Genomic DNA, 56,906 nt, shown 5'->3' with positions numbered 1-56,906 from the left:
CCCGGCGGCCAGCCGTTTCAACCCGCCCTGGACCACGGTCAATGTCGGAAGGCTCGCAGGCGGCGTCGCCCATAACGTCATACCCGGCAAGGCAGAGCTGGACTGGGAAATGCGGCCCGTTCAGGACGCGGATGCCCGGCATATCAAAGGCGCGCTCGAAGATCTGGTTGCGACCGAATTGCTGCCCGAGATGCGCCGGATCTGGCCGGAGGCGGATATCACGACCGAAACCATCGGCGAGGTCGTCGGCCTCCATCCGGTGAAGGATAACGCGGCACGGCACCTGATAGCCGAGCTGACCGGCGCCAACAGTGCAGATGTCGTCCCGTTCGGGACCGAAGCGGGGCTGTTTCAAAGCCTCGGAATGTCGGTGGTTGTATGTGGTCCGGGGTCCATTGCGCAGGCCCACAAGCCGGACGAATTTGTGGCGTTGGACCAGCTGTCGCAATGTCTGACCATGCTGGAACGGCTAGGCCAAAGCTGCGCCGCCTGAGAGCCCCTCACATGCAAAAAGGCCCGACGCGATGCCGGGCCTTTGAGTAAATTGTTCCGCAAGGCGGGGTGCTCAGTGCAGTTTCTGACCAACAACCTTGATGGCATCGTCAATCAGGGACGAGCTGTCGGACTGGCTCATCTGTTTCGCGATCACGTCACGCGAGGCGGCAATGGCCACGCTCACAGCCTTGTCGCGCACTTCCTTGACTGCCGCGGATTGTGCAGATGCGATCTGCTCCTCGGCGCCTTGAAGACGACGGGCGATGGATTTCTCCAGATCGACCTTGGCCTGTTCCGCGGCAAGCTCTGCCTCAGTACGAGCATGCGCAACGATGCGGTCCGCTTGATCCTGAACTTCGCGCTGTTTGCGCTCGTACGAGGCCAGCAGGGTCTGTGCTTCTTCGCGCAGCGCGCGCGCTTCGTCCAGATCGTCGCGGATGCCTTCGGCACGCTTGTCCAGCATGCTGCCTATCATCCCCGGAACCTTGAAGTACACCAGCACGACAAGGAACAGCAGGAAGGCCAGCAGAACAACGAAGTCGGTGTTGTGAAGCGAGAAGAACGGGCCGGTGGCGGCGTGTGCCGGTGCAGCGGCCAATCCCAGAAGGGCAGTCAGTGTCAGCTTGCGCATGTCTCTTACCCCTTGATCCGGCTGTTGACGGCAGCCTCGACAGTGGCCGTATCGGCTTTGCCACCCAAGGCACGTACGATCTCTGCCGCGGTATCCTTCGCGACAATCTCGACGTTTTGCATCGCCGTGGCGCGGATTTCGGCGATTGCCTTTTCCGACTCGGCGGCCTTGGCTGCGATCTCGGCATCGGCCTTGGCGATTTGCACGTCCAGCTCTGCCTGAATTTCGCCCTTGGCTTCGGCCACGATCTTCTGCGCCTCGGCGCGGGCATCGGCCAGAGCCTTGTTATAGGCTTCCTCTGCCTCGACGGCCTGACGTTTCAGGTCCTCCGCCGCGGTAAGGTCATTCGTGATTGCCCCCTGGCGTTCGGCCAGAACCGCAGCAATGCGAGGCAACGCAATGCGCGAGAGGACAAAGTAGATTACGACCAGCGTAACAAGCAGCCAGAAGATCTGGTTGCTGAAGGTCGAGAAGTCGAGTTGCGGCATCCCCGGAGCGGCATCGGCGCCATGCGCCGCAACCCCGGTGGCGTCCGCAAGGCCCTCGCCTACGGCCTCATGCGTTTCGGTTGCCATGTCACCGTTCCTCCGTCGGAATTTTCGCTACAACGGGCGGACCACGCCTGGTGGCTCCGCCCGTCCGTAAGGATCAGATTCCGTGCGGCTTAGACGGCGAACATCAGCAGCAGAGCGACGAGGAACGAGAAGATCCCCAGGGCTTCTGCGAATGCGATACCGATGAACAGGGTCGCTGTCTGGCCGGCAGCTGCCGACGGGTTGCGCAGGGCGCCGGACAGGAAGTTGCCAGCAACGTTACCAACACCGATAGCGGCTGCGCCGGAACCGATTGCTGCCAGGCCTGCGCCGATGTGTGCGAGATCGCCTTCCATGTGAATTCTCCTTACGATTGGAAGTTGAGTTCTTGTAGGTGTGTCGGGCGTGGGGCGGGACTGTCCCGCCGCCACGGTCTTAGTGAGACGGGTGCAATGCATCCTTGAGGTACACGCAGGTCAGGATCGTGAACACGTAGGCCTGAATGAAGGCCACGAGCAGTTCCAGACCGTACATCGCAGTGATGGCAACCACGGATAGCGGGCTGACAACTGCGATCGCGGCGAAGCCTGCGAACACTTTCACCACCGCGTGGCCGGCCATCAGGTTGCCGCCAAGACGAATGGAGTGGCTGACCGGGCGAACGAAGTAGGAAATCACCTCGATGATCGCCAGGATCGGACGCAGGGCCAGCGGGGCCGAGCTGACCCAGAAGAGGCCCAGGAACTTGGTGCCATGCTTGACGAAGCCCACGATGGTCACGGTGAAGAAGACCAGCAGCGCCAGCACGCCGGTGACGGCGAAATGCGATGTCGTGGTGAAGGCCAGCGGCAGAAGGCCAAGGAAGTTCGCGGTCACGATGAACATGAACAGGGTCATGATGTACGGGAAGAACTTGACGCCGTCCTTGCCGGCAACATCCTCGACCATCTTGTAGACGAAGCCGTAGGCAAGCTCTGCAATCGACTGGCCGCGCGACGGGATCACACCGCGGCGCGAGGTTGCCAGAACCATCAGGCCGACAATCGCCAGGACTGCGAGCGCCATCCAGAGCGTGACATTGGTGATGGTGAACATGCCCACGCCACCATCGCCGAACAGCGGCTTGACGATGAACTGATCCATCGGGTGGAAAACAAGGCCGCCCTCTTCGCCGTGCGCTTCAGTCGCCATCCTCTATCCTCTCGTCGTCGCGGGCCTGTTCGGCCACGTTGTCCTTCTGAAACTCTTGCGCGGTGCGAAGCATCGTCTTCACGCCCGCGGCAAAGCCCAGCATTATGAACAGCACCATGAGGAACGGCATGGTCCCAAACAGATGGTCCAGCCCGTACCCGATGCCGAAACCGATCCCAAGACCGGCTACAAGTTCGATCACCATGCGCCAGGCCAAGTTCGCCTGACTGTAGTGCTCTTCCTGATGAGGCTTCGATGTCTTGGCGGATTTTGCCGCCTCGATCCGCTTTTCCAGCTCGGCCAGACGCCGTTTAGGATCGGGATCGGTCACACCTTTGCCCCTTCATTCGGTTGCGATGTTGCTATGTCGGCAGGGGCACTGAGTCAAGCGCGCATGGCGATGCGCGGAACGCCGATTAGTCAACTGATTCAAAATGATATTTTCGCCGACGGGATGGGCGCGGACACCCTGTCGCAGGCCGCTGCTGGCCGGATTCCCACCTCTGGTCTTATTCAACCATTTGGTTGAGTGACATCAAAGGGCCTGTTTGTGCCGGACGCCGCTGCGCCCGTGTGTCATCCGGCAGGCAGCGGCTGGCCCGGCCTTGACGCGGGTCGGGCTATGGCGGCTTATGCGCAGATGGGAACCGATCTTGATACCGTCTTTGCGGCGCTTGCCGACCCCACCCGTCGCGCGATCCTGTCGCTGCTGCTCGAAGACGACATGGCCGTGACCGATGTCGCCGAACCGTTCGAGATCAGCCTCGCCGCAATTTCCAAACATCTGGCCATTCTGACCCGTGCAGGACTGATCAGCCAGGAGAAGCGCGGCCGGGTCAAATGGTGCAAGCTGGAACCCGATGCGCTGCGCGAGGCCAGCGTCTGGATGCAGGGATTTGGCCAGTTCGAGCCGGTCAACCTTGATGCGTTCGAACGGTTTTTGGCCAACGAGCTGGATGGCGAGGAAACGACCTGACCTTCAGGCCGCCTGCACCTTTGCCTCTTCGTCTTTCAGCAGCAGGATCAGCGCCACCACCGTCATTCCCACGCCGCACAGGATCAGCAGGGGCGGCACGCCATTGCCAAGCGCCAGCTCCCATAAAAGCACCCAGCTTGGCGTAAGGTAGGTATAGGCCAGCACTTTGGCCGAAGGCAGCCGCAGGGTCGAGAATTGCAGCAGCACGAAGGTGATCGCGCTGGCGGCAAGCGCCACGTAAAAGATCGTGAACCACACCAGCCAGGACAGGGCCAGCCAATCGGTCCGCAAGATCGCTGGCAGGGCCCAGCCGCCGACCAGCAGAAAGCCCGCGATGATCGTCCCCAACGAAAAGATTATCGCGGATTCTCCGCGATTGAGCAGCCGCACCATCGGCGCGTAAAGGGCGTGGGCAATGCATCCGACAAAGTAGATCATCTCTCCCCAACCAACCTGGAGCGCAAGGAGCCTCCCAAGATCGGCTCGGAACACGACCCATAGCGCGCCCACGGCACCGATGCTCAGCGCGACGCCCATGCGCGGCGTCGTCACCTGCCGAAGCAACAGCCACGCAAACCCGGCTGTCATCAACGGGTTGAGCGTGAATACGGCGGCTGCGCTGACGGGGGAGGCGGTCTTCAGCCCTTCGAACATCAGCACGAAATACGTAGCGAAAAGCCCGCCCAGCACGAGGTACCGCCAGGGCGCCCGTGTCGCCTCGCGCGGGATACCCCCCGTGGCGTAGGCAATCGCGCCGATGGCCAGGCCGGCGATAAGGAACCGGACGGCGGTCAGGGCGGCAGGATCAATCTCGTTCGCGACCATGCTGCCCAAAGAAAACGATCCCGCGACCAGCGCCGAAAAGGCCAGCATCGCCAAATGCCCCTGTGCGGTCGGCGTCATCACCCCTGAAGGCTCGCGGCATAGTCCTTCAAATGGCGCAGGAAGGCCTGAACCTTGGCTGTCCGGTGCAGATCGACATGGGTGACCAGCCAAAGCGCCGTCGCCCATTCGTCACGCGGGGGCAGGATCTCGACAAGCTCGTCATCCGTTTCAACCGCTTTCGTATCAAGGAACCCGATGCCGATGCCAGCGCGCACCGCCCCGTCCAGCGCGCGTTTCTCGTTGGACCGGAAAACGACCTGATCGGGCGTCACATACTGCATCAGCCACTGTTGAAACGCCGCCCGGATGTCCAGATTGTCGAACCCTACGAAACGATGCCCCGCGAAATCCTCCGGGCCAGACGGCTTGCCATGCTGTTCGACATAGCGCCGGCTGGCAACCAGAGCGACATTCACCGAAAAGAACGGCTGCACGACGTTATCGGGCTGGTCGGGCGCCCGCCCTGCCCGCACGGCCACATGCGCCTCGCCATATTCCAGCCGGAACAGCCGTTCGCCGGTCAGGTAGCGCACGGTGACATCGGGGAACTGTTCCTGAAATTCGCCGACCAGCGGCGCCATCAATTCTGAAAACCCGACGAGAGAGGTCACGACAAGCTCGCCTGACACTTCCTCTCCGCGCCCCTTGATCCGGCCTGCGAGCTGGCTCAGCTGATCATCTGTCGCCTGTGCCACGCGGGCAAGGTCCTGGCCCGCCTCTGTCGCGGTGTAGCCGCGCGCGTGGCGCTGGAACAGTTTGACGCCTATTCGGGCCTCCAACGCGTCGATATGCCGGATCACAGTGGCATGATGCACGCCCAGCACATCTGCCGCCCCGCTCACCGTGCCCAGTCGCGCAACCTGATAGGCTGTTCGGATCTCGTCCCAATTGTCCACGTTATTTCCTCTTTACGCCTGTGCAGAATCCCACAAGGTCTGCGCGTTTGGTGCGATTGAGTTTGTTTTTGCAATATTCAAATACTCGGTGCAACGCTGATCTTCTTGTAAAGGATATACGATGGCTCACCGAATTCTGCGTATCGACTCCAGCATCAAGCCCGAAGGCTCTATCTCCCGGCAACTGACTGACGACATTCTGTCCCGCCTGACACAAGCGCATCCGGGCGCCGAAGTCACCAGCCGGGACCTTGGGGCAGACCCGCTGCCCGCCACGGACGGCCACTGGATCGGCGCGATCTCGACCCCCGCAGCAGAGCGCACGGCCGAGCAAGCCCGCACGGTCGCGCTGTCGGACAGTCTCATCGCCGAACTCAAGGCCGCTGACACGGTGGTGATTGGCCTTCCCGTCTATAACTTCGCAGCACCTGCGCAGTTGAAAACCTGGTTTGATCAGCTGGCCCGCGCTGGCGAGACATTCAAATATACCGAAACCGGCCCTGTGGGACTGGTCGAGAACACCCGCGCCATCGTGGCCTACAGCTCGAACGGCACGCGGTTTGGCTCTGATATTGACTTTGCGTCGGGATACGTCCGCCAGATGCTGGGCTTTTTCGGCATCACGGATGTCCAGTTCGTGGCCTCCGATCACTATGCGATCGACCCGGCAAGCTCGATCAAGGCCGCGAATGACGGCGTGGCGAAGATCGCCGCCTGACACGTCTGGGGCGTTCCGGGGCCGTTGGCCTTGGGGCGCCCTATTTCTCGGTCAGCTTCATCTCGATCCGGCGATTGCGCGCCCGCGCCTCCTCGGTGCTTTCGTTTACCACCGGCTGATACTGACCGAACCCGTTGGCGGCGAGCCGATCCGGCGGGATGCCCTGCACATCGATCATGTATTTCACCACCGACAGGGCCCGCGCCTGGCTAAGCTCCCAGTTGTCGGCAAAGGCCGCACCGGGACGAAGCGGGACATCATCGGTATGCCCATCGACGCGGATCACCCAGTCGATGTTTTCAGGGATCTGGTCCGCAACACCGCGCAGGATCTCGGCAACCTTCGCGATCTCCTGCTGACCGGAGGCTGACAGGTCCGCCTTGCCGAACGCAAACAGCACTTCCGACGAAAAGACGAACCGGTCGCCCTCGATCCGGACGCCTTCGGTATTGTCGAGCAGTTCGCGCAGACGTCCAAAGAATTCGGAGCGGTAGCGTTCAAGGTTCTTGGCCTCTGCCTCCAGCCGCGCGCGTTCGGCGGCTTCCAGCTCCGCGCGGCGTTTCTGCTCTGCCGCTGCACGCGCCAGCGCGGTGTTAAGCTCTGATCCGAGGTTCTCGATCTGCACCTGTGCGGCCGTATCGCGCTCCTTGGAATCGTCGATGATCGCCTGCAACTGGCCAAGCTGCTCGCGCAGCGCGCTGACCTGCCGCGTCAGCGCCTCTGTCCGGCGCGCGGATTCGGTCGAACGTTGCTGTTCTTCGGCCAGCTCTTGCCGGGCGGTGGCCAGAAGGCGCGCACGGCTCTCTGCTTCGCTCAACTCGGCGCTCAGCGTCTCTTCCGCGGCGCGCTTTTCTGCAAGCGCAGCTGCCAGTTTTTCGCGGGTTTCGGCGGCGCTTTGCTCTTCACTCAGCTTGGCGGCAAGGGCAGCGGCCAGACGCTGTTCCAGCGACCGCTTGTCATCTGCCACATCCTCCGCCCGCGCCAACGCATCCGCCTGCGCGCGGGTCAGCGCGGCCTGCGTTTCATCCAGCTGTGTCTTGATGGTCGCGGCACTGTCCAGCGCCTGCGCCAACGCGGCCTCAAGTTCTGCCTTCTCGGCCAGAAGCTCTGCCTCTGTGCTGTTGCGCCCGTCGCGCAGCGCGGCCAGATCCGCCTTGGCCCGCTCCAATGCCTCGCTCGTCTGGACCAATTCGGCGGCCGAAGCCTGCCGTTCTGCCAGGGCGGTATCGCGTGCGGCTTCGGCCTCTGCGGCACGCGCGGTCTGGGCCTCTACGTCGCGGGTGGCGGCTTCAAGCCGGGCCAGCGCATCCGCCAGACGCCCCTGTATCTCTTCGGCCTGCGCGGCCTGAGCGGCGTTCTGGTCAAGCGCTGTCTGGCGTTCGGTTGCCAGCGCGGCTTCCGCCTCTGCGATCCGGGCGCGCAAATCGCCGACCACCGCGTCGCGGCGCGTATCCCGTTCGGTCATGGCCTCCATCTCGGCCATAAGACGCCGGTTTGCGGCCTCGACCTCTCCCAGACGCTGCAAACCTTCCTGCGCGCCATCGGCTTGCAAGAGCGCCTCTGCAAGTGCGGTCTGCAACTCCGTCAGCCGAGAACGCGCCTCGGCCCTTTCGTCCTGCGCGGATGCAAGGGCGCTGCGCGCTTCTTCCAGCCGGGCCTCGGCATCGGCGGCACGGGCCTCCAGCTCTGCGGCGCGGGCGGTTTCCGCCGCGATCGCGGATTGCGTTTCGGACTGGGCGTCGATCTGCGCCTGCAGACGGGTGGCGGTTTCCTCTCCCTCCAGAAGGGCTGCGGCAAGGCGGACATTCAGATCCTCCTCCGCCTCGCGCGCGGCTGCCAGAAGTGTCAGCGTGTCTTCAGCCTTCTGGCGCTCCTGTTCCAGCGCAAGTGTCATCGCGCTAAGCTCTGCATCGGCGTTCTGAAGCCGCTCTCGCAGCACTTCGGCCGCTGCCGCATCTGCCAGCCTTTGCGCCTCTTCATCGGACAGCGTCGCCTGAAGCTCTTCCGCCTGCGCGATCAGCGCGGCGTTGGCCTCCGTCGCTTCTGCATTCCAGGCGCGCAGATCAGCCACCAGCGCCTGCAGGGCATCACGCCGTGCCGCCGCCAGCCGTGCCTCCTCGGTCTGTGTGTCGATCTCGCTTCGTGCCGAAGCCAGCGCGAGGTTCAGCGCCTCCTGCGCGCTCAACAGCTCTGCGCGTTCGGCCTCCAACGCGGCGCGACCGCTTTCCAGCTGCGCAACATTGGCCAATGCATCATCCCGCGACGCGATCAGCGAGGCCACCTGCGCCTCGAAGCTTGAAATCCGGTTGCGCGCCTCTGACAGCGCCGCGTCCTGCGCCGCCCGCTGGGACGTCAAGGAGGCGATCAGCGCCTCCTGCTGGCTGGCGCGCGTTTCGGTATCGGTCAGCGTGGCGGTCAGTTCCCCCAGATCCTGCTGAAGCCTGCGCGTTTCGCTTTGCTCCAACCCCAGCGCGCGGGCCAGTTCCGCCACTTCGGTGGAAAGGGTATCCAGCTCTGTTTCCTGGCCGGTGATGGTTTCCCGAAGCACGAATTGCACGACCATGAAGATGGTCAGGACGAACATCAAAACCAGAAGCAGCCCGGTCATCGCATCGACAAATCCCGGCCAGATAGAGGCCTGAAACCTTTGTCCGGTGCGACGCGACAAGGCCATGGGTCAGCTCTCCCCCTCGTCGGGATGGGTCTTGGGCAGCGGCTCTGTCGGCCGGAAACGCGCCCGCCTCTGTGCCCGGCTGGGCGGCACAAGCTGCTGCAACGTCCGTCCGATGGAGGCAAGGTCGGTGCGCAGTTCCTGCATGCTTTCCTGCCGCCCGGCCGCGATCTCTTCGAGGATGCGCAGCATCTGCACGTCGATCGACCGCAGCCGCATCCGGCTTTCGGCGTCCAGCCCTTCGCTGACACCCTGCGCGTGCAACGTCTCGACCAGTCTTTCCTGCCCTTCCGCGACACGCAAAAGCGCACCCGCGGCGGGGCTGGAGGTTTCGACCTTGCTGCTCATGCGCTCTACCGCGTCCACAAGCTTTGCGAGCTTGTCCTCGGTGTCCTGCTGCCCCTCCTGCGAGGCGGCCATCAGCTCTTGCATGGTCTGCAAATGATCGGCGACCTGATCCAGCGCATAGGCCCCACCAGAGGGCTCGCCGCCATGTTCGCTTTCGCCGGCCGTGAAGCCCAGCCGGGTGATGGAGGACAGCCATTCTTCCAGCTCGCGGTAGAACCGGTTCTGCCCGTGACCTGCAAAAAGTTCCAGCAGACCCACGACCAGCGACCCCGCGAGGCCCAGCAGCGACGAGGCAAAAGCCACGCCCATGCCGCCCAACTGCGCCTCGAGCCCGCTCATCAGGCGCGAAAACACCTCTACCCCGGCTTCGTTTTCCTGCGGGGCAAGGCTGCGGATCGTGTCGACCAGCGCCGGAACCGTGGTTGCAAGGCCGTAGAACGTCCCCAGAAGGCCAAGAAAAATCAGCAGGCTGACGATGTAGCGCGTGATTTCGCGCGCCTCGTCAATGCGGGTTGCCACGGAATCAAGGATGGACCGGGTGGAGGTGGTGGTGATCTGCATCCGCCGCCCCCGCATCCGCAGCAGCGTCGCCAGAGGCGCCAGCAAAAGCGGGGCTTTGCGCGTCTCGCGCTCGGTCACGAATTCTTCGATCCAGCGCACCGAATTGATCAGCTGACCGACCTGCCAGAAACACGCCAGCACGCCCAGACCAAAGACAAACAGGATGAACCCGTTCAGATATGGGTTGGATTGAAAGACCGGCAAAACCCGCGGCAATGCCAGAAAGGCGCCCGCCCCGGTCAGCACAAGCACCAGAAGCATCAGGATCACTTGCCGGACAGGCTGCGAGAAATGTGCCTGGGCCTCGAGGTCCGGCTGCTCCATTCGGACGTTTCCTGCCATTGTTCTACAACGTTTTTAACGGCCCGACCGTAGAGCGGATGCAGCGGCAAGCCAAGCGGTTATCCACAAAGTGACCTGACGCGATCCGACAGCCATTGCAGTTCTGCATCGCGAACGCCGATCTCGTCCAGATGTCGGGCAGTGTTGAAAAGATATTCGCTGTTCGGCCCGCGCCCGCCATGCGCGCGCGAAATGATCTGGGCCTGCTCTTCCAGCGGCAGCGCACCGCAATATTGAACATGGTCGGGATCAATCACGTATGTGACGGCGGTGACGCGTTCCCCGCTTCGCAGGTCCACCTCCAGCATCTTTTCAAGATAGGCCGAGGATACCAGTTCGCGTTCGCGCAGATAGGCCAGCACCTCGTCGTGATCGCCGCCAGCCTGCAACGCGACACCCGAACACGCCGCGCCGGGCGTTTCATCCAGCGCGAGTACCAATCCCGGCGCCTCTTCCGTCCCGCGATGATGGATCGAGCGCATGCAGAAGCTGCGGGCATAGCCGGGCAGGCTGGCAGGTTCCTGCTGCACAACGTCGAAACCGGGGTTCCACAGCAGCGATCCGTAGGCGAAGACCCATAGTGTCATGTCGTCTGGTCCTTGTATCTCGGGCGCTGTAAACACCATTCGCGACAGGGTGAAAAGGGGATGGCAGTGAAACATCTGGCAATCGCGGTGATCGTGGCGGCGCTGGGGTGGTCGGCGTGGTGGTTCTATGCCGCGAACCGGCACGAGGCCGCACTGGAAGCATGGTTCGAGGAACGGCGCGCCGATGGATGGGCCGCCGAGTATGACAGCCTCGAACTGCGCGGCTTTCCCAACCGCCTTGACACCACGGTCACGGGGCTTGTCCTCGCTGACCCGCAAAGCGGCACTGTCTGGCAGGCTCCCATCTTCCAGATCCTGATGCTCAGCTACAAACCCGGCCATGCGATCTTTGTCTGGCCCCACAGCCAGACGCTCACACTTGCGGGCAGGGAATGGGTGATCGACAGCGACCGTATGCGGGCCAGCGTGATATATGAGCCGAACGATGAAATGACCCTCACCCGAGCGAATTTCGAGGCCGAAGTGCTGAATCTGGCGTCCGTTGACGGATCTGCCGCGATGTCGGCGCTGAACGTGGCGCTGGCACAGTCCGGGCCGCAAAGCTACCGTTTGACCAGCGCTGCGGATGGCTACGTCCCCGGAGGCGCGCGCCCGGCGGATTTTCCCCTGCCGGAAAGCCTTTCGGCGCTGCGGGCGGATCTGACCGTGGATTTGGATGCCCCGCTCAGCCGTGCCGCGCTGGAAACCGCCACGCCCCGCCCGACCCGGCTGGATCTGCGTCTGGCAGAGGCGATCTGGGGCGGGCTGGAGCTGAAACTTGCGGGCGCGGCCGACGTTACCGCAGCTGGCAATCTTGACGGACGCACGACCCTTCGGGCGGTCAACTGGCGCGAAATGCTCAAGCTGTCCGCGACAACCGGCACGCTGCCCGGAAGCGTCGCTGCGACGCTCGAACAGGCGCTTGATCTGGCGGCCGGTCTTTCCGGGAACGCCGAAACGCTCGACCTGACGCTCGATTTCAAGCGGGGCCGGACATGGCTTGGGATGATCCCATTGGGTCCGGCGCCGCAGATCCCCTGAACGGGCGCCCGTCCCTTGCTTTCCGGCAAGGGCGCTCAGCAGATCACGAAGGCCCGACCCATCCCCACTTGGCGACGGGCCCCTGCCGTGCCATCATGCATTCAATGATATGAATGGGAGGATATCATGCCGCTTTACCGCCCCAGCCGCCGTGACCTGTTCCAGATGGCCGCCGCCATGCCGGGCCTTGTCTTGCCTGCATCAATGGCGCGGGCGCAGCTTGGCGCGCCGACGCTTGGCAATCCGGGCCATTTCAACTTCACCTTGGGCGAGGCGCGCATCACCGTCCTGTCAGACGGGTTTTTCACAACACCGGCGGCCGGGCTGGGCGTCAATACGGACGACGCGCAGCGGCGCGCCTTTCTGGAAAAGCACTTTCTGTCGTCCGAAGAAAACTACTCTCACACCAATCACCTCTATGTGGAGCTGGGAGAGGCGCGCGTCCTTGTCGATGTCGGCTCTGGCCATCGTTTTCTGGATACCGCCGGACGGTTGATGACCACGATGGAGGCCGCCGGGATCGATCCGGACGCCATCACCCATGTCGTCATCACCCACGCCCATCCCGATCACATCTGGGGCATCCGCGACGATTTTGACGAGCCGATCCTGCCCAACGCCGAATTCATTATCGGCGGGGCAGAGCATGCCTATTGGATGCAGGACGACCTTGTGAATCAGGTCCCCGCAGAGATGCAGCAATTCGTGCTTGGTGCCGTCAACTCCCTCACCGCAGAGGGGCTGGACTGGACGCTTGCCGCGCATGACCAGCAGATCGCCCCCGGTATCCGCGTCATCGACACGCCCGGCCACACGCCCGGCCATATGAGCGTGGTGGTCGAGAGCGGTGGCAAACAGCTCATCGCTTTGGGCGACAGCATGACCCATGCCTATATGAACTTTGCCCATCCCGACTGGTACAACAGTTTCGACATGGACGGAGAGACGACCGTCGCCACGCGCCGGCACCTGCTGGACATGGCCGCAGCGGACAGGATGGCGGTGCTGGGATACCACTTCCCCTTCCCCGGTGTCGGGCACATCCTGCACGAGGGCGACAGCTACCGGTTCATTCCCGCGCTCTGGCAGTTCTGACCGCAATCGGCCCGCATGCGCATCGACACGCCCCGCTTTCGGTGATGGCTCGCTTGATCGTGACAGACATTCGCCCGACGATCTGCTAGACTTTCCCTTAGGTCAGGGCCGACGCGGCCCCAGCCTTGCCCGATGCGGGCAGGACCGCGCCTTCGGCTCTCTTTTTTCGACAAAGAGGAGATCACACATGGCGCATACAATCGGAAATCCCCTGAGCTGGGCAGCCAAGCTGCTAAGCGGCACTGGGCGCAGCCTTGGCCACGCTGCAGAAACCATCGGCGGCCAGCAAAATGCGCGCCCTGTTGTGCGCTCGATCACGGTTACCGACATACGGTCGGCCCTGCGCGCAGGTTTCAACGATTTCACCCATTTCCGCAGCGACGTGGTGTTTCTGATGGGGATCTATCCCCTGATCGGGCTGGCTTTGGCCTATATGGCCTTTGACCGCGTCCTCATGCCGATGGTGTTCCCGATGGCCGCCGGGTTCGCGCTGCTGGGTCCGGTCGTTGGCGTCGGTCTTTACGAGCTCAGCCGCCGCCGCGAGGCCGGGCAGGATGCACGTTGGAGCGATGTGCTCTCGCTGTTTCGGTCAAGCCTGATGGGGCGGGTTCTTACGCTTGGCGCCTATCTGCTGGGTCTGTTCGTGCTGTGGCTCAATGCGGCCGTGGTGATCTATGACGTGACGCTGGGCCCGGCGGCGCCGGTGTCCGCCGCTGCGTTCCTGTCCGACGTGCTGACAACACAAGCCGGCTGGGCGATGATCGCCCTTGGCTTCGGGGTGGGCTTCATCTTTGCAGTTGTCGCACTGGTGGTCAGCCTGACGAGCTTTCCGATGATCGTCGACCGCGAGGTCGGCCTGCCGGTGGCGGTGATGACCTCTGTCGCCGTGTGCCGTCGCAACCCGCTGGCGGTTGCCGCCTGGGGCCTGACAGTCGCGATCCTGCTGGCGCTCGGCAGCCTGCCATTCTTTCTGGGGCTGATCGTGGTCCTGCCGGTGCTGGGACACGCCACCTGGCATCTTTATCGCAAGGCGGTCAGCTACGAGGGCTGATAGCCGCCGACACCGTCATATGGCGGGCGCATCAGCCCGCCGTATAGGTCGGATGGAACAAGCCGCCGGGCGACAGGGTAAAGATCTCTGCCCCGGTGGCGGTCACCCCGACCGAATGCTCGAACTGCGCGGAAAGCGATTTGTCCCGCGTCACTGCCGTCCAGTCATCCGACAAGACCTTGGTTTCCGGACGGCCAAGATTCACCATCGGCTCGATGGTGAAAAACATGCCCTCTTCCAGACGCTCGCGCGTACCGGGGCGGCCGTAATGCAGCACGTTGGGCGGCGCGTGAAACACCCGCCCCAACCCGTGACCGCAGAAATCCCGCACGACACTCATGCGGTGCGCCTCGACATAGGCCTGAATCGCGTGACCGATATCGCCAAAGGTGTTGCCGGGCTTCACGGCCTCGATCCCCTTCATCAACGCATCATGCGTGACCTGGATCAGCCGTTCGGCCTTGCGGCTCAGCTTGCCTGCAACATACATCCGGCTGGTATCACCGAACCATCCGTCAACGATCACCGTGACGTCGATGTTCAGGATATCGCCATCCTTCAAGAGCTTCTCACCGGGGATCCCGTGGCACACGACGTGGTTCACGCTGATGCAGCTGCCGTGCTGATAACCCTTGTAACCGATCGTGGCGGAAACCGCGCCGGCCGCAGTTACCTGCTCTTCGATAAAGGCATTCAGCTCGCCGGTCGAAACGCCGGGCTTCACCAGTGCGGCCACGTCATCCAGAATGCGCGCAGCCAAGGCGCCCGCCTTGTGCATCCCGGAAAAGTCGTCCTGATTGTGTATGCGAATGCCGTCCCGTGTAAGGCGACCCCGTGTATCCTTGTTCAACCGCTTGCTCCGTCGCGTTTTGCCCGCGCGTATACTTAAACACTAAGGCGGCGCATGACCAGAGGTCAGCCGAAACCCAATGCCCCGGTCGCAGATACAGGTTTTCCCTGCTGCCTCATTCAGCAGTCTGGCGCAATTTCTACGGGTCGAAATACCGCGCGCTGGTCTTGAAGACAGACTCGATCGTGCCGTCCAGCCGCGTCAGGTGGAGCATTCCGACCTCGACGGCCTTCTCCGCATCCCCCTTCTCGACCGCATCGGCAATGGCCTTGTGATCGGCCAGCAGCTCCGGCATCCGGTCGCCCTTGGCAAGACCAAGCAGGCAGAGCCGATCAACCTTGGCCTTTTCCCCGGCGATCACCTCGAATGCGAAATCCGCCTGGGCAATTTCGCACAGCATCTCGTGGAACTTGTAGTCCAGCTTGCCGAATGCGCCAAAGTCGTTCGCCTTCACGGTCTTTGCCTGCTCTTCAATGCCCGCACGCAGCTTTGCGGCGCCCTCTGCATCGCAATGCTCCGCCGCCTGTTGCAGCACCTTGGCCTCGACAGCCGCGCGCACGAACCGGGACTTGGCGATCTCGCGCAGCGATATCCGCTTCACCTCCGTCGCGCGCTGAGGCCGCGATACCAGCAGGTCAAGGCTGACCAACCGGTTGAACGCATCGCGCACCGGCTGCCGACTGACACCGAATTCCGCCGCAATCTCGGCTTCCGATATCTTGTCTCCCGGCAGAAGTTTGAGCGAAGCGATCTGGTCGTAGAGGTGACTGAACACAAGGTCGACGCTGGTTTCGCGTGGCTTTACCGTTCTGACAGGCGCCATCTAACAGACCCTCGAACTTTGGGACGGACGGCTGCAACTCTTCCTGTTTCTGAACACATCACCCTCTCTTTCGGACGCGCCGATCCTCTTCGGCCCGGGCCGTTTGCGCGCAATTCGGCTCCTCTTAGCGCCAAATGTTGTTCCTACCAACCCTACCATCTGTGCACCTCCCTTTCAAAATCCGGAATAAATCTCGACATTTCATCGGCTTTGCCATGGGCAGCCACCGTCACCGGCTGGTGCTCCGCATGAAGCCCCGCAAACGCCCCGCGCGCCGACGCAAGCAAGGCCGCGTCAGGGAATGGCGGGTCGGCGTGGGCGCCCTTTGTCGTCTTCCACGCAGAATGAGTGTCGAGATCACGGGCCCGCCTGACCAATCCGCCCGCAGCCGCCTCGCTAATGGCTGAGCGCAGGAAGCCCGCAGGGCACAGGCCCCTCGGGTTTGCCAAAGGCACGTCCGGAACTGCGATCGGCGCTATGCTGATCTTGTTCACCCTCATGACGGGCACCTCACATTTTTTTTCACAGCAACACTAGGACGTTACTGTCGGCTTGACCATACATGTATGCTAGAATTTATACTAGTATGGTACTTTTCGCAAAATCGTGATACTCCTTTGAAATCGAAATTAGCGAATCAGGTTTCCAGGCAATTTTTGGAATGCGGGGGAGAATGCATGTCAGGCGTAAAACTGGATAGCATCGTCAAAGCGTATGGTGCAGTACAGGTTGTTCACGGTGTTGATCTTGAAGTGCAGGAAAAGGAGTTCGTCGTGCTTGTCGGCCCTTCCGGCTGCGGCAAGTCCACGACGCTTCGGATGATCGCGGGGTTGGAGGAGATCTCGGACGGGACACTTACGATCGACGGGCGCGTCATGAACCGCGTCGCCCCCAAGGATCGCGATGTTGCGATGGTTTTTCAGAACTACGCGCTTTACCCGCACCTTAACGTGGCCGAAAACATGGCCTTTGGTCTGCGCATCCGCAAGGAAAGCAAAGAGCATATCGAATCCTCCGTGAAGGAGGTCAGCGGCATCCTTGGTCTGGACAAATACCTTGAGCGTCGGCCTGCCGACCTTTCGGGTGGTCAGCGCCAGCGTGTCGCAATGGGCCGCGCCATCGTTCGCCGCCCCAAGGTCTTTCTGTTCGACGAACCCCTGTCCAACCTGGATGCCAAGCTGCGCACCCAGATGCGGGCCGAGATCAAGCGCCTGCACAACCGCCTTGGCGTTACCAGCATTTACGTCACCCACGACCAGGTCGAAGCGATGACGCTGGCCGACCGGATCGTTGTCATGAATGCCGGCCGGATTGAACAGATCGGCACCCCGATGGAGCTGTTCCTCAACCCCGTCAACTCCTTCGTCGCGGGCTTTTTGGGCGCGCCGCCCATGAATCAGGTCAAGGCCGTGATCGCGGATGGCGACACCTCGCCCGTGGCCAAGTTCGGCACCCAGCAGATCGCACTGCCCTCCCTGCCCGGCCTTCAGAATGCCGTCGGTCGCGAAGTCATCGTGGGTGTGCGCCCCGAATATGCCGAAGTTGTCACCGAAGCCGCGCCGGGCAGCGTGTCCTGCGAGCTGGAACTTGTGGAAACGCTCGGCTCCGAGGCGCTGCTGCACATGAATCTCGATGGCGAACCTTTTGTCATTCGCACCGAGACGCTGGGCAACATGGCCAAGCTGAATTCGGTCAACGGGTTCACGGCAAAGCCCGAACTCATCAAGGTCTTTGACGCCAACACGGGTATGGCCCTTTCCGGCCAGACGCGTGTCGCATGAGCGATCTTGAAGCAAAGGTCGGCGGATCGACCGAAGAACTTGTCATCGAAGCGTCCGAGGCGCTCCGCACCCGCAAAGCCAGCCGGATCGAACGGATCGGCGACCATTTGCGGAACGAATGGCAGCTATATGTGATGCTCATCCCGACGGTCGTCTGGTTGCTCGTCTTTCTCTACAAGCCGATGTACGGCCTGCAGATCGCCTTCAAGGATTACAGTATCTTCCGCGGCGTTGCCGCCAGCCCATGGGTCGGGCTGGAGCATTTCCAGACGCTGTTCGGCAATGACCAGTTCCTCAGGGCCCTCAAGAACACTGTCATCATCAGCTTCTACGGCCTGATCTTCGGCTTTCCCATGCCGATCCTGCTGGCGCTGATGTTCAACGAGATCCTGGCGCAGACATTCAAGAAGACGGCGCAGACCATCGTTTACCTGCCGCACTTCGTCAGCTCTGTGATCATCGCGGGGATCGTCATCACGGCCTTCAGCCCCAGCGCGGGTATCGTCAATACCGTGATGGGATGGTTCGGGATCGACCCGATCTACTTCCTGACCAAACCGGAATGGTTCCGCCCGATCTTCGTGGGTACGGGCATCTGGCAGGAGGCGGGCTTTCAGTCGATCGTTTACCTTGCGGCCATCGCCGGTGTTTCCCCGACGCTTTACGAAAGTGCGGTCGTGGACGGCGCCTCCCGCTGGCAGATGATGTGGAAGATCACGCTGCCGTCGATCATGCCCACGATCATCATCATGCTGATCATCCGGATCGGGAACATGCTCGAAGTCAGCTTTGAGATGATCATCCTGCTCTACCAGCCGGCAACCTACTCGACTGCCGACGTCGTCAACACGTTCATCTATCGCCAGGGTATCCAAGGTGGCCAATACGACCTTGCCGCAGCGGCGGGCCTGTTCAACGCGGTGGTGGCCTTTGTCCTGGTGATGACGGCGAACACGATCTCGAAGCGCTATTCGCGCACGTCGCTTTGGTAAGGGAGAGAAGACCATGACCAACATGAATCTCTATTCACGCGGCGACAAGCTCTTCGTGATCATCAACATGGTGCTGATTGCACTGTTCACCCTCTCGACGCTCTACCCGTTCATCTACATCGCATCGCTGTCGATGAGCACGGGCTTCGAGGCGCGGGCCGGCAATGTGATCCTGACCCCGGTCGGTTTCACGCTGGAGGCCTACAAGCAGGTCCTGTCCGAACCGCTGTTCTGGTCGTCCTACGCCAACACGTTCATCTACACGATCGGCGGCACCCTGATGAGCCTTGTGTTCATCATCCCCGGCGCCTACGCCCTGTCACGGCCACAGCTGTTCGGGCGGCGGTTCTGGAACCTGATGGTGGCCTTCACCATGTGGTTCAACGCAGGTCTGATCCCGTTCTTCCTGAACATGCGCGATCTTGGCCTGCTGGACAGCTACTTCGGCATCATCATCGGCTTCGCGGTCAACGGCTTCAACATCATCCTGCTGCGCAACTTCTTCGAGGGCATTCCGCAGTCCTTCGAAGAGGCCGCCCGGATGGACGGAGCCAACGAATTCCAGGTGCTCTGGAAAGTGTTCGTGCCGCTGTCGAAACCGGCCATCGCCACGGTCGCCCTGTTCTGCATCGTCTCTCGCTGGAACGGCTTCTTCTGGGCGATGGTGCTGCTGCAGGACGAAGACAAGATCCCGCTTCAGGTCTACCTGCGCAAAGTCATTGCCGAGCTTTCGGATGACGAGGAATTCGCGACATCACTTCTGACTGCCGCCTACTCGTTCGAAACCGTCAGCGCGGCGATCATCGTCTGCTCGATCATCCCGATCCTGCTGATCTACCCCTTCCTCCAGAAATACTTCAGCAAGGGAATCTTGCTGGGCGGAGTGAAGGAATAAAAACGATACGCACAACTAGGAGGATATAATGCGTAAATTCACCTTTGCACTTGCCCTGATGGGCTCCACGGCCATCACGGCGCCGGCCTTCGCCGAGAGCCATCTGCCGATCGTCGAAGAGCCGCTGGAGCTGACGATCCACATGCACTGGGCGCGGGCTCAGGGCTACGGTCCGGGCGGTGACACATCCAAGATCTACCCGGTGGAAGAGGTCGCACGTGAAAAGACCAACATCCACCTGATCGACCAGACATCGGGTCGCAATTCCACCGATCAAAGCGAAGCGATGAACCTGCTTCTGGCGACAGGTAACCTTCCCGACATCGTCGGCGGTGCCAAGGTCCAGCAGCCGGTCAACGAATATGGGCCCCAGGGCGCCTTCGTTCCGCTCAACGATCTGGTTGAAGAACATGCGCCAAACATCAAGGCGTGGTTCGACGAGCACCCGGATATCTGGAACGCGATCGCGGCGTTTGACGGCAATGTCTACTACATTCCCTACCTGCCCGACGGCAAATATGCCCGCGCATGGTTCGTCCGTCAGGACTGGCTCGATGCGCTGGGTCTTGAGCAGCCCGACAATGTCGACGAGCTCTACGACGTGCTGGTGGCCTTCCGCGATCAGGATCCGAACGGCAACGGCGAAAAGGACGAGATCCCGTTCTTTGTCCGCGACTGGGAAGAAGTGCTGCGCCTGCTGACACTGTGGGATGCGCGCTCCACCGGGGCGGATGTCTACCACCAGTTCTACCTCAAGGACGGCGAAGTGGCGCATCCCTATGCGCAGGAAGCCTATCGTGACGGGCTGGCCAATATCGCCAAGTGGTACGAAGAGGGCCTGATCGACGCCGAGGTCTTTACCCGCGGGTCTTCCGCGCGTGACTATCTTCTGGGCGAAAACCTGGGCGGCATGACCCATGACTGGTTTGCCTCCACCTCCGGCTACAATATTGCGCTGGCGGACAAGGTCGAAGGCTTCAACTTCATCCCCTTCCTGCCGCCGAAATCGGTCAGCGGAGTGCGGATCGAGGAAAACCGCCGCATCCCGATGAAGCCCGATGGCTGGGCGATCACCTTTGCCAACGAACATCCCGTAGAGACCATCAAGTATTTCGACTTCTGGTTCTCTGAAGAGGGCGCGCTTCTCGCCAACTTTGGCGTCGAGGGCAAGACCTGGGACATGGTCGATGGCGAGCCGATCTACAAGGACGAGGTCCTCAACTCGGGCCAGCCTGTGAACAGCCAGATGTATCTGGAAGGTGCGCAGGTCTATCGCGGCTACCCGCAGGATTACCGCTATGAATGGCAGTGGACCCGCGAGTCGGCACGCGAGGGCATCGAGCTCTACGATACCGAGGATCTTCTGGTAGAACAGTTCCTGGGCGTGGCCTTCAACGAGGAAGAGCAGGCGGTCTACGACAAGTACTACCCGTCGATCGTGACCTACATGCTCGAACGCCAGCAGGCCTGGATCCTGGGTTCCGGCGACATCAAGGAAGACTGGGACGACTATGTCGAGACGCTCAACAAGATGGGCCTTCAGGAAGTTCTTGAAGTCATGAACTCGGCCTACGCCCGTCAGTACAGCTGATCCGGCCTTGCTGATCTGAATGTTCTTTCGTGCGGCCTTCACGGGCCGCACGATCCCCCCTCTTACCCAACAAAGAAAGACTGACCGATGCCCGGCGAAGCCGTCCCCATGCTCGACGAACCCAAGACCGGCCGTCTGACGATTCAATATGCGCCCGATAACGGGGTTGAAATCGCCGAGAACCCGCCACGTTTTTCCTGGCTGCCGGTTATCGAGGACGAAGCGCGCTACATGCTGCGCGTGTCGAGCGATCCGAAATACCCCGCCAAATCAACGCATGTCTTCAGTGACATTCCGCTGAACTTTTTCACGCCGGACATTCCTCTGGCCGGTGGCTCCTATGTCTGGTCCTACGCGGTTTTTGACCCCGAGACAGGCAAACAGGCCACGAGCTGGAGCTCTGACCGCAGCTTTACCGTCGCCGAAGGTCTGCCCGAAACGCCGCTTCTTGGCCGCGGTGCCCGCTATGCCAAGGCGACCGGCGACCACCCGCGCCTGTGGCTGACACCGGACCGGCTGAAGGATTTCCGCAAGGCCGTTGCCGCAGACCCTGCGCATTGCACCTGGTCGAGCTTTTACGAAAAATCCGTTCTGCCCTGGATGGACCGCGACGTGATGGCCGAACCGGCAGGCTATCCCGGCCACAAACGCGTGGCCCCGGTCTGGCGCCAGACCTATATCGAGCTGCAAGAGTTGATGTATGCGATCCGTCATCTTGCCATCGGTGGACAGGTCACTCAGGACGCCGCCATGCTGGTCCGCGCCAAGGAATGGCTGCTGGCCGCCGCAGAGTGGGACCCGATGGGTGTCACCTCGCGCGCCTATACGGATGAATGGGCCTATCGCGTCACCAATGCGCTGACATGGGGCTATGACTGGTTGCACGACCAGATGACCGATGAAGAGCGCGCCAAAGTGCGTGGCGCCCTGATGGAGCGCACCCGCGACATCGCGGAACATGCGATCATCAACGCCAAGATCCATCTCTTCCCCTATGACAGCCACGCCGTGCGCTCTGTCTCGCTGACGCTTGTGCCCGCCTGCATCGCCCTGCTGGGCGAAGAGGAAAACGACGAGGCCCGCGAATGGCTGGATTACTGCATCGAGTTCCTGTTCACCGTCTATTCGCCCTGGGGCGACAGCGATGGTGGCTGGGCCGAGGGCACGAATTACTGGATGATGGGCATGGCCTATCTGATCGACGCGGCGAACCTGCTGCGCTCCTATACCGGCCTTGACCTTTACAAGCGGCCTTTCTTCCAGAACACGGGCGATTTCCCGCTCTACTGCAAGGCGCCCAATACGCGCCGCGCCACGTTCGGCGATGACAGCACCATGGGCGACCTGCCCTGCATCAAGACCGGTCTCAACATGCGCCAATATGCGGGCGAGACCGGCAATGGCGCCTACCAGTGGTATTACGAGGAACTTGAGCGCCTCAATCCCGGCACCGAGATGGCCTTTTACAACTGGGGCTGGTGGGACACCAATTTCGACGATCTGGTCTATCACTCCTCCTGCCCCGCGGTCGAAGCCACGCCACCCGAAGACGGGTTGCGCCACTTCAAGGGGATCGGCTGGGTCGGTGTGCAGCACGCGATGGCGGACCCGGACAACCATATCCAACTGGTGTTCAAATCCTCGCCCTTCGGGTCGATCAGCCACAGCCACGGCGACCAGAACGCCTTTTGCATGGCCGGATATGGCGAAGATCTGGCGATCCAGTCGGGCTATTACGTTGCTTTCAATTCGACCATGCACCGCCAGTGGCGCCGCCAGACCCGGTCCAAGAACGCGATCCTGATCAACGGCAAGGGTCAGTATGCCGACAAGGACAAGGCCAAGGCGATGGCCGCAACCGGCAAGATCCTGGCGGCGGAACAGCACGAGGATCACATCTACATCAAGGGCGATGCCACCGCCGCCTACCAAAGCCTGTCGCCAGAGGTCACGCTGGCCGAACGCGAGATCTACTTCGTGCGCGGCAGCTACTTCGTGATCGTTGACAAGGTGGATGCCGAAACCCCGGTCACGGTGGATTGGCTGCTGCATGCCAACCAACCCTACGACCTTGGCAAGACCACCTTCCGCAATACCGGCGAACGCGCGGGTTTCTACGGTCAGGTCGTCTGGTCAGAGGCAGGCAAGCCGGAACTGACACAAGAGACGGGCTTTCCCGGCGTCGATCCTTCGGAGTATGAGGGCCTGCCGGTCAGCACCTGCCTGCATGCCAGATATCCCGCCTCGACCCGCCACCGCATCGCGACGCTGATCGTGCCCTACAAGCTGAGCGAGCCGAAGCGGATCTTCAACTTCATGGACGATCAAGGCTATGACGCCGACCTCTACTTCACCGACACGGACGAGAACACGTTCAAGGTGGTGATGAAGAAGCTGGCCAATACCTGACCCGTTCCCAATAACGGCACCGGCCCCGCAATCTGGTCGGCCGGTGCCTGAACCCGAAACACGTCGCGGAGATGTGCAATGAGCGTAAAGAACTATTTTCCCGCAGCAGAGAACAAGCTGTTTGATGCAGGCGGCGGGCTGACACGGAAAGTCGCCGCTTTCAATGACAACGTGATGTGCGTCGAGGTGCATTTCAAAACCGGCACGGTGGCCGCGCGCCACCACCACCCGCACGAGCAGATCACCTATGTCATCTCGGGCAAGTTCGAATTCACCGTCGGCGATGACACCTACATCGTCTCCGCCGGGGACTCCTTGTACAAGCAGCCCAATATCGAACACGGGGCGACCTGCCTGGAGGCGGGCACCCTTCTGGATATCTTCACGCCACACCGTGAAGATTTCCTCTGATCCAACAAACACCAAGAAAGACTTAAGGGAGAAAACGGCATGACCAAACCTGTCATCGGTTTCATCGGCCTCGGCCTCATGGGCGGCAACATGGTGGAGAACCTCCAAAAGCGGGGTTACGAACTCGTCGTCATGGATCTCAACAAGGATGCCGTTTCAGCGGTGATCGATCGCGGCAATGCCCGCGAAGCCACCTCGCCCAAGGAGCTGGCAGAGGCATCCGACATCGTGATGCTGTGCCTGACCACGTCCGAAGTTGTCGAAAAGCTGGTCTATGGCGACAACGGCATCCTTGCGGGCATCAAGGAAGGCGCCGTGCTGATCGATTTCGGCACATCCATCCCGGCCTCGACCCGCAAGATCGGCGCCGATCTGGCCGCCAAAGGTGCCGGCATGGTCGACGCGCCCCTTGGCCGCACCCCGGCCCATGCCAAGGACGGTCTGCTCAACATCATGGCCGCAGGCGACAAGGAGACCTTTGAAAAGGTCAAACCGGTCCTCGACGAGCAGGGCGAAAACGTCTTCTACCTTGGCGCGCTTGGCGCAGGCCACGTCACCAAGCTGATCAACAACTTCATGGGCATGACGACCGTCTGCACGATGAGCCAGGCCTTCGCCGTGGCGGATCGCGCCGGTGTCGACCGCCAGCAGCTGTACGACATCATGTCGACCGGCCCCTCGAATTCGCCCTTCATGGGGTTCTGCAAGAATTACGCCGTCGATGGCGTCAGCGATCTTGGTTTCTCGATCAACAATGCCAACAAGGATCTGGGCTATTTCCTGAAGATGGCAGAGGATATGGGCACGCGGGCCGAGATTGCCGAAGGCACCTCTCATAACCTGCAAGCTGCCGTCGATGCCGGCATGGGCGATGGCAACGTCCCCGAAATCTTCGACTATTTTCACAAGCTCTGATCGCAGATCGCCCCATAGGCGCATCACAGCACCGGGCCTCGCGCCCGTGATCTGAAATGAACAGGCAGGCCCGACACAGGTACGGGCCTGTCGCCCCCAGACAGGCCTCAAGTGCCGCAGGTCAAACAGTCGTGCCAGCCGCAATCACAGGCTGCGCCGGAAAAACACCAAGAAGGAAGACCAGATGAAACTCGAGGGAAAGACCGCCATTGTCACCGGTGCCGGACGTGACATCGGGCGCGCCTGCGCCATGCGGCTTGCAGAAGAAGGCGCCAATGTTGCGCTCAACTATTTCTCCAGCAGCGAAGGCGCCGACAGCGCCGTGGCCGAGATCACCGCGGCGGGCGGCAAGGCCTTTGCCCTTCAGGGCGACCTGAATTCGCAGGCGGGCGTTGACGCGCTGGTTGCCAGGACGGTGGCCGAATTCGGCGGCGTCGACATCCTTGTGAACAACACCGGCGGCCTGATCGCGCGCAAGACCATTGCCGAAATGTCGCTGGAACACTGGAATGCGGTGATGGATCTGAACCTCACCAGCACCTTCCTGATGGTCAAGGCGTGCCTGCCGCACCTGAAATCCGGCGCGATCGTGAACATTGCCAGCCAGGCAGGCCGCGATGGCGGCGGCCCCGGCGCGGTTGCCTATGCGACCTCCAAAGGCGCTGTGATGACGATGACGCGCGGCCTTGCAAAGGAACTGGGCCCGGATATCCGCGTCAACGCGCTTTGCCCCGGCATGATCGACACCGACTTCCACAATATCTTCACCAAGCCCGAGGTTCGCAAGAATGTCGAGAACGCCTCGCCGCTGAAACGGCAGGGGTCGCCCGAAGATATCGGTAACCTTGTTGCCTATCTCGCCAGCGAGGAAAGCGCCTTCATCACCGGCGCGAATATCGACATCAACGGCGGCATGCTGTTCAGCTGACGCCTGACGAGACGACGGCTGGGCAGATCTGCCCGCCGTCATACTGCGCCCGCATGGCGACCGACCTTCCACGCTCCCCAACCATGTGGGCGCAGTTCCGCCGCATGCCCAGCCCATCTAGCAATCGTCCCGGCACTGGCCCCGCGCCGCCCCCCTCAGGCCCTGCCGTTATCGACCAGAGCACCTGCATTCCCGGATCACGAATAGCTGCGCCCAACCGCCTTCCGGGCGCGCGCCCCGCCCAATAAGGCGCGCGGGCTGCGGCCTCTTGCCTGTCGCGGCGATCTGCCCGCGCGGCAAGGGTTTGAAAGCGCGCTGCCTGCGTCCTATACCTGCCTTCAGCAGCACCACAGGAGGCCAGCGCATGCCCAACCCAACCGCCGCAATGCTCGTTATCGGCGACGAGATTCTTTCGGGGCGGACCCGCGACAGCAACATGCATTACCTGGCGGGCGAACTGACCAAGCATGGCATCGACCTGAAAGAGGCGCGCATGGTCTCGGACGATCACGACACGATCGTGACGGCGGTCAAGGCCCTGTCCTCGAACCATGACCACGTGTTCACCTCGGGCGGGATCGGCCCCACCCATGACGACATCACCGCCGACTGCATCGCCGCTGCCTTTGACCGCAGCATTGATGTCCGCGACGACGCCCGCGCGCTTCTGGCCGCGCATTACGCACGCACCGGGGCAGAGCTGAACGAGGCCCGCCTGCGCATGGCCCGCATCCCCGAAGGCGCCACGCTGATCGAAAACCCGGTCTCTGTCGCCCCCGGCTTCACACTGGAAAACGTGCATGTGATGGCCGGTGTCCCCTCGGTGTTTCAGGCGATGGTGGCCAGCGTTCTGCCCACGCTCACCGGCGGCGCGCCGCTGCTGAGCCAGACCTTGCGGATCAATCAGGGCGAAGGCGTGATCGCCGGCCCGCTGGGCGTGTTGGCCAAGGACTTTCCCGACCTCATGATCGGGTCCTACCCGTTCCAGAAAGACGGTGTCTACGGCGCGAATATCGTCATCCGTGGCACGGATGGCGCGCTGATCGATCAGGCCATGACCCGGCTCGCGGATCTGTTTCCCGAATGACCGACCGGGCCGGACAGCTCCAATCGGTGACAGAGGCGACCTGGCCTGCCGCGCGGGCATGGCGAGAGGGCCCCTGGACACTGCGCGACGGCGCGGGCGGCGGCAAGCGCGTCTCTGCCGCCACGGCCGAGGCTGCCTTTTCCGATGCGGACATCCACATGGCCGAAACCGCGATGCAGGCGATGGGCCAGCCCCGCCTCTTCATGATCCGTCAGGCAGAGACGGCGCTGGACGAGGCGCTCGCCACGCGCGGCTACGCGGTCATCGATCCCGTCAACCTGCTGATCGCCCCGATCGAGCTGATAGACGACCGCAACATCCCCCCCGTCACCGCCTTCGAAATATGGGAGCCGTTGGCAATCATGCGCGAAATCTGGGCAGAAGGCGGCATTTCCGCCGACCGGATCGCAGTGATGCAGCGCTGCACCTGCCCGAAAACCGCCCTGCTGGGCCGCGCGAATGATCACCCCTCTGCGGTGGGCTACGTCGCGGTGCATGACGGCATCGCGATGGTCCATGCGCTGCATGTGCGCCCCGCGATGCGTCGCCACGGCTCTGCCCGCTGGCTGATGCGCCGTGCCGCGCACTGGGGCCGCAGCCAGGGCGCGCAGGAAATCGCCGCACTTTGCACGCAGGCCAATGACGCGGCCAATGAATTATATCATTCCATGGGCTTCGCGCTTGTGGGACAGTACCACTACCGCATTCACCCCGATGACCGGACGGCCTGATATATGACCAAACCAGACAGCCCTACAGCACTTGACCTGCCATTGGTCGATCCGCTGCCCGCGGACACGCAGAAATACTTCGACATCTGTCAGGAAAAGCTGGGCATGGTCCCCAACGTGCTGCGCGCCCATGCTTTCGACATCGACAAGCTGAACGCCTTCACCGGCCTTTATAACGACCTGATGCTCGCCGATAGTGGCCTGACAAAGCTGGAGCGTGAGATGATCGCCGTCGTCGTCTCCTCCATCAACCGCTGCTTCTACTGCCTCACGGCCCATGGCCAGGCCGTGCGCGAATTGTCGGGCGATCCCATGCTGGGCGAGATGCTGGTGATGAATTACCGCGTGGCCCCATTGGACGACCGGACCCGCGCGATGCTCGACTTCGCCGCCCGGATCACCACCGCCAGCGCCGAGATCGAGGAACCCGACAGGCAGGCCCTGCGGGACGCAGGCTTTACCGACCGTGACATCTGGGACATCGCCAATGTGGCGGGGTTCTTCAACATGACCAACCGCGTGGCCAGCGCCACGGATATGCGACCGAATGAAGACTATCACGCGCGCTCGCGCTAGGACCGCCTTTCTGGGCGCGCTGATCGCCCTGACCACCGTGTTCGCCCGGCCCGGCGTCGCGGCGGTGGTGCTGGATTTGCCGTCAGGCAGCAGGCGGGTGGCAGAGGTCATTACCGCGCTCGACAGCTACAACCTGCCAACCGGCCCCTGGAATGGCGAGGAAGTGCCCACCAAACCGGTCGAGGGGCAGGTTTCTCGTCAGGCGTTCCGCATAAGTGGCGGGGGCATCACCACGCTGCAGATCCTGTCGCCGCTGCGCCAGCAGATCCTCGATCAGGGCTATGAATTGCTGCTCGAATGCGCCGACAATGATTGTGGCGGCTTCGATTTCCGCTTCGGGACAGAGGTGCTGCCCGGTCCCGGCATGTATGTCGACCTGACGGATTTTCGCGCGCTCAGCGCGGGCGCCCCGGATGGCAGCGAACATCTGAACCTTCTTGTCAGCCGCAGCGCCGCAAACGGGTTTGTCCAGATCGTGCGCGTGACCGCGCCGGGGGCCACGCCGCCCACGCGGATCGGCACCGATGCCGACCGCCCGAACGCCACGATCGCACCCGTCATGCTGCCCGTGGACCCTGCAGAGATTGCCGAACCGCTGGAAAGCGTCGGCCATGTCATCCTGCCCGACCTGACATTCGAAACGGGCTCTGCCTCGCTGGGCGAGGGCAGCTTTGCGTCGCTCGCAGCTTTGGCAGACTACATGCAGGCCCATCCCGACCGCCGGGTCGCATTGGTGGGCCACACGGACGCCATTGGTTCACTCGACGCAAATATCGCGCTCTCGCGCAAGCGGGCGACCTCGGTCAAGGACCGGCTTGTCACCGCGCAGGGCATCTCTGCGGGCCGTCTGGATGCCGAGGGCATGGGCTATCTTTCTCCGATCGCCAGCAACTTGACCGAGGAAGGCCGCGAAGCCAATCGCCGGGTAGAGGCTGTGCTCTTGCCTCAGTAACCCTTCCCGGACACGCAAGGGCCCGCTGGTCGCTTGGGCAGAAAGTGCCCCGGCAGACCCGGGACACTTCCAACTTGAAAAATTTCACTCTTTACTGCGCCACTTGTCACCCCGGCAACTCGTCACCACTGACCTCATTAAACACGTCACTTGTTAAAATTCTGTCCCCGAAAAGGGGGAAATATCACCAATTGTCCGGACCTTTCCGACCAAAGGCCTCTACAAGGAAATCGATGAATGCACGCACTTTGGGCTGGATGAAACGGCCCGGCGGATAGACGGCAAAGATCGCCTGCGTCTCGACCGGAATATCCGGGATCGCATCCTCGACCAGCCCTTGCGCCATCGCATCGGCGTACAGAAACGCGGGCAGGTAGGCGATGCCCAACCCCGAAATCGTGGCGTTGAGCAGCGATTGCCCGTCATTCACGCTCAACCACCCGGCAGAGCGGACCTGCCGGCGTTCGCCAGACGGTCGGTGACACGCCAGACATTGCCGCTCGACTGATTGGAATAATGTAGCAGCCGGTGATCTTTCAGATCATCAATCCGCTGCGGCCGCCCGACCCTGCCAAGGTAGTCGGGACTGGCGATCATGCGCAGCCGGGTCTCTGCCACCTTGCGCGCGCGCAGGCTGCTATCGCTCATCTCGCCGATCCGCACCGCCATGTCGAACCCTTCCGAGATCAGCTCCGCATAGCGGTTGTCCAGCACCATATCGACCTTGATATCGGGAAACTCCGCCATGAATTGGCCCAGAACCGGCGACAGGTGGTTGACGCCGAAATCCGTGGCCACGCTGACCCGCAGCAGCCCCGAAGGCACCGATTGCATCGACGTGACAAGCGCATCGGCTGCGCCCGCCTCACACAGCACCCGGCGGGCACGGTCGTAATAGGCAAGGCCGATTTCCGTCGGGCTGACGCGCCGCGTGGTCCGGTTCAGCAATCGTGCGCCAAGTCGCGCCTCCAGAGCGGAGACATGTTTCGACACTGCCGATTTCGACAGTCCCAGCTTGCGCGCCGCATCGGTGAACCCGCCCCGGTCCACCACCGTCGCAAACGCCTCCATTTCCGAAAATCGGTCCATATACAGCCCCAGCCACATGTAATCGATGGCTTTTGTGATGCCGAACCAAGGCACAAATGGGACAATTCGGTGATGATTGCGGGGTTGTTCATGGGCTGGAAACGATCTCACGCCGTGACGCTGCGTTTGACAGTGACACCGCCGCGTTGATCGGGTGTGATACCGCCGAACCAGGGAGGCCCACCATGACCGACTATCCACATCTTCTGTCGCCGCTCGATCTCGGCTTCACCACGCTGAAGAACCGCGTGTTGATGGGGTCCATGCATACCGGGCTGGAAGAGACGAAGGACTGGAACCGCGCCGCCGAATTCTACGCCACCCGTGCGCGCGGCGGCGTGGCCCTGATGGTCACAGGCGGCATGGCCCCCAACCCCGAAGGCGGCGTCTTTCCCGGTGCGGCCGGGCTGTACACGCCCGAGGATATCGCCAACCACCGCATCGTCACCGACCGGGTGCATGACGCGGGCGGCAAGATCGCCATGCAGATCCTGCATGCGGGGCGCTATGCCTACAGCCCCGACTGCGTGGCCCCCAGCGCGGTGAAATCGCCCATCTCTCCCTTCCCGCCCAGGGAACTGGACGAAGACGGCATCGAAAAGCAGATCGCCGATATCGTCACCTCTGCCACCCGCGCGCGCGAGGCGGGCTATGACGGGGTCGAGATCATGGGCTCCGAGGGCTATTTCCTCAACCAGTTCCTTGTCACCCATACCAACAAGCGCACCGATCGCTGGGGCGGGTCCTACGAGAACCGCATGCGGCTGCCGGTCGAGGTTGTGCGCCGCGTCCGCGAGGCTGTCGGCCCGGATTTCATCCTGATCTACCGCCTGTCGATGATCGACCTTGTGCCCAACGGCTCCACCCACGCCGAAGTCGTGCAACTGGCCAAGGCCATCGAAGCGGCGGGCGCCACGATCCTCAACACCGGCATCGGCTGGCACGAGGCGCGCATTCCCACCATCGCCACCTCTGTCCCCCGTGCCGCCTTTGCATGGGTCACGAAAAAACTGATGGGTAAGGTCGGCATTCCCGTCATCACCTCGAACCGGATCAACATGCCGGATGTGGCGGAATCCGTGCTGGCCGAGGGCTGCGCCGATATGGTCTCCATGGCGCGTCCGTTCCTTGCCGACCCCGATTTCGTGCGCAAGGCCGCCGAGGGCCGCGCCGACACGATCGCACCCTGCATCGCCTGCAATCAGGCCTGCCTGGACCACACGTTCGGCGGCAAGATCTCGACCTGCCTGGTCAATCCCCGCGCCTGCTATGAAACCGAACTGACCGTCACCCCCACCCAGCGCCCGCGCAGCGTGGCCGTTGTCGGCGCGGGCCCCGCTGGCCTGTCTGCGGCCATCACCGCGGCACAGCGCGGCCATGACGTCACCCTCTACGACCGCGCCTCCGAAATCGGCGGGCAGCTCAACATGGCCAAACAGGTGCCGGGCAAAGAGGAATTCTGGGGCCTCGTCGATTGGTACCGCACCATGCTGGCAGAGGCCGGCGTCACCGCCCGGCTGGAGACAGAGGCCGATACCGGCACGCTGGCGGGCTATGACGAGGTGGTCATCGCCACCGGGGTTGTCCCCCGCGACCCGCAAATTCCCGGTCAGGACGGCCCCAACGTGCTCAGCTATATCGATGTGCTGAGGGGCGCGCCCGTCGGGGCCCGCGTGGCCGTGATCGGCGCGGGTGGCATCGGCTTTGACGTGGCCGAATTCCTTGTCACCGTTGACAGCCCCACCACCGACCTGCCCGAATGGATGCGCGAATGGGGCGTGACCGACCCAGAGATTGCCCGCTCTGGCCTTGCCCCCGAAGGCCCGCAACCGGACCCCGCCGCCCGGCAGGTCACCCTGCTGCAACGCAAGGCCGAACGCCCCGGCAAACGGCTGGGCAAAACCACCGGCTGGATTCACCGCGCCGGGCTGCAGATGAAATCGGTCGATATGAAGGCGGGCGTGAATTACGAACGCATCGACGCCGACGGCCTGCACATCTCCTACGGCGAGGCGCGCGAACGGCCAGAGCTGATCGCCTGCGACACCGTCGTGCTCTGCGCAGGGCAGCTGTCTGATCGCACCCTCGCCGACGCGCTGGAGGCCGAAGGCATCGCCGTGCATGTCATCGGTGGCGCCGATGTCGCGGCCGAGCTGGACGCCAAGCGCGCCATCAACCAGGGCACCCGCGTCGCCGCCGCGCTGTAGAACGCAAGCAGGGAACAGCAGCGGCCCTTCCGCGTTATGTGTGCGAAGGCGGGTCCCCCCGCCCCCAACATGACAAAGGAGATCACCAATGCCACAGATCACCGACGCGAAAATTCTGATCGTCGCCACCCATGGTTTCGAGCAATCCGAACTCGAAGCCCCCCGCGACCGCCTTGGCGCCGCCGGGGCGACCGTCCACCTCGCCACGCTGGATGGCAAACCCGCCCGTGGCTGGGACGGTGACGACTGGGGCCACGAAGTGCCCGCCGACCTGTCGCTTGGCGATGTCGATCCGGCCGATTACGACGCGCTCGTGCTGCCCGGCGGGCAGATCAACCCCGACCTGCTTCGGGTGGAGGAAGACGTGCTGACCCTCGTGCGCAGCTTCCACGACTCCGGCAAGACGCTGGCCGCCATCTGCCACGCCCCCTGGATCCTGATCGAGGCCGGCATCGTCAAGGGCCGCGACATGACCTCTTACAAATCCATCAGCACCGATGTGAAAAACGCGGGCGCCAACTGGAAAGACGAGGCCGTCGTCACCGACCAGGGCCTGATCACCAGCCGTAACCCCAACGATCTGGACGCGTTCATCTCCAAGATCATCGAGGAAGTCGAAGAAGGCAAACACGACCGCAAGGCCGCATAAGCTGCGCCCCTGTCAGCAACACACAAAGCGCGCGGGCCCACCCGCGCGCCTTCCCTGCCACCCTCGCGCCAAAGCCGCCGTTGGCAAAAACGCAGCTACCGACGGCAGTGAGCCCAACTTACAAAATTTCTGCAACACGTCTAAGGTCCGCTTCGTGAAGCACGGGAAAAGGCGATAGATGTGATTAAGCAACCATTGTTGACAGGTTTCTTGTTCGTGGGGGCTACAATAATTCTCACATCATGCCGCTTTGATGGCGATCAACTTCGAGAGTACCTACCGTTGGAAGTTGCAGATGCATCTTCCATTTACAGTGAGCGAGACATTTTGTTCTGTGCCGTATCCATCTACGAACTTGCAGACACCCCCACAAATACCGATGTGCCGTTTTCAATTCCAAATCGTTCAACAACTGATTGGCTGCAACTGCCGCTCGAAGGAAAAGTGGATTACGGCTCTTTTGCGGCCCAAGCACTGTTTGACGGCAATGAATGCTTTGATCGCAAAGCGCAAAATATAACCGGGCTGCCGAAGCTGTCATATTACTACTCATCGGATCAGCAGGGCTACTTCATCGAAATACGACACGATCTGATTCTGGTTCACGATACAGTACGCAACCTGATCATCATTTCCAGCCGGGCCCGCTAGCGGTTCTTCGCGAAGCGGCCATTCGTCATAACCCGGTAGACGGCAGCTTCGTCCGCCGAGGCGTCATTGGAACGCAGCGCCATAATGTCTGCTCAGCCAATTCATGATAGTAAAGAAATGGCCCGCTCCGGCCTGACAGCCAACAACCAGCGCCGCCAAGCCCTGCGCGCAACCCTCGCGCGCAGGGCTTGGCGACCGTATGTTCATTCCGCTGCGGATCGTTTCGGCAGCACCCAGTCGGGGCGGGGGAAGTGGCAGGTGTAGCCGTTGGGGAAGCGTTCGAGGTAGTCCTGATGCTCCGGCTCGGCTTCCCAGAAATCGCCCGCGGGTTCCACCTCTGTCACCACGCGGCCCGGCCACAGGCCCGACGCCTCGACATCCGCGATGGTACGCAGCGCCTCGGCCCGCTGCTCCTCGGAGCAATAATAGATGGCCGAGCGATAGCTCAGCCCCATGTCATTGCCCTGCCGGTTCAGCGTGGTGGGGTCGTGGATCTGAAAGAACACTTCCAGCAGCCGCCGATAGGTGATCTTTGCGGGATCAAAGAGGATCTCGATCCCTTCGGCATGGGTGCCATGGTTGCGATAGGTCGCGTTGGGAACGTCGCCCCCGGTATAGCCCACGCGGGTGGACACGACCCCCGGCAGCCTGCGGATCAGATCCTGCATGCCCCAGAAACAGCCCCCCGCCAGAACAGCGCGTTCGCTCATGTCATATCCTCCACCTGATCCAGATAGGCGCCGTAGCCTTCGGCCTCCATGTCGTCGCGATGCACAAAGCGCAGCGAGGCCGAGTTGATGCAATAGCGCAAGCCGCCCCGGTCCTGTGGCCCGTCGGGAAACACATGGCCCAGATGGCTGTCGCCATGGGCCGAGCGCACCTCGGTCCGGATCATCCCCATCGACACGTCGCGCAGCTCTGTCACATGCGCAGGCTCGATCGGCTTGGTGAAGCTGGGCCAGCCGCAGCCGCTCTCATACTTGTCGGAACTGGCGAAAAGCGGCTCTCCGCTGACGATATCGACATAGATACCCGGTTCCTTGTTGGACAGATACGCGCCCGTGCCCGGCCGTTCCGTCCCGTTTTCCTGCGTGACGCGATACTGCTCCGGGTCGAGCGTGGCGATCACGTCGGGGTTCTTTTCATATTGCGCCATGGGTGTCCTCCTAGCGTGTCCTGCTGGATAGATGGGGCTTTTGCGCCAAAGTCAAAGAGCCGGCAGGGTCCGGTTCACGATTCCGCTTCCGTAGCTTGATAACCATCATCGCAAACCCCACGTCATTCGCAACAGAGTTTCCCTCTGTTAACCAAGGCACTACCCCGTGAGGCGCCGGCCGGCTTCCCCTGGTCGGCGCCGAACACGCGTCAGGCCAGCCGCGACACCGCCCAGCGGGCCGCATCCGCCACGACCGTATCGGCATCCTCGCACAGCCCCTGCGCCACGCCCAGCAGGCCCGCATCCCCCGAATTGCCAATCGCATAAAGCACGTTGCGCACGAACCGCCCCCGGCCGATCCGCTTGATCGGGCTGCCGCTGAAATGCGCACGGAACCCAGCATCGTCCAGCACCGCCAGATCGGCCAGCTTTGGCGCCAGAAGCTCTGGCCTTGCGTGGTATTTCGCCTCTGACGCGGCTTGCGCAAACTTGTTCCACGGGCAGGCGGCCAGACAATCGTCGCAGCCGTAAATCCGGTTGCCCAGAAGCGAGCGCAGGTCTTCCTCCACCGGGCCGTGATGCTCGATCGTGAGGTAGGAAATGCAGCGCCGCGCATCCAGCTGGTAGGGCGCGGGAAAGGCATTCGTGGGGCAGATATCCAGACAGGCCCGGCACGACCCGCAATGGTCACGCTCTGCCTCGTCCGCAGGCAAATCCAGCGTGGTAAAGATCGACCCCAGAAAGAACCAGCTGCCCAGCTCGCGGCTGACCAGATTGGTATGCTTGCCCTGCCAGCCCAGACCCGCCGCCGCACCCAAAGGCTTTTCCGGCACCGGGGCCGTGTCGACGAACACCTTGATCTCCGGCGGCTCCACCGATGAGGGCGGCTTGGCCGCTTGCTCGATCAGCCAGCGCCCCAACCGCTTCAGCCGTTTCTTGACGACGTCATGGTAATCGCGGTTCTGCGCATAAACGGAAATCGCCGCCCGGTCGCGATGCGCCAATATCTCCAGCGGATCATGCGAGGGCCCGTAATTCTCGGCCAGCATGATGACGGATCGCGCCTCGGGCCACAAAGCTGCCGGGTCGCCGCGCCAATGCGTGCGTTCGGCCATCCAGCCCATCTGCCCGTGATGCCCGGCCTCCAGAAAACCCGCCAGCCGGCCCGCGACCTGCGGCACATCCCAGGGCCGGCAGATCCGGCAGGCCGAAAACCCCTCTTCAAGGGCCCGCGCCACCAACCTGTCCTTCAACCCCTCCATCCCGGTCCTTCCCGTTTCATCGGTTGGGAAAATACCCAAGGGAGACTGGGCCGCAGGCAAGAGGGTCGCAGCCCCCCGCCCTGGCCACGCTCAGAAATCGAGGTTCGAATAATGCGCAGGCGGCGGAAAGCCCGATACCTGATCGGCAAGGATGGACCGGAAGGCCGGGCGCGATTTGATCTTCGCGTACCAGTCCTTCACGATATCCGACCGGTTCCAATCTACGTCAGAGATGTAATCCAAGGACGACAGATGTGCCGCAGCCGCGAAATCGGCCAGCGTCATCGTCTCACCGGCCAGCCAGCGCCGATGCTCCAGCAGCCAGGCGAGGTAATCCAGATGGTACTTGATCGCCTTGGCCCCGTCCTTGACGTTGCGGCTGTCGGGAAAGCCCAGCTTCATCACCTTCTTGTTGACGCGCTCATACAGCAGCTTGGAAGTCACCTCGTTGTGAAACTTGTCGTCGAACCAGCTGACCAGCCTGCGCACCTCATAGCGATTCTCGGCAGAGCGCGGCATCAGGGGCGGCTCCGGGCAGACCTCTTCGATATATTCGCAAATGGCAGAGCTTTCGGACATCATCCGCCCGTCGAATTTCAGCACCGGCACCTTGGCGGCAGGGTTGCGGCGCAGGAAATCGGGGTCTTTCTCCCAGTAACGCTCCTCGACCAGTTCAACCTCGATCTTCTTTTCGGCAAGGCTCAGTCGCACTTTTCTGCAAAATGGCGACAGCGGAACATGATAGAGGCGTGCGGTCACGTTAGGACAATCCTGTTGAGGGCATATGCTCCTGTTTGCCGCGAAGTGCGCCGCGATTCAACTGGATTAGCAGGTTTCGCGCGCTTCCTTGCCGGGACGTTTTGTCCGCCCTGACGCAGGCCGGCCGCGCCCTTCGCGCGATCAACGGGCGGTTTTCACAGCCCCAAACGGTTTCGGGGCGGCAGCTTTCGCTACCGCCCCGATCCCACTGTCAGATGTCACACGAGGTAAAAAGACACCTGATAGAATGTCTGCCGAAACTGTCCGGCCTTAGTTGAACGAGTAAACCAGCGACACGCCGAAGGTGTTGTCGGTTTCGTCATAGCCGTCTGCGGGATCCGAATGGTACTCGGTCAGCAGGCTGGTGCGCAGCGCCAGGGTGTTGGTCATCGCAACGCTCAGGGCCAGGTCGTTATAGACAACGGTATCGGACTCGGACCACACCACGTCGGTGTCGTTGGTCAGGTACACGGTCTCGGTCAGCTTCTGTGCGTAGTCGGACGAGATACCAAAGGCGCCTTCGTCGATGTCGGACAGCGACGCGTCGGCCAGGTCAGCAAAGCGGTAGCCGGGGCCAGCTTGTACGGACCACTGGCGCTCTGCTTCGTTGAAGATCCGGTAACCGGCACCAAAGCTGACGAATGTGTCATTCTCGAACGAAGAGAACTTGTCGACCGAACCCTGGATCTTGCCGAATCCGAAGACGGCAGGCGTGAAATCACGGGTGTATTCAAAGCCGTAGAACAGGCTTTCTTCGGTTTTCTTGCCGTCGTCTTCACCGTAGGTGTAGCTCAGCTGAAGCTCGTAGCCGTTTTTGCCCTGAACGTAGTTCAGGTCGGCGCCGACGCCCAGATCAGCCGTGTCGGTGTTGCCCGAGGTTGCAACGCTGCGCAGCGCGAAGCTGCCCGAGAAGCCCTGGGGGCGGCCTTCATTGCCGAACCGGTCGAGGTCACGCTCGGCATCATCTTCGATGGCTTCAAGCAGATCTTCGTTCTGGTCTTCGGCGATGTTGGTGTTGGCGAATACGTTTTGTGCAGATGCAACCGACGCGAAGGTGGAAGCAATAACTGCGGCGCCAAGGATGGCACGGAGGGAGGTGTTCATTTTCGTTATCCTAGATAGTTGTTGTGCAGAACCCCTCTGCATTCGTGCCTTCTAGCACCACGATGTTGCAGCGCAGCAAGGAGTTGAAATCCGCCATTTCGACCCCCTCAATCTGTGTAGAAATATACACAGTGGCAACAAAGCGCCCAAGCCAACTTGAGCAATTTCAACCGGTTAGACGCAGGATTTCCGGAAGTCGGAAATTATATGAGGGGGCCACTTGATACGCGCGCGACCCGACAGGGATCGTTTGCAGGACTGCATTGCATTCTGCGAATGCCAAATGGCCGTTTCCGGACCCGCCGCGAAGGGCTCGCGCCGCCGAATCATCCCTGGGTGGAAAGCAGGCCCGCAGGCCACCGCCCTATTCGAAGCAATCAGACCGGCCGTCGCGGGCAATGGTTGCGGCCCCGTCGCGGATGGACCCCGCCCGGCGGCTGACAGAGGCCGTGGGGCGCGAGGCCGACCGGTCCTTGGGCGCGGGCAGCACCGCCGCCAGCCGCGCCGCCTGCGTGTCGCTGAGGCGCGCGGCACTGACGCCGAAGTAATGCCGTGCTGCGGCCTCGACGCCAAACACACCCTCGTCGAACTCCGCGACGTTCAGATAGACCTCAAGGATACGGCGCTTGGACCAGACCGCCTCGACCGCCGGGGTCAGGAGCGCCTCCAGCGCCTTGCGCAGCCAACTGCGGCCATGCCAGAGATAGACGTTCTTGACGACCTGCTGGCTGATGGTCGAGGCCCCGCGCGCCCCGCCCGTTTCCAGCGCCGCCCGAATGGCCACCATGTCAAACCCCCAATGGGTGCAGAAATTGGCATCCTCGGCCGCCACTGCCGACCGCAGCATCGCGGGCGCGATCTGATCGGCACTGACCCATTGCTGGTCAACAGACCGGCCCATGCGCCGCGCCTCGGTCATCATATAGGGGGTCGTGGGCGGGTTCAGCACCGCATACCCCACCACCGCCAACGCGGCGAGGCCCACCACCGCGACCGCCACCCAGAAAAGCCGCCGCAGCAGCCACCGGATCGGACGGGGCCTTGCCTTGACCGCTTTGCCGCGTTTCGCGGTCTTGCGCGTTCTGGAACTGGTCTTGCTGCTCTTGCGTGCCATACCGTCAGCTATACGGCCCCGCATGGCTTGCGAAAACCCGGCATCTGCACGGTGCCGGCCCACTGTGCCATTTTTCCAAACCGGCAAACGGCAAACGGCCCGGGGAGTTTCCCACCCGGGCCGTCCAGTCACCTGTCGCCTGCCAAGGCAGGATCACTCTGCCGGAACGGCGGTGCTTTCCTCGCTCAGCGGATAGGCGATCTTGTTCAGCATCTCTTTCGGGCAAATCTGCACGAAATTGGCCTGCTCGTAATCCCAGTGCTGCAGGATATCCAGCGCGCGGCGGCTTTGGGTCTCGTCCGCATGCCGCTGGATCAGACCTTTCAGCTGATCCACCCAGTGATCAACCGTCACCGGACAGGTCACCAGCGTCTCGGGGTTCAGAACCCGCTCTGCCTTGCCCTCGGGATCATAGAGATACGCCATACCACCGGTCATGCCCGCGCCAAAGTTGGCACCGATCGGCCCAAGGATCACCGCAACCCCACCGGTCATGTATTCACACCCGTTGGACCCGCAGCCCTCGACCACGACCTTCGCGCCAGAGTTCCGCACGGCGAAACGCTCGCCCGCACGGCCCGCCGCGAACAGGTACCCATCCGTCGCGCCATACAGAACCGTGTTGCCGATGATCGTGTTCTCGGCAGCCACCAGCGGCGAATGCATCGGCGGACGCACAACGATGGTGCCCCCCGACAGACCCTTGCCGACATAGTCATTGGCATCGCCCGACACTTCCAGCTTCAGCCCCGGCGCCGCAAAGGCCCCAAGCGACTGCCCGGCAGACCCGGTCAGCTTCACCGTCAGGTGATCGGGCTGCAACGCGTTGCGCATGCCGAAATTCTGCACGATGTGGCTGGAGGTGCGCGTGCCCACCGTCCGGTCGGTGTTCTGCACCGCATAGGACAGCTGCATCTTCTCGCCATCTTTCAGGAACCGCGCCGCATCGCGCACGATTTCCGCATCCAGCGTGTCCAGAACGGCGTTCCGCTCCTTGTCGCGGTTATAGACGATGTCATCCGACCCATCGACACGGATCAGCAGCGGGTTGAGGTCCAGATCGTCCAGATGATCCGCACCGCGGCTGACCTGGCTCAGAAGATCCGCACGCCCGATCACCTCATCCAGCGACTTCGCCCCGATCGAGGCGAGAATCTCGCGCACTTCCTGCGCGTAGAAGGTGATCAGGTTGACGACCTTGTCGGCATTGCCGGTGAACTTGGCCCGCAGCGCTTCGTCCTGCGTACACACGCCCACCGGGCAGGTGTTGGACTGGCACTGACGCACCATGATACAGCCCATCGCGATCAGCGCGGCGGTGCCGATGCCGTATTCCTCGGCCCCCAGCATCGCGGCCATGACAATATCACGCCCCGTGCGCAGCCCGCCATCGGTCCGCAAGGTCACGCGGCTGCGCAGGTTGTTCATCGACAGGACCTGATGCGCCTCTGTCAGGCCCATTTCCCACGGCAGACCGGCATATTTGATGCTGGTCGCGGGCGATGCGCCCGTGCCGCCGTTATGGCCCGAGATCAGGATGATATCCGCCTTGGCCTTTGCCACGCCCGCCGCAATCGTGCCGACGCCGCTCGAGGCAACCAGCTTCACCGTCACCTTGCAACGCGGGTTGATCTGCTTGAGGTCATAGATCAGCTGCGCCAGATCCTCGATCGAATAGATGTCGTGATGCGGCGGCGGGCTGATCAGCGTGACGCCTTCGGTCGAATGGCGCAGACGCGCGATCAGCTTCGTGACCTTCATGCCGGGCAGCTGGCCACCCTCGCCGGGCTTGGCGCCCTGGGCCACCTTGATCTCCAGCTCTTCGCACTGGTTTAGGTATTCCGCCGTCACGCCGAACCGGCCAGAGGCCACCTGCTTGATCTTCGCAGACGGGTTGTCGCCATTGGGTTCGGGCACGAAATGCGCCGGATCTTCTCCGCCCTCGCCACTGTCGGATTTTGCACCGATGCGGTTCATCGCGACGTTCAGCGTCTTGTGCGCCTCGGGTGACAGCGCGCCCAGCGACATGCCCGGCGTCACGAACCGCTTGCGGATCGAGGTGATGGATTCCACCTGCTCCAACGGGATCGCGTCGCCCAGGGGCTTGATCGCCAGAAGGTCGCGCAGATGGATCGGCGGGTTGGCCTGCATCGCGTTGGAATACTGTTTCCACAGGGCAAAGCTGGCCTTGTTGCACGCCGCCTGCAGCAGGTGCATGTTCTGTGCGCCCCAGGCATGGGTCTCGCCCGATTTGCGCGCCTTGTAGAAGCCGCCGATGGGCAGCACATCCTGACCACCGCGGAATCCCAGCGCGTGGATCTCCTCGGCCTTGGTCTGGATGCCGCTGACCCCGATGCCAGAGATGCGGCTCAGCATGCCGGGGAAGTATTCCGCGCACATGGCACGGCTCAGCCCGACCGCCTCGAAGTTCAGACCGCCGCGATAGGAAGAGATGACGCTGATGCCCATTTTCGACATGATCTTCAGCAGACCCTGGTCGATGGCGGCACGGTAGCGGGCCATCGCCTCTGTCAGCGTGCCGTCGATCAGGCCCCGGTCAATCCGGTCGGCAATGGTGGATTCGGCCAGCCACGGGTTGACCACGGTCGCACCCGCGCCGACGAGAACCGCAAAGTAATGCGGGTCGATGCATTCCGCGCTGCGCACGTTGAGCGAACAGAAGGTCCGCAGCCCCTTGCGCGTCAGGTGGCTGTGCACCGCGCTGGTGGCCAGAATCATCGGCATCGCCACCTTGTCGGCATCGGCATGGTGATCGGTCAGCGTCAGATGCCCGGCGCCGGAACGCACGGCGTCCTCTGCCTCGGCCCGCACCCGCGCCAGCGCCTGACGCAGCGCATCCGGCCCGGCATTCACCGGGAAGGTGCAGTCGATCTCGGCCAGCTCGGCGTTGAAATGCCGCGACAGCTCCTCGAACTCGCCATTGCCGATGAACGGGCTGTCGACCACCAGGATCTCTGTCTGCGCGCTGGATTCGTCCAGCACGTTCTTGAGGTTCCCGAACCGCGTCTTCAGGCTCATCACCCGGAACTCGCGCAGGGAGTCGATCGGCGGGTTGGTCACCTGGCTGAAATTCTGCCGGAAGTAATGGCTCAGCGGCCGGTACTTGCGCGACAGAACCGCGGCCGGCGTGTCATCGCCCATGCTGGCCAGCGTTTCCTTGCCGTCCTCGGCCATCGGCGCCAGGATCTGCTCGATCTCTTCCACCGTGTAACCGGCCGCAATCTGGCGCCGCCGCAGATCCGCACCGGTGACCAGCGGGTATTCCTGCACGCCAGCCAGCTTTGCATCCAGCTCGTTGATCTTGCCGACCCAGTCGCCGAAGGGCTGGCTTGCCGCCAGACGATCCTTGATCTCGGTATCGTGGTAAAGCTTGGCCTCTTTCATATCGACAGCCAGCAGTTGCCCCGGACCAAGCGCACCCTTCTCGCGTACCGTGCCTTCGTCAACCGACACCATGCCCGCCTCGGACCCGGCAATCAGCAACCCGTCGCCCGTCACGACATAGCGCATCGGGCGCAGACCGTTGCGGTCCAGTCCCGCGCAGACCCAGCGGCCATCGGTCATCGCCAGCGCGGCGGGGCCGTCCCACGGCTCCATCACCGAGTTGCAGTAGGAATACATGTCGCGCCACGCCTGCGGCAGCTCCACCGCCTGCTTGGACCAGGATTCCGGCACCAGCATCGTCTTGGCCATCGGCGCATTGCGCCCGGCGCGCACCAACACCTCGAACACCGCATCCAGCGCGGCACTGTCTGACGCCCCGTTGGCGATGATCGGCTTGATGTCATCGGCCATGTCACCGAAGGTCGCAGAGGCCATGCGGATCTCATGGCTCTTCATCCAGTTGACATTGCCCTTCAGCGTGTTGATCTCGCCGTTATGGGCCAGCATGCGGAACGGCTGCGCCAGCCACCACTGCGGGAAGGTGTTGGTCGAATAGCGCTGGTGATAGATCGCAAAGGCGCTCTCGAACCGGTCATCCTTGAGATCGGGATAGAATTCCGCAACCTGCTCGGCCAGCATCATGCCCTTGTAGATGATCGACCGGCAGCTCAGCGACGCCAGATACAGCTCGCCAATACCAACCGCCGCGGCGGCCTTCTCGATCCGGCGGCGAATGACATACAGCTCGCGCTCGAACGTCTCTTCATCCACACCCTTGGCGTTCGAAATCAGGATCTGCTCGATCTCGGGGCGCGTCGCGTTGGCCTTTTCCCCCAGAACAGAGATGTCCACCGGCACGTGCCGCCAGCCATAAATGTAATGCCCCATCCGCAGAACCTCGGTCTCCACGATGGTCCGGCAGGTCTCTTGCGCGCCGAAATTCGTGCGCGGCAGGAACACCTGCCCCACGGCAATCAGCTCATCCCTGCGCGGCTCGTGGCCGGTGCGGCGGATCTGGTCATAAAAGAAAGGCGCCGGGATCTGCACGTGAATGCCCGCACCATCGCCCGTCATGCCATCAGCATCGACAGCCCCCCGGTGCCAGATCGCCTTCAGCGCGTTGATACCCGCATCAACCACGCGGCGCGCAGGCTTGCCATCCAGCGACACGACCAGACCAACCCCGCAGGAGGAATGCTCGTCCTCCTCGGAATAAAGACCATTCTCGGCCATCCACTTGCGCTTTGCCTCTTCGGCGGCAACCCATGCAGCATCATATTTGGTCATGGTCTTTGTCCTCCATGAATGGCCGGCACGTACCGGCGAATGAGCGGAAACCCTGGCGAAGACCCCTGCCTTCCTGGGTTCCCAAATATCTCGGGCGCGTGGGGGCTGCCCCCGGCTCCCGCAATTTCAATCCGTCGCATGGTCAGGCGTCTCACCCATCCATGCCAAATTCAGCGAGCGTCTCTTTCCGGCTCAGCCGCGGATGGTCGCCCACCAGCGACCAGCAGTCGGGGCGCTCATCGGCAAAGATCTCGCGCTCCATCACCAGCCCGTTTGCATCATCCAGCAAACCGACGGCCAGTTCGTAATCGCCCGCGCCGTCCTCGCCCTGATCAAACCGGTACCACAGCGTCGATCCGCACGTGCCGCAACTGCTCCGGCTGGCCCAGTCAGACGACCGGAATGTCCGCACGGCAGAGGCATCTTCGATCGCCATGTCGCCCTTGGCCACGGTGACGCCGAAAAACGCCGATCCGGCCCAGCGGCGGCATTGCGGGCAATGGCAGACATGCGCCTTTGCCGGGTCAAGCCGCGCGGTAAAGCGAACCGCGCCGCACATGCACTGACCTGTCCGCTCCTCCATGGCTTTACCCTTCCGTAACGATTCCGACAACAAAGGTCATTGGCACTGACCCATCCACCGATTTTCAAGGCTTCCGCCCGGTCAAAGGGCATTTGTACATATTTTCGGTACAAATGCCCCCAAAGGCCCAAAACTCAGGCGCTACTCAGCCGCGACAGCGACCTTGCCCGCGAACTGGCCCAGCACCGCTTCGGCGCAGTCGCGACCGTCACGAATGGCCCAGACAACAAGGCTCGCACCGCGCACGATGTCACCCACGGCATAGACGCCGGGCAGGCTGGTGGCCCCGGTTGTGAACTCTGCCTTGACGGTGCCCCAGCGGGTCACTTCCAGACCTTCGGTGCCCCAAAGCTGCGGCAGGTCTTCCGGCTCAAAGCCCAGCGCCTTGACGACCAGATCGGCGTCCTCGACATAGTCCGCACCCTCGATCACCTCGGGCGCCTGACGGCCTGTTGCGTCCGGAACGCCCAGTCGCATCTTCTGGACCATGACACCTTCGACGGCATCGCCGGTGAAGCCTTTCGGCGCGGTCAGCCAGACGAATTCCACGCCTTCTTCTTCGGCATTCTGCACTTCGCGCTGCGATCCGGGCATGTTGGCCTTGTCGCGGCGATAGAGGCATTTCACGCTTTCGGCACCCTGACGAATGGCCGTGCGCACGCAGTCCATCGCCGTGTCGCCGCCGCCGATCACGACGACTTTCTTGCCTTCCGCGTTCAGCTCGCCGCTGTCGAATTCGGGCACATCGTCGCCAAAGCTCTTGCGGTTTGAGGCGGTCAGATAGTCGATCGCCCGCACGATTCCGGCCGCGCCAGAACCCGGCCCCTGCAGGTCGCGCGTCTTGTAAACGCCCGTCGCGATGATGACAGCGTCATGTTTTGAACGGATTTCCTCGAAAGAGATGTCCTCGCCGACATTGCAGTTCAGCACAAAGGTCACGCCCCCGTCCTCCAACTGCTTGTTGCGGCGCATGACGATGTCCTTCTCCAGCTTGAAGCCGGGGATGCCATAGGTCAGCAGCCCGCCCGACCGGTCATAGCGGTCATAGATGGTCACCTGCACACCGGCCCGGCGCAGCACATCCGCCGCCGCCAGCCCGCCGGGGCCCGCACCAATGATGCCCACGCTTTCCTCGCGCTCGGCCGCCGGCTTGATGGGCTGCACCCATCCTTTCTCCCAGGCGGTATCGGTGATGTATTTTTCGACTGCCCCAATGGTCACGGTGCCGTGGCCGGACTGCTCGATCACGCAATTGCCTTCGCACAGACGGTCCTGCGGGCAGATGCGTCCGCAGATCTCCGGGAAGGTATTGGTGGCCTGGCTGACCTGGTAGGCTTCTTCCAGCCGACCCGTCGCCGTCAGGCGCAGCCAGTCCGGAATATTGTTGTGCAGCGGGCAGTGGCTCTGGCAATACGGCACGCCGCATTGACTGCACCGGCTGGACTGCTCCTTGGCCTTTGCATCGGCATATTCGGCATAGATCTCGTGAAAGTCGTGGTTGCGCTGATCCGCATCCCGCTTCTCCGGCATATCCCGGTCGATCTTCACGAATTTCAACATCGGCTGCTCAGCCATGTCACGCTCCCAACATCCACTCTCCGCGCCTTACTACGCAAGGTCGGAATGGAAGAAAAGTCAGAACTACTTACCTATATTGAAAAAACTTACCCAAAAGTCACACTGTCGGCCATTTTTCTTTACAAAATAGGTATCGTTCCGGCCCTATATTCATGCTTTCCTTGCGAAAGCAAACCCTTATACGAGACACAAGTGAACACTGGAAAGGCCATGACATGCCTGTCTTCCACCTCATGCTCGTGGCGCTGATCCAGGGCATTACCGAATTTCTGCCGGTTTCCAGCTCTGGCCACCTGATTCTGTTGCCAAGTTTAACCGGCATGGAGGATCAGGGACAGGTAATCGACGTGGCCGTGCATGTCGGAACGCTTTTTGCCGTTGTGCTCTATTTCTGGGCGGATGTGCGCGAAGCGTTGGCGGGAACCGGTCGGCTGCTGCGAGGGCGCGTCGACACACCGGGCGCAAAGCTGGCGCTCTGCCTTGCCATCGCAACCGTCCCTGTGATTCTGGCGGGTCTTGGCATGAAGCTGACCGGACTGGACGATGCTTTGCGCTCTGTGACAGTGATCGCCTGGTCAATGCTGGTATTCGGCCTTGTCCTTTGGTGGGCGGACCGAACGGGCAAGGACCACAAACAAGCCGCGGACTGGACCCCATGGGAGGCGCTCAAGCTGGGCCTCTGGCAAGCGGTTGCGCTCATTCCCGGCACATCACGTTCCGGCATCACCATCACAGGCGCACGCCGCATGGGCTACAACCGCTCCGATGCCGCGCGGATCGCAATGCTGATGTCGATCCCGACAATCCTCGCCTCCGGCACCCTGCTGGGGCTGGAGGTCGCAACAACTGCAAACGCTGCCGCAGCCCGCGACGGCGCCATCGCCGCAGCGATGGCATTTGTCGCAGCACTTGGCGCCCTCTGGCTGATGATGCGACTGCTCCGGTCTGTCAGCTTCACCCCTTACGTGGTCTACCGGATCCTTTTCGGGGTGATCCTGTTGTTCATCGCCTACAGCTGAGGAAATACGCCGCATGGATGCGGGCCCAAAGGCCCGAGGACTTCCGCGCGGAAGAGACCTTCAGGTCGCTGACAAGCGGAACCCGGGCGCGCGGTCAACAGCGCGCAACCCTTTTCAAGCCCGATGATAGGGGGTTCCCGCCGCAATGGCGGCAGCACGGTAAAGCTGCTCTGCCAGCATCACTCTGGCCAGCATATGCGGCCAAACCATCTTGCCAAAAGACAGCACATTATCTGCACTTTCACGCAGTTCCGGATCAACGCCATCTGCGCCACCGATCACAAAAGCCGCATCTTGCGCACCTTGGTCGCGCCATCCACAGATCATCTCGGAAAATGCAGGAGAGCTCATGGCCTTGCCGCGCTCATCCATCACGCAAAGCCGCGCTCCGGACGGCACTGCCCGCTTCAGCAACACAGCCTCGGCGCCCATCCCGCCGCCTTTGCGATCCTCGACTTCGGAAACCGTGGCAGGCCCGAGGCTCAGGCCACGGCCTATCCGATCAAATCGCTTCAGGTAATCATCAATAAGGCTACGCTCGGGACCGACTTTTAGTCGGCCCACCACGCATAATTGGATCCGCATGCGTCAGCGCCGGTCAGACGTACCGCCAGATGCACTCTGCCACATCTTTTCCAACTGGTAGAACTCCCGCACTTCGGGACGGAAGACATGCACGATGACATCGCCGGTATCGACCAGCACCCAATCGCCCGTTTCCTTGCCTTCTACCTTGGCAAGGCGGCCATAATCCTGCTTGAGAGTGTCCACCAGCCGCTCCGCGATGGAGGCCACCTGGCGCGAAGACCGGCCGCTGCAGACGATCATGTAATCGCCAATGGCCGTTTTCCCGCGCAGATCGATCTGCGCGATGTCCTCGGCCTTGCTGTCTTCGAGTGAGTGAAGGATGCCGGCGAGAAGCTCCTCGCTAGATACATCCACATAGCTGCCCGCGATCGGGGCCGCATGATCAGCGGCAGGTGCCGCGTCAATTCCAAGAGACAGGACTGCGTCCTCCTTGCTGTCAATGCGCCGCCATGCCCCGGCGCCGGGTACGTCTATAGATAGCACTTGGCAGGTAAAATCTCAATGACATGCCGGAATTCAAGCGCTGTTGCCGATCACATTGCGGCAAACGCAGGCATTAAGCCGAATGAACAAGCATCTGCAAGAGCCCGCCCGCGCAAACGCGGGCTTCGCCGAGGAAGTGGCCCTTGGGGCCGCTGAGGAGGTGAACCACCCCGGGCGTGCGCCATGCGCGCGCAACTGCAGGCGTCTCACGCGCCCGGATGCGCCTCTTTCCCTGCGTGCCCGACCTCCGCGTGCCCGACGGGATCTTCAAGCATCCGGACTTCGCGCTGCGGAAAGGGGATCGATACGCCATGTTCCTGAAATGCATCCCATAGCGCCAGATACACGTTCCCTCGAATATTGGTCAGCCCACCCGTCGGATCCCGTATCCAGAATCGCAGGATATAGTCGACGGAGCTGTCCCCGAAGCCAACGATGTGACAGACCGGCGGCTTGAAGCTCAGCACCCTTTCGACCGATTTCGCAGCGTCAATCGCCAATTGCCGAACCTTGTGTGGATCATCGCCGTAGGCCGTCCCGAAAAAGATATCGAGGCGCACAAAGTCGTTGGTATGGGACCAGTTGACCACCTGCCCGGTGATCAGGTCTTCGTTCGGGATCAGGTACTCCTTCCCGTCCCGCGTGACCACGCTCACATATCGCGCGCCCAGCGAGTTGATCCAGCCAAAGGTCTCCCCCAGCGAAATCACGTCCCCCGGTTTGATCGACTTGTCCAGCAGGATGATCACCCCTGACACAAGGTTCGAGACCACCTTTTGCAGGCCGAAGCCAAGGCCAACACCGATTGCGCCCGACAGCACAGCCAGCCCCGTCAGATCGACCCCCACCAGGCGCAACCCCAAAAAGAACGCGGCGCCGAACAGGATAACCTGCAGGAATTTCACCGCCAGAACCTGCATCGACGGCGAGATATCCTCGTTGGCGCGGATCTGCTCTGTTGTTGCCTTTGATATGAAACGTGCCACGGTGATCAGGACACCCAGCATCACCGCCGCCTGAAGCAGCAACCACAAAGAGAACCGGGTCTCCCCGACCGATACTGCGGCGCTGTCCAGGATTTGCTGCGCCTCGCCCGTCAGCCCGAAAATCCGCAGCGTAACCCATGCCCAGGCACCGTATCGCACCAGCGACCTCAGCAGCGGATTGGCAATCAACCGCGTCGCGAACACGATGATCAGCCAGGCTGTGGAAAGATTCGCGATGATGACGAGGATGTAGGACCGCGATGGCCAGGTCACCTCCCGCATCACGCCCGCAACCAGCGAAATGGCCAGAACAAAGAAGATCATACGCAGCCGCCGATGCGTGACGACAAGAATACGCATGCGCCATTTGGGCCAACCTTCCCGGGCCCTCATCCATTCGTGCATCCGGGGCCGCATGGCCCGCGCAAGAAGGCTCGCGACGAGAAACAGGCCCAAGGCGATGGCCAGCTGATACGCGTTCCACGGACGAAGGAGCTTGTAGAACAGGGCTTCCGCCTGGCCCAGAAGGGACTGACCCAACTCCAGAAGCTCGGAAGGGTTGGAAAGAAGCTCTTGCTCCATCGGGATCCTAAACGTCGTTGGCGTGGTAGGCCAGCGTGGCACCCAGACCGCTTTGGCGCAAGGCTTTCGCGTCATTGTGCCCTTGATAGACTCGGTCCGGGCCTGTATCTGGCACAGGATGACACTGGTTTTCGATATCTGCGACCGCGCCCGCCTCCGCGAGCGGTTCTTCGGGTCCACGCACACTGTGCTGGCCCGACTACAGGCCTGACCTGTCCGCCTGCATGCGGCCTGTGCTGCGGCACGTATATGCGACCCGACATTCTATCAAAAACGGAGAGGACCGATGTCCCCCAAGACGCTTTATGACAAAATCTGGGATGCCCATCTTGCCCATGAAGGCGAAGACGGCACCTGCCTGCTTTATATCGACCGCCATCTCGTGCACGAAGTAACGAGCCCGCAAGCCTTTGAGGGGCTGCGTATGGCAAACCGCAAGGTGCGCGCGCCGGACAAGACGATTGCCGTGCCCGACCACAACGTGCCCACCACGGCCGGCCGCGAAAATCCCGCCAACATGACCGAAGACAGCGCCATCCAGGTCGCCGCGCTTGACAAGAACGCGCGTGATTTCGGCATCCATTATTACCCGGTGTCGGACGTCCGCCAGGGCATCGTGCATATCGTGGGACCGGAACAGGGCTGGACGCTTCCCGGCATGACGGTGGTCTGCGGCGACAGCCACACCGCCACGCATGGTGCGTTTGGCGCGCTGGCGCATGGCATCGGCACGTCCGAGGTCGAACATGTTCTGGCCACGCAGACGCTGATCCAGAAGAAATCCAAGAACATGAAGGTCGAGATCACCGGCAAGCTGAAGCCCGGTGTGACCGCCAAGGACATCACCCTCGCCGTGATCGGCGAGACCGGCACCGCCGGTGGCACCGGTTATGTCATCGAATATTGCGGCGAAGCGATCCGCGACCTTTCGATGGAAGGCCGGATGACCGTCTGCAACATGGCAATCGAGGGCGGCGCGCGCGCTGGCCTGATCGCACCGGACGAAAAGACCTTTGCCTATGTCAAAGGCCGCCCGCACGCCCCCAAAGGCGCCCAGTTCGAGGCCGCGCTGGCATGGTGGAAAACGCTTTATTCCGATGACGACGCCCATTGGGACAAGGTCGTCACGCTGAAAGGCGAAGAGATCGAGCCCGTCGTGACCTGGGGCACCTCGCCCGAGGACGTGCTTCCGATCAGCGCCACGGTCCCTGCGCCCGAGGATTTCAAAGGTGGCAAGGTCGAGGCCGCCAAACGCGCGCTGGACTATATGGGCCTGACCCCCGGACAAAAGCTGACCGACATTCAGATCGACACGGTCTTCATTGGCTCTTGCACGAACGGACGGATCGAAGACCTGCGGGCAGCGGCCGCCATCCTGAAGGGCAAGAAGATCAAGGACGGCATGCGTGCCATGATCGTCCCCGGGTCTGGCCTTGTGCGTGCGCAAGCCGAAGAAGAAGGCCTTGCCGACATCTTCAAGGAGGCCGGTTTTGAATGGCGCCTTGCAGGCTGTTCCATGTGTCTTGCCATGAACCCCGACCAGCTGTCCGAGGGCGAGCGCTGCGCCTCCACCTCGAACCGCAACTTCGAAGGGCGACAGGGCTATAAGGGCCGCACGCATCTCGTGTCTCCGGCGATGGCCGCAGCCGCGGCGATCACTGGCCATCTGACCGATGTCCGGGACCTGTTAACCGAGACCGCATGACGGATATTCAGCGAATTCATGCACTGCTGCGGAACCTACTTGGCTTGTTCGATGAAGCACGGGTGAAGCGGGGCTGGCCGGAGGAATTCCGGCACGTCCTCCTTGTCCCCGATGCCTCATCGCAGCGCGAAGGGGGCCGCAGCAGGTCTGAAGCCATGGGTTCGCTGAACAAACTCGTTTTTCATTCGGAGGACGGGCAAAGCGGCGCGGGCTCCCGGATGAAGGCATGGCACGCACGCACAAAGAACGATCTGGAACGGCCATCAACGCTTTTTCAGAAGCGCCGTCAGAGCGCATCTTTGGCGGATTGGGAGGAACCAAATTGATCAGTCAGCATATCGCACCGCATGGATTGGCCAGCGCCTGATGCACAGTTTTTCAGGAACCTGCCCGGTCTGTTCGCATGCGACCACATATACCAGTGAAAACGATTGGTTTCGCGACTTTCTGCATTGCGCGCATTGCAAATCGATCCCGAGAGAGAGGGCCTTCGTCTATGTGCTCGAACGCGCCCAGCCGGATTGGCGCACGAAAGTGATCCACGAAAGCAGCCCGGCGGATCGCAAGGTCTCAACCCGGATACGCGATGCGTGTCCGAACTACATACCGACGCAATACTTCCCGCATGCGCCGCTGGGCAGCATTCATGAAGGGACACGTTGCGAAAATCTCGAAGCGTTGACCTTCGAGGACAATTCGATCGATCTGCATTGCCACCTCGATGTGATGGAACATGTGAACCATCCCGACAAATGCTTCGAGGAAATGGAGCGCACCTTGCGTCCCGGCGGGCAGATAATCTTCACCACCCCTGTCTACGAGGAGTTGGTGCATACCCAGCGGTGGGGCTATTACGACGATCAGGGGCAGGTCCATTTCCTGTTCGAGCCGGAATATCACGGCAACCCGATCGACAAGAAAGGCGCGCCAGTCACGTTCCATTACGGGCAGGATCTGGCCAACATGATCCTGCAATGGACCAAGGATTGTGGCGTCGAAGTAATCACCCTGAACGACCCTTACCTGGGCGTTCTGGGCAAGTTCCGCGAAGTTTTCGTGGTCACCAAGCGCGGCCCGGCCGCGAACAAGGTTCAAGGACTGAAGCGATGGAAAAATTTCAAAAACTGACAGGCATCGCGGCGCCCATGCCGCTTGTCAATATCGACACGGACATGATCATCCCGAAAGTGTTCCTCAAGACGATCAAGCGTTCGGGCCTTGGCGTGAACCTCTTCGACGAAATGCGCTATGATCGGCAAGGCAACGAGATCCCGGATTTCGTGCTCAACAAGCCGCAATATCGCGAGACGGAAATCCTTGTCGCGGGTGACAATTTCGGTTGCGGGTCATCGCGCGAACACGCGCCATGGGCGCTGAAGGATTTCGGCATCAAATGTGTCATCTCGACATCCTTTGCGGACATCTTCTTCAACAACTGCTTCAAGAACGGCATCCTCCCCATCGTTCTGCCGCAAGAGGCTGTGGACGTGCTGATGACGGATGCCGAGAAGGGTTCGAACGCGCGGATGACGATTGATCTGGAAAATCAGACCGTCACGAGCTCGGACGGTGATGTGTTCTCGTTCGAGGTCGACAGCTTCAAGAAACACTGCCTTCTCGAAGGGTTGGACGATATCGGCCTCACAATGGAGAAGGCCGCGGCCATCGACACGTTCGAAGCAGCAGCAGCACAAGCCCGCCCCTGGGTCTGAAGATGCTTAGCGCCTGAAGGGCCTTCATGTCCCGGGCGTCGCCTATCCGCAGGCGGCGCCCGATTTGATTGCGGTGCGTGCCGGTACTGGCGCGCTCATGCGTCTGGGCATTAACCACATCTTCAGCAATTTTCTGCCATTCCATACGGCGCGCACGCGGCTGACCCTGCGCCGCAATTTCATCTGGATCACCCCGGCAGAGAAATGGCACCGACCACAAACAAGCCCGACTACCGCAGGCGTTCCTGCCAATCGGCCTCGTGTCCCGGCTCTGCAATGGCCGGCCCGGACAGGTTAAAGCGGACGCTTGCCTGCCTCGTCGTATGCTTCTGCACGCTTTTCCTTTCAGCGCCCGACGCCCCCGCCGAACAGCTGAGGTTCGCCATCTGGCATGCGCCGCTGTCGCGCAGGGGGCCGGGCTTGCTCTTTCGCGACATCCTGAAGGGGAAGGATGCGGAAATTGCCGCGGTGGTTGAGGGGATCGTTGTCGCAAAGCCGGACATCCTTGTGCTGACGAATTTCGACTATGACGCGGGGAGTGCCGCACTTGCCGCGTTCCAGTCACGGCTGGCAGTGGCAGGCCATGCGATGCCCGAACGTTTCTCGCTTCGTCCGAATACGGGCATGGCCACGGGCGTGGACATGGATGGCGACCGGCGGCTTGGTGGGCCACGGGACGCGCAAGGCTATGGCATGTACGCAGGTGAGGGCGGTATGGCGTTGCTCTCTCGCCTTCCCGTATTGGACGGCGCAATCGACCTCAGCGCGATACTGTGGCGGGATTTTCCCGGCACCCACATCGCAGATGCCGCGCTGACAGAGGATGCCGCAGCGATCCAAAGGCTCAGTTCCGTGGGCCATTGGGCGGTGCCGCTGGACACGGGGCACGCTGTGCTCTGGGTGCTTGTCTATCATGCGACAACGCCGGTCTTTGACGGGCCGGAGGACCGCAACGGGCGACGCAACCATGATGAGACAGCGCTTTGGCTTGCCTGGCTTGATGGATTGCTGGGCGAGCCGCCACCCGAAGGGCAGTTTGTGCTGATCGGCGATGCCAACACCGACCCGCAGAAGGGCGAAGGCCGCCGCTCTGCCCTGCTGCGTCTGCTGGGCGACCCGCGGTTTCAGGACCCACGCCCAACCCACCCGTCGCGCAGGGGCGAACATGCCGCCGACACCGTGGATTGGCCCGACCCCGAACCCGGCGACCTGCGGGTCAGCTACATATTGCCCGACAGTGACATGCGGGTGCTTGCATCCGGCGTCGCATGGGAGACGACCGAGGACCATCAGCCCGCGATTGCGCACAAGCTGGTCTGGGTCGACGTCGATACAGACCCTTAGCGCAACCGACTGTCCGCGCCCCGCAAAGGCGCCACGAAGGCTTGCGAAACGCCCTTCGTTTCTTGACGCTTCCCACGCCAATGGATAGGGCGATGGGCAAAGCATCGACAAAGGACAACGCCCATGAGCAACCCTTCGCTTCTTATCCTCGCCGGCGACGGCATCGGCCCCGAAGTCATGGCCGAGGTGCGCCGCATCATCGATTGGTATGGCGAAAAGCGTGACATGCCCTTCGACGTCAGCGAAGGTCTGGTTGGCGGCTGTTCCTACGACGCTCATGGCACCCCCCTGACCGATGAAACCATGGCCCGCGCGCAAGAAGTTGACGCCGTCCTGCTGGGCGCTGTCGGCGGCCCGCAATATGACGATCTGGATTTCAGCGTAAAACCAGAACGCGGCCTGCTGCGCCTGCGCAAGGAAATGGATCTTTACGCCAACCTGCGTCCGGCACAGTGCTTCGACGCGCTGGCCGATTTCTCCTCGCTCAAGCGGGATGTGGTCGCAGGTCTGGACATCATGATCGTGCGCGAACTGACAAGCGGCATCTATTTCGGCGAGCCGCGCGGCATCATCCAGGAGGGCAATGAACGCGTCGGCATCAACACCCAGCGCTATACCGAGTCCGAGATCGAACGTGTCGCACGCTCGGCATTCGAACTGGCGCGCCGCCGCGGCAACAAGGTCTGCTCGATGGAGAAGGCCAACGTGATGGAATCCGGCGTTCTGTGGCGCGAAGTCGTTCAGAGAATCGGCGACACCGAATACCCCGATGTCGAGCTGAGCCACATGTATGCCGATGCGGGCGCGATGCAGCTTTGCCGCTGGCCCAAGCAGTTCGACGTGATCGTCACCGACAACCTGTTCGGCGATCTTCTGTCGGATGCCGCAGCGATGCTGACCGGCAGCCTTGGCATGCTGCCGTCTGCCTCGCTTGGCGCGCCGATGGACAATGGCCGCCCCAAAGCGCTCTACGAGCCGGTGCACGGTTCGGCCCCCGACATCGCAGGTCAGGGCAAGGCCAACCCGATCGCCTGCGTTCTCAGTTTCGCCATGGCGCTGCGCTACAGCTTTGACAAAGGGGCAGAGGCGGACCGTCTGGAACAGGCGGTCGAGAAGGTGCTCGCCGATGGCCTGCGCACAGCTGACCTGCTGGGCGAGGAAGGCGCAACACCCGTCTCCACCAGCGGCATGGGCGATGCTATTTTGGCCGCATTGGAGGCCAGCCTCTAAGCATAGGCCCGAAAACCTCTGCATGATTGGCGTTCAGGCTTGCCCGAGAGCGCCAATCATGCAGTCTAAAGGCGGAACACGCGCAGGAAAGACGATCACATGTACCTGAAAGGCGTGCTCTACGCCCTGACAGCCTTTGCCATCTACGCTACCCATGACGTCGTGATCAAATTCCTGGGCGCGATCTATTCGCCTGTCCAGATCATCTTTTTCTCGTCGCTGACATCCTTTCCGCTGGTGGCCTTCATGCTGATGGGTGATCAGACGCAGGGAAACCTGCGCCCCGTCCACCCCTGGTGGATCCTTCTGCGCACGCTCTGCACGCTGATCACAATGATGTCTGCCTTCTACGCCTTCTCGGTCCTGCCACTGGCCCAGACCTATGCGATCCTGTTTGCTTCGCCATTGCTGATCACCCTCCTGGCAATCCCGATGTTGGGAGAAAGGGTCGGCCTGCACCGCGGAGCCGCCGTCATTCTGGGCCTGGCGGGCGTGTTCATTGTCCTGCAGCCCGGTTCGTCAGAGCTCTCGCTGGGCCATCTCGCAGCTCTGTCCGCTGCCATCTTCAGCGCGCTGGCCTCCATCATTGTGCGCAAGATCGGCCGCGAAGAACGGTCCGTTGTGCTGATGCTCTATCCTCTGGCCGCCAACTTCATCGTCATGGGGTCATTGCTCAGCTTCGTCTATCAGCCAATGCCCCTTCTCCATCTTGGCGGCATCGGGGTGATCTCCCTGTTCGGTTTCGTCGCCGGTCTGTTTCTCATCGCGGCCTACAAGAATGGCGAAGCCGCAATCGTGGCACCGATGCAGTACTCTCAAATCATCTGGGCAACTGTGTACGGATTTCTGCTCTTCAACGAATCGATAGATCGCGCAACCATAGTCGGGACGTCGGTGATCATAGCGTCCGGGCTCTACATCGTCTTTCGGGAAAGCCGCGGCGGACGGTCCGACAACACGCCGGTCCTGCGCACCCGATCGCGTGGTGCCACGGCCGCAAGTTTCCGCATCACGCATATGCTTCGACGGGCAAAACAGCGCGGTTAGACCCTTGCCAAAGCTCCGACCTTTCTTTAATCCGCGCCCTACGGTCGGAGTGTAGCTCAGCCTGGTAGAGCACTGTCTTCGGGAGGCAGGGGCCGGAGGTTCGAATCCTCTCACTCCGACCAGAATTTTCGAGAGATTGTCCAGTGTCGCGCTTGCCCTTGTGGGGAGGCGGTCCTGAACCGCCCCGGGTTTACCGGAGAGGGTTTGGTTCAATAGTTAGTCGGCTTTGAACAACGCCTTCAGACCGCCTGAGCGACAGGAATTCGCGTTGTCGGCGACTTCAGGTGGGCCGCAAGCCAGCAGATGACTGCAGCCCAAATGGCCCGGAGGTGGGCGAGTATCTTGCGGATGTTGTGACCGCAGCCACAGAGGACCGCGAAGATCGCATCGCCGGTGGTGCCCTT

53 protein-coding genes, 1 tRNA gene and 2 pseudogenes (1 of these 56 running past the window's edge) are annotated in these 56,906 nt (G+C 61.9%); 30 read left to right on the top strand and 26 right to left on the bottom strand.

Annotation, left to right across the window (positions count from 1 at the left end):
* Positions 1-493, top strand: partial view of an acetylornithine deacetylase gene (argE, locus tag EDD52_RS16855; RefSeq protein ID WP_132247120.1) — the end only. It extends 668 nt beyond the left edge of the window; only the last 493 of its 1,161 coding nucleotides appear in the window; its start codon lies off the left edge, out of view; its stop codon occupies positions 491-493.
* Positions 494-565: 72 nt separating this feature from the next.
* Here the strand turns inward: argE and EDD52_RS16850 are convergent, their stop codons facing one another.
* From EDD52_RS16850 to EDD52_RS16830, 5 genes are all read right to left on the bottom strand, one after another.
* A complete protein-coding gene (locus EDD52_RS16850) occupies positions 566-1,126 on the bottom strand; it encodes a F0F1 ATP synthase subunit B (protein WP_132247118.1) in 561 nt (186 codons plus the stop codon).
* Positions 1,127-1,131: 5 nt separating this feature from the next.
* Positions 1,132-1,701 (bottom strand): F0F1 ATP synthase subunit B', encoded by a 570-nt coding sequence (locus tag EDD52_RS16845; protein ID WP_132247116.1) that lies wholly within the window; start codon positions 1,699-1,701, stop codon positions 1,132-1,134.
* An 89-nt stretch (positions 1,702-1,790) separates the two neighbouring features.
* Positions 1,791-2,015 (bottom strand): F0F1 ATP synthase subunit C, encoded by a 225-nt coding sequence (locus EDD52_RS16840; protein WP_084351458.1) that lies wholly within the window; start codon positions 2,013-2,015, stop codon positions 1,791-1,793.
* Positions 2,016-2,094: 79 nt separating this feature from the next.
* A complete protein-coding gene (locus EDD52_RS16835) occupies positions 2,095-2,850 on the bottom strand; it encodes a F0F1 ATP synthase subunit A (protein WP_132247114.1) in 756 nt (251 codons plus the stop codon).
* A complete protein-coding gene (locus tag EDD52_RS16830) occupies positions 2,840-3,181 on the bottom strand; it encodes an AtpZ/AtpI family protein (RefSeq protein ID WP_132247112.1) in 342 nt (113 codons plus the stop codon). The genes EDD52_RS16835 and EDD52_RS16830 overlap by 11 nt, the downstream gene beginning before the upstream one ends.
* Positions 3,182-3,490: 309 nt before the next feature.
* Here EDD52_RS16830 and EDD52_RS16825 point away from each other — a divergent pair, with 309 nt between their 5' ends.
* On the top strand, positions 3,491-3,826 hold the full coding sequence (locus EDD52_RS16825) for an ArsR/SmtB family transcription factor (protein WP_132247212.1): 336 nt from the start codon (positions 3,491-3,493) through the stop codon (positions 3,824-3,826).
* A 3-nt stretch (positions 3,827-3,829) separates the two neighbouring features.
* On the opposite strand, the gene EDD52_RS16820 is transcribed toward EDD52_RS16825, so the two are convergent.
* Entirely contained in the window at positions 3,830-4,729 is a 900-nt protein-coding gene (locus tag EDD52_RS16820) for a DMT family transporter (protein ID WP_132247110.1), read from the bottom strand.
* Entirely contained in the window at positions 4,729-5,607 is an 879-nt protein-coding gene (locus EDD52_RS16815; protein ID WP_132247108.1) for a LysR family transcriptional regulator, read from the bottom strand. Before EDD52_RS16815 ends, EDD52_RS16820 begins: the two co-directional genes overlap by 1 nt.
* 121 nt (positions 5,608-5,728) lie before the next feature.
* On the opposite strand from EDD52_RS16815, the gene EDD52_RS16810 reads away from it, so the two are divergent.
* Positions 5,729-6,325 carry an FMN-dependent NADH-azoreductase gene (locus EDD52_RS16810; RefSeq protein ID WP_132247106.1) on the top strand — a complete coding sequence of 199 codons (597 nt, stop codon included), beginning with the start codon at positions 5,729-5,731 and terminating at the stop codon, positions 6,323-6,325.
* A 40-nt stretch (positions 6,326-6,365) separates the two neighbouring features.
* Here the strand turns inward: EDD52_RS16810 and EDD52_RS16805 are convergent, their stop codons facing one another.
* From EDD52_RS16805 to EDD52_RS16795, 3 genes are all read right to left on the bottom strand, one after another.
* The gene (locus EDD52_RS16805; protein WP_132247104.1) at positions 6,366-8,999 is read right to left on the bottom strand and encodes a peptidoglycan -binding protein; all 2,634 of its coding nucleotides are present in this window, start codon (positions 8,997-8,999) and stop codon (positions 6,366-6,368) included.
* 3 nt (positions 9,000-9,002) lie between these two features.
* The gene (locus tag EDD52_RS16800) at positions 9,003-10,229 is read right to left on the bottom strand and encodes a biopolymer transporter ExbB (protein ID WP_132247102.1); all 1,227 of its coding nucleotides are present in this window, start codon (positions 10,227-10,229) and stop codon (positions 9,003-9,005) included.
* A gap of 77 nt (positions 10,230-10,306) precedes the next feature.
* Positions 10,307-10,834: a gamma-glutamylcyclotransferase gene (locus EDD52_RS16795; RefSeq protein WP_132247100.1), complete on the bottom strand. Its 528-nt coding sequence runs from the start codon at positions 10,832-10,834 to the stop codon at positions 10,307-10,309.
* Between the two features lie 66 nt (positions 10,835-10,900).
* On the opposite strand from EDD52_RS16795, the gene EDD52_RS16790 reads away from it, so the two are divergent.
* The 3 genes from EDD52_RS16790 to EDD52_RS16780 all read left to right on the top strand — a co-directional run bounded on the left by EDD52_RS16790 (position 10,901) and on the right by EDD52_RS16780 (position 14,021).
* Positions 10,901-11,875 (top strand): DUF2125 domain-containing protein, encoded by a 975-nt coding sequence (locus EDD52_RS16790; RefSeq protein WP_132247098.1) that lies wholly within the window; start codon positions 10,901-10,903, stop codon positions 11,873-11,875.
* Positions 11,876-12,001: 126 nt separating this feature from the next.
* On the top strand, positions 12,002-12,970 hold the full coding sequence (locus tag EDD52_RS16785; protein WP_132247096.1) for an MBL fold metallo-hydrolase: 969 nt from the start codon (positions 12,002-12,004) through the stop codon (positions 12,968-12,970).
* A gap of 187 nt (positions 12,971-13,157) precedes the next feature.
* Entirely contained in the window at positions 13,158-14,021 is an 864-nt protein-coding gene (locus EDD52_RS16780) for a DUF2189 domain-containing protein (RefSeq protein ID WP_132247094.1), read from the top strand.
* Positions 14,022-14,052: 31 nt separating this feature from the next.
* On the opposite strand, the gene map is transcribed toward EDD52_RS16780, so the two are convergent.
* Together map and EDD52_RS16770 are read right to left on the bottom strand one after the other, a co-directional pair.
* Positions 14,053-14,871 (bottom strand): type I methionyl aminopeptidase, encoded by an 819-nt coding sequence (gene map, locus EDD52_RS16775; RefSeq protein WP_132247092.1) that lies wholly within the window; start codon positions 14,869-14,871, stop codon positions 14,053-14,055.
* 139 nt (positions 14,872-15,010) lie between these two features.
* A complete protein-coding gene (locus EDD52_RS16770) occupies positions 15,011-15,694 on the bottom strand; it encodes a GntR family transcriptional regulator (RefSeq protein WP_132247090.1) in 684 nt (227 codons plus the stop codon).
* A 677-nt stretch (positions 15,695-16,371) separates the two neighbouring features.
* Here EDD52_RS16770 and EDD52_RS16765 point away from each other — a divergent pair.
* The 12 genes from EDD52_RS16765 (at position 16,372) to EDD52_RS16710 (ending at position 28,962) form a co-directional block, all read left to right on the top strand.
* Positions 16,372-17,475, top strand: a complete 1,104-nt coding sequence (locus EDD52_RS16765) for an ABC transporter ATP-binding protein (RefSeq protein WP_132247088.1) — start codon at positions 16,372-16,374, stop codon at positions 17,473-17,475.
* Positions 17,472-18,467 (top strand): ABC transporter permease, encoded by a 996-nt coding sequence (locus tag EDD52_RS16760; RefSeq protein WP_132247086.1) that lies wholly within the window; start codon positions 17,472-17,474, stop codon positions 18,465-18,467. The genes EDD52_RS16765 and EDD52_RS16760 overlap by 4 nt, the downstream gene beginning before the upstream one ends.
* 13 nt (positions 18,468-18,480) lie before the next feature.
* On the top strand, positions 18,481-19,362 hold the full coding sequence (locus tag EDD52_RS16755) for a carbohydrate ABC transporter permease (protein WP_132247084.1): 882 nt from the start codon (positions 18,481-18,483) through the stop codon (positions 19,360-19,362).
* A gap of 28 nt (positions 19,363-19,390) precedes the next feature.
* On the top strand, positions 19,391-20,953 hold the full coding sequence (locus tag EDD52_RS16750; RefSeq protein ID WP_243651986.1) for a type 2 periplasmic-binding domain-containing protein: 1,563 nt from the start codon (positions 19,391-19,393) through the stop codon (positions 20,951-20,953).
* 108 nt (positions 20,954-21,061) lie between these two features.
* Positions 21,062-23,362 carry a DUF4962 domain-containing protein gene (locus EDD52_RS16745; RefSeq protein ID WP_243651984.1) on the top strand — a complete coding sequence of 767 codons (2,301 nt, stop codon included), beginning with the start codon at positions 21,062-21,064 and terminating at the stop codon, positions 23,360-23,362.
* A 78-nt stretch (positions 23,363-23,440) separates the two neighbouring features.
* Positions 23,441-23,773 (top strand): cupin domain-containing protein, encoded by a 333-nt coding sequence (locus EDD52_RS16740; protein WP_132247080.1) that lies wholly within the window; start codon positions 23,441-23,443, stop codon positions 23,771-23,773.
* Between the two features lie 39 nt (positions 23,774-23,812).
* Entirely contained in the window at positions 23,813-24,688 is an 876-nt protein-coding gene (locus tag EDD52_RS16735; RefSeq protein ID WP_132247078.1) for an NAD(P)-dependent oxidoreductase, read from the top strand.
* A 184-nt stretch (positions 24,689-24,872) separates the two neighbouring features.
* The gene (locus tag EDD52_RS16730) at positions 24,873-25,616 is read left to right on the top strand and encodes an SDR family NAD(P)-dependent oxidoreductase (RefSeq protein WP_132247076.1); all 744 of its coding nucleotides are present in this window, start codon (positions 24,873-24,875) and stop codon (positions 25,614-25,616) included.
* Between the two features lie 364 nt (positions 25,617-25,980).
* A complete protein-coding gene (locus EDD52_RS16725; protein ID WP_132247074.1) occupies positions 25,981-26,703 on the top strand; it encodes a competence/damage-inducible protein A in 723 nt (240 codons plus the stop codon).
* A complete protein-coding gene (locus tag EDD52_RS16720) occupies positions 26,700-27,434 on the top strand; it encodes a GNAT family N-acetyltransferase (protein WP_132247072.1) in 735 nt (244 codons plus the stop codon). The genes EDD52_RS16725 and EDD52_RS16720 overlap by 4 nt, the downstream gene beginning before the upstream one ends.
* Before the next feature lie 3 nt (positions 27,435-27,437).
* Positions 27,438-28,010, top strand: coding sequence for a peroxidase-related enzyme (locus EDD52_RS16715; protein ID WP_132247070.1), 573 nt, complete (start codon positions 27,438-27,440; stop codon positions 28,008-28,010).
* Positions 27,982-28,962 (top strand): OmpA family protein, encoded by a 981-nt coding sequence (locus EDD52_RS16710; protein WP_132247068.1) that lies wholly within the window; start codon positions 27,982-27,984, stop codon positions 28,960-28,962. Before EDD52_RS16715 ends, EDD52_RS16710 begins: the two co-directional genes overlap by 29 nt.
* A 184-nt stretch (positions 28,963-29,146) precedes the next feature.
* On the opposite strand, the pseudogene EDD52_RS16705 reads toward EDD52_RS16710, so the two are convergent.
* Positions 29,147-30,051 (bottom strand): annotated as a pseudogene (locus tag EDD52_RS16705) (LysR family transcriptional regulator).
* A 185-nt stretch (positions 30,052-30,236) separates the two neighbouring features.
* Between EDD52_RS16705 and EDD52_RS16700 the strand changes: the two are divergent.
* The 3 genes from EDD52_RS16700 to EDD52_RS16690 all read left to right on the top strand — a co-directional run bounded on the left by EDD52_RS16700 (position 30,237) and on the right by EDD52_RS16690 (position 33,558).
* The gene (locus EDD52_RS16700; protein ID WP_132247066.1) at positions 30,237-32,258 is read left to right on the top strand and encodes an NADPH-dependent 2,4-dienoyl-CoA reductase; all 2,022 of its coding nucleotides are present in this window, start codon (positions 30,237-30,239) and stop codon (positions 32,256-32,258) included.
* 88 nt (positions 32,259-32,346) lie between these two features.
* Positions 32,347-32,907: a type 1 glutamine amidotransferase domain-containing protein gene (locus EDD52_RS16695; RefSeq protein ID WP_132247064.1), complete on the top strand. Its 561-nt coding sequence runs from the start codon at positions 32,347-32,349 to the stop codon at positions 32,905-32,907.
* A gap of 180 nt (positions 32,908-33,087) precedes the next feature.
* Positions 33,088-33,558, top strand: coding sequence for a hypothetical protein (locus EDD52_RS16690; protein ID WP_132247062.1), 471 nt, complete (start codon positions 33,088-33,090; stop codon positions 33,556-33,558).
* Between the two features lie 203 nt (positions 33,559-33,761).
* Here EDD52_RS16690 and msrA read toward each other — a convergent pair whose 3' ends face one another.
* The 9 genes from msrA to EDD52_RS16645 all read right to left on the bottom strand — a co-directional run bounded on the left by msrA (position 33,762) and on the right by EDD52_RS16645 (position 45,803).
* Positions 33,762-34,268, bottom strand: coding sequence for a peptide-methionine (S)-S-oxide reductase MsrA (gene msrA / locus EDD52_RS16685; protein WP_132247060.1), 507 nt, complete (start codon positions 34,266-34,268; stop codon positions 33,762-33,764).
* Positions 34,265-34,714, bottom strand: a complete 450-nt coding sequence (gene msrB / locus EDD52_RS16680) for a peptide-methionine (R)-S-oxide reductase MsrB (RefSeq protein WP_132247058.1) — start codon at positions 34,712-34,714, stop codon at positions 34,265-34,267. Before msrB ends, msrA begins: the two co-directional genes overlap by 4 nt.
* Positions 34,715-34,923: 209 nt before the next feature.
* Entirely contained in the window at positions 34,924-35,976 is a 1,053-nt protein-coding gene (gene queG, locus EDD52_RS16675; RefSeq protein WP_132247056.1) for a tRNA epoxyqueuosine(34) reductase QueG, read from the bottom strand.
* Between the two features lie 90 nt (positions 35,977-36,066).
* Entirely contained in the window at positions 36,067-36,735 is a 669-nt protein-coding gene (gene fzlA / locus EDD52_RS16670) for an FtsZ-binding protein FzlA (RefSeq protein WP_132247054.1), read from the bottom strand.
* A 270-nt stretch (positions 36,736-37,005) separates the two neighbouring features.
* Positions 37,006-37,839 (bottom strand): DUF481 domain-containing protein, encoded by an 834-nt coding sequence (locus EDD52_RS16665; protein ID WP_132247052.1) that lies wholly within the window; start codon positions 37,837-37,839, stop codon positions 37,006-37,008.
* Between the two features lie 364 nt (positions 37,840-38,203).
* Positions 38,204-38,953: a monofunctional biosynthetic peptidoglycan transglycosylase gene (gene mtgA, locus EDD52_RS16660; protein ID WP_132247050.1), complete on the bottom strand. Its 750-nt coding sequence runs from the start codon at positions 38,951-38,953 to the stop codon at positions 38,204-38,206.
* Between the two features lie 153 nt (positions 38,954-39,106).
* Entirely contained in the window at positions 39,107-43,645 is a 4,539-nt protein-coding gene (gene gltB, locus EDD52_RS16655; RefSeq protein WP_132247048.1) for a glutamate synthase large subunit, read from the bottom strand.
* Positions 43,646-43,796: 151 nt separating this feature from the next.
* Positions 43,797-44,228 carry a GFA family protein gene (locus EDD52_RS16650; RefSeq protein ID WP_243651983.1) on the bottom strand — a complete coding sequence of 144 codons (432 nt, stop codon included), beginning with the start codon at positions 44,226-44,228 and terminating at the stop codon, positions 43,797-43,799.
* A 141-nt stretch (positions 44,229-44,369) separates the two neighbouring features.
* Complete coding sequence (locus tag EDD52_RS16645; RefSeq protein WP_132247046.1) at positions 44,370-45,803, bottom strand: NAD(P)-dependent oxidoreductase; 1,434 nt, start codon at positions 45,801-45,803, stop codon at positions 44,370-44,372.
* A gap of 218 nt (positions 45,804-46,021) precedes the next feature.
* Between EDD52_RS16645 and EDD52_RS16640 the strand changes: the two genes are divergently transcribed.
* Positions 46,022-46,825 carry an undecaprenyl-diphosphate phosphatase gene (locus EDD52_RS16640; RefSeq protein ID WP_132247044.1) on the top strand — a complete coding sequence of 268 codons (804 nt, stop codon included), beginning with the start codon at positions 46,022-46,024 and terminating at the stop codon, positions 46,823-46,825.
* A gap of 114 nt (positions 46,826-46,939) precedes the next feature.
* On the opposite strand, the gene rlmH is transcribed toward EDD52_RS16640, so the two are convergent.
* The 3 genes from rlmH to EDD52_RS16625 all read right to left on the bottom strand — a co-directional run bounded on the left by rlmH (position 46,940) and on the right by EDD52_RS16625 (position 49,464).
* Positions 46,940-47,410: a 23S rRNA (pseudouridine(1915)-N(3))-methyltransferase RlmH gene (rlmH, locus tag EDD52_RS16635; RefSeq protein WP_132247042.1), complete on the bottom strand. Its 471-nt coding sequence runs from the start codon at positions 47,408-47,410 to the stop codon at positions 46,940-46,942.
* 3 nt (positions 47,411-47,413) lie between these two features.
* Positions 47,414-47,896, bottom strand: a complete 483-nt coding sequence (gene rsfS / locus EDD52_RS16630; protein WP_243651982.1) for a ribosome silencing factor — start codon at positions 47,894-47,896, stop codon at positions 47,414-47,416.
* A 206-nt stretch (positions 47,897-48,102) separates the two neighbouring features.
* Positions 48,103-49,464: a mechanosensitive ion channel family protein gene (locus tag EDD52_RS16625; RefSeq protein ID WP_132247040.1), complete on the bottom strand. Its 1,362-nt coding sequence runs from the start codon at positions 49,462-49,464 to the stop codon at positions 48,103-48,105.
* A 286-nt stretch (positions 49,465-49,750) separates the two neighbouring features.
* On the opposite strand from EDD52_RS16625, the gene leuC reads away from it, so the two are divergent.
* From leuC to EDD52_RS16585, 8 genes are all read left to right on the top strand, one after another.
* Complete coding sequence (leuC, locus tag EDD52_RS16620; RefSeq protein ID WP_132247038.1) at positions 49,751-51,169, top strand: 3-isopropylmalate dehydratase large subunit; 1,419 nt, start codon at positions 49,751-49,753, stop codon at positions 51,167-51,169.
* Complete coding sequence (locus EDD52_RS16615) at positions 51,166-51,495, top strand: hypothetical protein (RefSeq protein WP_132247036.1); 330 nt, start codon at positions 51,166-51,168, stop codon at positions 51,493-51,495. The genes leuC and EDD52_RS16615 overlap by 4 nt, the downstream gene beginning before the upstream one ends.
* 40 nt (positions 51,496-51,535) lie before the next feature.
* Entirely contained in the window at positions 51,536-52,297 is a 762-nt protein-coding gene (locus tag EDD52_RS16610; protein WP_132247034.1) for a class I SAM-dependent methyltransferase, read from the top strand.
* Entirely contained in the window at positions 52,276-52,881 is a 606-nt protein-coding gene (leuD, locus tag EDD52_RS16605) for a 3-isopropylmalate dehydratase small subunit (RefSeq protein WP_132247032.1), read from the top strand. The genes EDD52_RS16610 and leuD overlap by 22 nt, the downstream gene beginning before the upstream one ends.
* A gap of 204 nt (positions 52,882-53,085) precedes the next feature.
* Positions 53,086-54,225, top strand: coding sequence for an endonuclease/exonuclease/phosphatase family protein (locus EDD52_RS16600; RefSeq protein WP_243651981.1), 1,140 nt, complete (start codon positions 53,086-53,088; stop codon positions 54,223-54,225).
* Between the two features lie 123 nt (positions 54,226-54,348).
* Positions 54,349-55,455, top strand: coding sequence for a 3-isopropylmalate dehydrogenase (gene leuB, locus EDD52_RS16595; RefSeq protein ID WP_132247030.1), 1,107 nt, complete (start codon positions 54,349-54,351; stop codon positions 55,453-55,455).
* 99 nt (positions 55,456-55,554) lie between these two features.
* Positions 55,555-56,502: a DMT family transporter gene (locus tag EDD52_RS16590; RefSeq protein ID WP_132247028.1), complete on the top strand. Its 948-nt coding sequence runs from the start codon at positions 55,555-55,557 to the stop codon at positions 56,500-56,502.
* A 45-nt stretch (positions 56,503-56,547) separates the two neighbouring features.
* Positions 56,548-56,624: transfer RNA gene (locus EDD52_RS16585), tRNA-Pro, on the top strand.
* A 117-nt stretch (positions 56,625-56,741) separates the two neighbouring features.
* On the opposite strand, the pseudogene EDD52_RS24045 reads toward EDD52_RS16585, so the two are convergent.
* Positions 56,742-56,906: pseudogene (locus tag EDD52_RS24045) on the bottom strand (IS5/IS1182 family transposase); the annotation flags it as partial.

It is taken from the genome of Primorskyibacter sedentarius, assembly GCF_004342065.1.
In the GTDB taxonomy this organism is placed as follows: Bacteria; Pseudomonadota; Alphaproteobacteria; order Rhodobacterales; family Rhodobacteraceae; genus Primorskyibacter; species Primorskyibacter sedentarius.
This window is presented reverse-complemented; position numbering and strand designations above follow the sequence as displayed.

What these genes read in the sequence shown, in the direction of transcription:
- EDD52_RS16725 (WP_132247074.1), top strand. Translation starts at nt 25,981, where the DNA reads ATGCCCAACCCAACCGCCGCAATGCTCGTTATCGGCGACGAGATTCTT.
- msrB (WP_132247058.1), bottom strand. Translation starts at nt 34,714, where the DNA reads ATGGCGCAATATGAAAAGAACCCCGACGTGATCGCCACGCTCGACCCG.
- EDD52_RS16610 (WP_132247034.1), top strand. Translation starts at nt 51,536, where the DNA reads ATGCACAGTTTTTCAGGAACCTGCCCGGTCTGTTCGCATGCGACCACA.
- EDD52_RS16800 (WP_132247102.1), bottom strand. Translation starts at nt 10,229, where the DNA reads ATGGAGCAGCCGGACCTCGAGGCCCAGGCACATTTCTCGCAGCCTGTC.
- EDD52_RS16645 (WP_132247046.1), bottom strand. Translation starts at nt 45,803, where the DNA reads ATGGCTGAGCAGCCGATGTTGAAATTCGTGAAGATCGACCGGGATATG.
- EDD52_RS16650 (WP_243651983.1), bottom strand. Translation starts at nt 44,228, where the DNA reads ATGGAGGAGCGGACAGGTCAGTGCATGTGCGGCGCGGTTCGCTTTACC.
- EDD52_RS16765 (WP_132247088.1), top strand. Translation starts at nt 16,372, where the DNA reads ATGTCAGGCGTAAAACTGGATAGCATCGTCAAAGCGTATGGTGCAGTA.
- EDD52_RS16755 (WP_132247084.1), top strand. Translation starts at nt 18,481, where the DNA reads ATGACCAACATGAATCTCTATTCACGCGGCGACAAGCTCTTCGTGATC.
- leuB (WP_132247030.1), top strand. Translation starts at nt 54,349, where the DNA reads ATGAGCAACCCTTCGCTTCTTATCCTCGCCGGCGACGGCATCGGCCCC.
- leuC (WP_132247038.1), top strand. Translation starts at nt 49,751, where the DNA reads ATGTCCCCCAAGACGCTTTATGACAAAATCTGGGATGCCCATCTTGCC.
- rlmH (WP_132247042.1), bottom strand. Translation starts at nt 47,410, where the DNA reads ATGCGGATCCAATTATGCGTGGTGGGCCGACTAAAAGTCGGTCCCGAG.
- EDD52_RS16785 (WP_132247096.1), top strand. Translation starts at nt 12,002, where the DNA reads ATGCCGCTTTACCGCCCCAGCCGCCGTGACCTGTTCCAGATGGCCGCC.
- EDD52_RS16665 (WP_132247052.1), bottom strand. Translation starts at nt 37,839, where the DNA reads ATGAACACCTCCCTCCGTGCCATCCTTGGCGCCGCAGTTATTGCTTCC.
- gltB (WP_132247048.1), bottom strand. Translation starts at nt 43,645, where the DNA reads ATGACCAAATATGATGCTGCATGGGTTGCCGCCGAAGAGGCAAAGCGC.
- EDD52_RS16600 (WP_243651981.1), top strand. Translation starts at nt 53,086, where the DNA reads ATGGCACCGACCACAAACAAGCCCGACTACCGCAGGCGTTCCTGCCAA.
- EDD52_RS16825 (WP_132247212.1), top strand. Translation starts at nt 3,491, where the DNA reads ATGGGAACCGATCTTGATACCGTCTTTGCGGCGCTTGCCGACCCCACC.
- EDD52_RS16700 (WP_132247066.1), top strand. Translation starts at nt 30,237, where the DNA reads ATGACCGACTATCCACATCTTCTGTCGCCGCTCGATCTCGGCTTCACC.
- EDD52_RS16750 (WP_243651986.1), top strand. Translation starts at nt 19,391, where the DNA reads ATGCGTAAATTCACCTTTGCACTTGCCCTGATGGGCTCCACGGCCATC.
- leuD (WP_132247032.1), top strand. Translation starts at nt 52,276, where the DNA reads ATGGAAAAATTTCAAAAACTGACAGGCATCGCGGCGCCCATGCCGCTT.
- EDD52_RS16820 (WP_132247110.1), bottom strand. Translation starts at nt 4,729, where the DNA reads ATGACGCCGACCGCACAGGGGCATTTGGCGATGCTGGCCTTTTCGGCG.
- EDD52_RS16850 (WP_132247118.1), bottom strand. Translation starts at nt 1,126, where the DNA reads ATGCGCAAGCTGACACTGACTGCCCTTCTGGGATTGGCCGCTGCACCG.
- mtgA (WP_132247050.1), bottom strand. Translation starts at nt 38,953, where the DNA reads ATGGCACGCAAGAGCAGCAAGACCAGTTCCAGAACGCGCAAGACCGCG.
- EDD52_RS16840 (WP_084351458.1), bottom strand. Translation starts at nt 2,015, where the DNA reads ATGGAAGGCGATCTCGCACACATCGGCGCAGGCCTGGCAGCAATCGGT.
- EDD52_RS16695 (WP_132247064.1), top strand. Translation starts at nt 32,347, where the DNA reads ATGCCACAGATCACCGACGCGAAAATTCTGATCGTCGCCACCCATGGT.
- EDD52_RS16640 (WP_132247044.1), top strand. Translation starts at nt 46,022, where the DNA reads ATGCCTGTCTTCCACCTCATGCTCGTGGCGCTGATCCAGGGCATTACC.
- EDD52_RS16835 (WP_132247114.1), bottom strand. Translation starts at nt 2,850, where the DNA reads ATGGCGACTGAAGCGCACGGCGAAGAGGGCGGCCTTGTTTTCCACCCG.
- EDD52_RS16770 (WP_132247090.1), bottom strand. Translation starts at nt 15,694, where the DNA reads ATGGCGCCTGTCAGAACGGTAAAGCCACGCGAAACCAGCGTCGACCTT.
- EDD52_RS16590 (WP_132247028.1), top strand. Translation starts at nt 55,555, where the DNA reads ATGTACCTGAAAGGCGTGCTCTACGCCCTGACAGCCTTTGCCATCTAC.
- EDD52_RS16780 (WP_132247094.1), top strand. Translation starts at nt 13,158, where the DNA reads ATGGCGCATACAATCGGAAATCCCCTGAGCTGGGCAGCCAAGCTGCTA.
- EDD52_RS16625 (WP_132247040.1), bottom strand. Translation starts at nt 49,464, where the DNA reads ATGGAGCAAGAGCTTCTTTCCAACCCTTCCGAGCTTCTGGAGTTGGGT.
- queG (WP_132247056.1), bottom strand. Translation starts at nt 35,976, where the DNA reads ATGGAGGGGTTGAAGGACAGGTTGGTGGCGCGGGCCCTTGAAGAGGGG.
- EDD52_RS16710 (WP_132247068.1), top strand. Translation starts at nt 27,982, where the DNA reads ATGAAGACTATCACGCGCGCTCGCGCTAGGACCGCCTTTCTGGGCGCG.
- EDD52_RS16810 (WP_132247106.1), top strand. Translation starts at nt 5,729, where the DNA reads ATGGCTCACCGAATTCTGCGTATCGACTCCAGCATCAAGCCCGAAGGC.
- EDD52_RS16845 (WP_132247116.1), bottom strand. Translation starts at nt 1,701, where the DNA reads ATGGCAACCGAAACGCATGAGGCCGTAGGCGAGGGCCTTGCGGACGCC.
- EDD52_RS16730 (WP_132247076.1), top strand. Translation starts at nt 24,873, where the DNA reads ATGAAACTCGAGGGAAAGACCGCCATTGTCACCGGTGCCGGACGTGAC.
- EDD52_RS16760 (WP_132247086.1), top strand. Translation starts at nt 17,472, where the DNA reads ATGAGCGATCTTGAAGCAAAGGTCGGCGGATCGACCGAAGAACTTGTC.
- EDD52_RS16745 (WP_243651984.1), top strand. Translation starts at nt 21,062, where the DNA reads ATGCTCGACGAACCCAAGACCGGCCGTCTGACGATTCAATATGCGCCC.
- EDD52_RS16715 (WP_132247070.1), top strand. Translation starts at nt 27,438, where the DNA reads ATGACCAAACCAGACAGCCCTACAGCACTTGACCTGCCATTGGTCGAT.
- EDD52_RS16805 (WP_132247104.1), bottom strand. Translation starts at nt 8,999, where the DNA reads ATGGCCTTGTCGCGTCGCACCGGACAAAGGTTTCAGGCCTCTATCTGG.
- EDD52_RS16720 (WP_132247072.1), top strand. Translation starts at nt 26,700, where the DNA reads ATGACCGACCGGGCCGGACAGCTCCAATCGGTGACAGAGGCGACCTGG.
- EDD52_RS16615 (WP_132247036.1), top strand. Translation starts at nt 51,166, where the DNA reads ATGACGGATATTCAGCGAATTCATGCACTGCTGCGGAACCTACTTGGC.
- EDD52_RS16795 (WP_132247100.1), bottom strand. Translation starts at nt 10,834, where the DNA reads ATGACACTATGGGTCTTCGCCTACGGATCGCTGCTGTGGAACCCCGGT.
- EDD52_RS16735 (WP_132247078.1), top strand. Translation starts at nt 23,813, where the DNA reads ATGACCAAACCTGTCATCGGTTTCATCGGCCTCGGCCTCATGGGCGGC.
- msrA (WP_132247060.1), bottom strand. Translation starts at nt 34,268, where the DNA reads ATGAGCGAACGCGCTGTTCTGGCGGGGGGCTGTTTCTGGGGCATGCAG.
- EDD52_RS16740 (WP_132247080.1), top strand. Translation starts at nt 23,441, where the DNA reads ATGAGCGTAAAGAACTATTTTCCCGCAGCAGAGAACAAGCTGTTTGAT.